General features: G+C 71.1%; 53 protein-coding genes and 2 pseudogenes (1 of these 55 running past the window's edge). 11 read left to right on the forward strand and 44 right to left on the reverse strand.

Annotated elements, in window-relative coordinates; genetic code table 11:
• Nucleotides 1-154: 154 nt before the first annotated feature.
• The 10 genes from ACXAHD_RS01795 to ACXAHD_RS01840 form a co-directional block, all read right to left on the reverse strand.
• Nucleotides 155-481: a YbaB/EbfC family nucleoid-associated protein gene (locus ACXAHD_RS01795; protein WP_281552060.1), complete on the reverse strand. Its 327-nt coding sequence runs from the start codon at nt 479-481 to the stop codon at nt 155-157.
• A 96-nt stretch (nt 482-577) separates the two neighbouring features.
• Nucleotides 578-1,798 carry a DNA polymerase III subunit delta' gene (locus tag ACXAHD_RS01800; protein WP_475048171.1) on the reverse strand — a complete coding sequence of 407 codons (1,221 nt, stop codon included), beginning with the start codon at nt 1,796-1,798 and terminating at the stop codon, nt 578-580.
• Nucleotides 1,795-3,828, reverse strand: a complete 2,034-nt coding sequence (tmk, locus tag ACXAHD_RS01805; RefSeq protein WP_348650144.1) for a dTMP kinase — start codon at nt 3,826-3,828, stop codon at nt 1,795-1,797. Before tmk ends, ACXAHD_RS01800 begins: the two co-directional genes overlap by 4 nt.
• A 202-nt stretch (nt 3,829-4,030) precedes the next feature.
• A complete protein-coding gene (locus tag ACXAHD_RS01810) occupies nt 4,031-4,624 on the reverse strand; it encodes a TetR/AcrR family transcriptional regulator (RefSeq protein ID WP_475048286.1) in 594 nt (197 codons plus the stop codon).
• A 295-nt stretch (nt 4,625-4,919) separates the two neighbouring features.
• Nucleotides 4,920-7,841 (reverse strand): type I DNA topoisomerase, encoded by a 2,922-nt coding sequence (gene topA, locus ACXAHD_RS01815; protein WP_281552063.1) that lies wholly within the window; start codon nt 7,839-7,841, stop codon nt 4,920-4,922.
• A 355-nt stretch (nt 7,842-8,196) separates the two neighbouring features.
• Entirely contained in the window at nt 8,197-8,922 is a 726-nt protein-coding gene (locus ACXAHD_RS01820; RefSeq protein WP_281552064.1) for a hypothetical protein, read from the reverse strand.
• Entirely contained in the window at nt 8,913-9,458 is a 546-nt protein-coding gene (locus ACXAHD_RS01825) for a hypothetical protein (protein WP_281552065.1), read from the reverse strand. Before ACXAHD_RS01825 ends, ACXAHD_RS01820 begins: the two co-directional genes overlap by 10 nt.
• 114 nt (nt 9,459-9,572) lie before the next feature.
• Nucleotides 9,573-11,966: a sodium-translocating pyrophosphatase gene (locus ACXAHD_RS01830; RefSeq protein ID WP_475048175.1), complete on the reverse strand. Its 2,394-nt coding sequence runs from the start codon at nt 11,964-11,966 to the stop codon at nt 9,573-9,575.
• Nucleotides 11,967-12,227: 261 nt separating this feature from the next.
• On the reverse strand, nt 12,228-12,665 hold the full coding sequence (locus tag ACXAHD_RS01835) for an ATP-binding protein (RefSeq protein WP_278173352.1): 438 nt from the start codon (nt 12,663-12,665) through the stop codon (nt 12,228-12,230).
• Nucleotides 12,662-13,033: an STAS domain-containing protein gene (locus ACXAHD_RS01840; RefSeq protein ID WP_278173350.1), complete on the reverse strand. Its 372-nt coding sequence runs from the start codon at nt 13,031-13,033 to the stop codon at nt 12,662-12,664. Before ACXAHD_RS01840 ends, ACXAHD_RS01835 begins: the two co-directional genes overlap by 4 nt.
• 234 nt (nt 13,034-13,267) lie before the next feature.
• On the opposite strand from ACXAHD_RS01840, the gene ACXAHD_RS01845 reads away from it, so the two are divergent.
• The gene (locus tag ACXAHD_RS01845; RefSeq protein ID WP_475048287.1) at nt 13,268-15,682 is read left to right on the forward strand and encodes a DEAD/DEAH box helicase; all 2,415 of its coding nucleotides are present in this window, start codon (nt 13,268-13,270) and stop codon (nt 15,680-15,682) included.
• Between the two features lie 100 nt (nt 15,683-15,782).
• Nucleotides 15,783-15,995: a hypothetical protein gene (locus ACXAHD_RS01850; RefSeq protein WP_123604334.1), complete on the forward strand. Its 213-nt coding sequence runs from the start codon at nt 15,783-15,785 to the stop codon at nt 15,993-15,995.
• A 108-nt stretch (nt 15,996-16,103) separates the two neighbouring features.
• On the opposite strand, the pseudogene ACXAHD_RS01855 reads toward ACXAHD_RS01850, so the two are convergent.
• From ACXAHD_RS01855 to ACXAHD_RS01895, 9 genes and pseudogenes are all read right to left on the reverse strand, one after another.
• Nucleotides 16,104-16,328 (reverse strand): annotated as a pseudogene (locus tag ACXAHD_RS01855) (Rv3654c family TadE-like protein); the annotation flags it as partial.
• A 92-nt stretch (nt 16,329-16,420) separates the two neighbouring features.
• The gene (locus ACXAHD_RS01860; protein ID WP_289211492.1) at nt 16,421-16,876 is read right to left on the reverse strand and encodes a TadE family type IV pilus minor pilin; all 456 of its coding nucleotides are present in this window, start codon (nt 16,874-16,876) and stop codon (nt 16,421-16,423) included.
• Complete coding sequence (locus tag ACXAHD_RS01865) at nt 16,873-17,001, reverse strand: DUF4244 domain-containing protein (RefSeq protein WP_233606454.1); 129 nt, start codon at nt 16,999-17,001, stop codon at nt 16,873-16,875. Before ACXAHD_RS01865 ends, ACXAHD_RS01860 begins: the two co-directional genes overlap by 4 nt.
• A gap of 137 nt (nt 17,002-17,138) precedes the next feature.
• The gene (locus ACXAHD_RS01870) at nt 17,139-17,822 is read right to left on the reverse strand and encodes a type II secretion system F family protein (protein WP_475048291.1); all 684 of its coding nucleotides are present in this window, start codon (nt 17,820-17,822) and stop codon (nt 17,139-17,141) included.
• 17 nt (nt 17,823-17,839) lie between these two features.
• A pseudogene (locus tag ACXAHD_RS01875) lies at nt 17,840-18,160 on the reverse strand (type II secretion system F family protein); the annotation flags it as partial.
• Between the two features lie 515 nt (nt 18,161-18,675).
• Nucleotides 18,676-19,926 (reverse strand): TadA family conjugal transfer-associated ATPase, encoded by a 1,251-nt coding sequence (locus tag ACXAHD_RS01880; RefSeq protein ID WP_289211495.1) that lies wholly within the window; start codon nt 19,924-19,926, stop codon nt 18,676-18,678.
• Nucleotides 19,927-20,206: 280 nt separating this feature from the next.
• Entirely contained in the window at nt 20,207-20,389 is a 183-nt protein-coding gene (locus ACXAHD_RS01885) for a hypothetical protein (protein WP_281552073.1), read from the reverse strand.
• Nucleotides 20,389-20,607, reverse strand: coding sequence for a hypothetical protein (locus ACXAHD_RS01890; protein ID WP_281552074.1), 219 nt, complete (start codon nt 20,605-20,607; stop codon nt 20,389-20,391). The genes ACXAHD_RS01885 and ACXAHD_RS01890 overlap by 1 nt, the downstream gene beginning before the upstream one ends.
• Nucleotides 20,604-20,780, reverse strand: a complete 177-nt coding sequence (locus ACXAHD_RS01895) for a hypothetical protein (protein ID WP_475048184.1) — start codon at nt 20,778-20,780, stop codon at nt 20,604-20,606. Before ACXAHD_RS01895 ends, ACXAHD_RS01890 begins: the two co-directional genes overlap by 4 nt.
• A gap of 198 nt (nt 20,781-20,978) precedes the next feature.
• Here ACXAHD_RS01895 and ACXAHD_RS01900 point away from each other — a divergent pair, with 198 nt between their 5' ends.
• Nucleotides 20,979-21,869: a helix-turn-helix domain-containing protein gene (locus tag ACXAHD_RS01900; protein ID WP_475048187.1), complete on the forward strand. Its 891-nt coding sequence runs from the start codon at nt 20,979-20,981 to the stop codon at nt 21,867-21,869.
• A gap of 24 nt (nt 21,870-21,893) precedes the next feature.
• Nucleotides 21,894-22,073 carry a DUF397 domain-containing protein gene (locus ACXAHD_RS01905; RefSeq protein WP_475048294.1) on the forward strand — a complete coding sequence of 60 codons (180 nt, stop codon included), beginning with the start codon at nt 21,894-21,896 and terminating at the stop codon, nt 22,071-22,073.
• Nucleotides 22,074-22,140: 67 nt separating this feature from the next.
• On the opposite strand, the gene ACXAHD_RS01910 is transcribed toward ACXAHD_RS01905, so the two are convergent.
• Together ACXAHD_RS01910 and ssd are read right to left on the reverse strand one after the other, a co-directional pair.
• Entirely contained in the window at nt 22,141-22,455 is a 315-nt protein-coding gene (locus ACXAHD_RS01910) for a helix-turn-helix domain-containing protein (protein WP_281552076.1), read from the reverse strand.
• Nucleotides 22,456-22,877: 422 nt separating this feature from the next.
• Nucleotides 22,878-23,930: a septum site-determining protein Ssd gene (gene ssd / locus ACXAHD_RS01915; RefSeq protein WP_475048192.1), complete on the reverse strand. Its 1,053-nt coding sequence runs from the start codon at nt 23,928-23,930 to the stop codon at nt 22,878-22,880.
• 529 nt (nt 23,931-24,459) lie between these two features.
• Here ssd and ACXAHD_RS01920 point away from each other — a divergent pair.
• Entirely contained in the window at nt 24,460-25,260 is an 801-nt protein-coding gene (locus ACXAHD_RS01920) for an HAD family hydrolase (protein ID WP_123604345.1), read from the forward strand.
• A gap of 140 nt (nt 25,261-25,400) precedes the next feature.
• Here the strand turns inward: ACXAHD_RS01920 and ACXAHD_RS01925 are convergent, their stop codons facing one another.
• Nucleotides 25,401-26,204, reverse strand: coding sequence for a Fic family protein (locus tag ACXAHD_RS01925; RefSeq protein WP_281552078.1), 804 nt, complete (start codon nt 26,202-26,204; stop codon nt 25,401-25,403).
• A 157-nt stretch (nt 26,205-26,361) separates the two neighbouring features.
• Here ACXAHD_RS01925 and acs point away from each other — a divergent pair, with 157 nt between their 5' ends.
• The 3 genes from acs to ACXAHD_RS01940 all read left to right on the forward strand — a co-directional run bounded on the left by acs (nt 26,362) and on the right by ACXAHD_RS01940 (nt 31,635).
• A complete protein-coding gene (acs, locus tag ACXAHD_RS01930; protein WP_281552079.1) occupies nt 26,362-28,326 on the forward strand; it encodes an acetate--CoA ligase in 1,965 nt (654 codons plus the stop codon).
• 336 nt (nt 28,327-28,662) lie between these two features.
• On the forward strand, nt 28,663-31,041 hold the full coding sequence (locus ACXAHD_RS01935; RefSeq protein WP_281555746.1) for an immune inhibitor A domain-containing protein: 2,379 nt from the start codon (nt 28,663-28,665) through the stop codon (nt 31,039-31,041).
• 84 nt (nt 31,042-31,125) lie between these two features.
• The gene (locus tag ACXAHD_RS01940; RefSeq protein WP_281552080.1) at nt 31,126-31,635 is read left to right on the forward strand and encodes a hypothetical protein; all 510 of its coding nucleotides are present in this window, start codon (nt 31,126-31,128) and stop codon (nt 31,633-31,635) included.
• Here the strand turns inward: ACXAHD_RS01940 and ACXAHD_RS01945 are convergent.
• On the reverse strand, nt 31,625-32,875 hold the full coding sequence (locus ACXAHD_RS01945) for a C45 family autoproteolytic acyltransferase/hydolase (RefSeq protein ID WP_281552081.1): 1,251 nt from the start codon (nt 32,873-32,875) through the stop codon (nt 31,625-31,627). The two genes, ACXAHD_RS01940 and ACXAHD_RS01945, sit on opposite strands and share 11 nt — an antisense overlap.
• A gap of 160 nt (nt 32,876-33,035) precedes the next feature.
• Between ACXAHD_RS01945 and ACXAHD_RS01950 the strand changes: the two genes are divergently transcribed.
• Entirely contained in the window at nt 33,036-33,974 is a 939-nt protein-coding gene (locus ACXAHD_RS01950; protein WP_281552082.1) for an alpha/beta fold hydrolase, read from the forward strand.
• 16 nt (nt 33,975-33,990) lie between these two features.
• On the opposite strand, the gene ACXAHD_RS01955 is transcribed toward ACXAHD_RS01950, so the two are convergent.
• The 5 genes from ACXAHD_RS01955 to eccB all read right to left on the reverse strand — a co-directional run bounded on the left by ACXAHD_RS01955 (nt 33,991) and on the right by eccB (nt 38,641).
• Nucleotides 33,991-34,356 carry a hypothetical protein gene (locus tag ACXAHD_RS01955; RefSeq protein ID WP_281552083.1) on the reverse strand — a complete coding sequence of 122 codons (366 nt, stop codon included), beginning with the start codon at nt 34,354-34,356 and terminating at the stop codon, nt 33,991-33,993.
• Nucleotides 34,353-36,281: an SseB family protein gene (locus ACXAHD_RS01960; protein ID WP_475048200.1), complete on the reverse strand. Its 1,929-nt coding sequence runs from the start codon at nt 36,279-36,281 to the stop codon at nt 34,353-34,355. The genes ACXAHD_RS01955 and ACXAHD_RS01960 overlap by 4 nt, the downstream gene beginning before the upstream one ends.
• A gap of 144 nt (nt 36,282-36,425) precedes the next feature.
• Nucleotides 36,426-36,719 carry a WXG100 family type VII secretion target gene (locus ACXAHD_RS01965; protein ID WP_281552085.1) on the reverse strand — a complete coding sequence of 98 codons (294 nt, stop codon included), beginning with the start codon at nt 36,717-36,719 and terminating at the stop codon, nt 36,426-36,428.
• Nucleotides 36,720-36,805: 86 nt separating this feature from the next.
• Complete coding sequence (locus ACXAHD_RS01970) at nt 36,806-37,123, reverse strand: WXG100 family type VII secretion target (RefSeq protein WP_123605183.1); 318 nt, start codon at nt 37,121-37,123, stop codon at nt 36,806-36,808.
• Between the two features lie 168 nt (nt 37,124-37,291).
• The gene (gene eccB / locus ACXAHD_RS01975) at nt 37,292-38,641 is read right to left on the reverse strand and encodes a type VII secretion protein EccB (RefSeq protein WP_348651183.1); all 1,350 of its coding nucleotides are present in this window, start codon (nt 38,639-38,641) and stop codon (nt 37,292-37,294) included.
• A 117-nt stretch (nt 38,642-38,758) separates the two neighbouring features.
• Between eccB and ACXAHD_RS01980 the strand changes: the two genes are divergently transcribed.
• Both ACXAHD_RS01980 and ACXAHD_RS01985 read left to right on the forward strand, forming a co-directional pair.
• Nucleotides 38,759-39,145, forward strand: a complete 387-nt coding sequence (locus tag ACXAHD_RS01980; protein ID WP_281552087.1) for a phage holin family protein — start codon at nt 38,759-38,761, stop codon at nt 39,143-39,145.
• Nucleotides 39,146-39,252: 107 nt separating this feature from the next.
• Nucleotides 39,253-39,726 (forward strand): GNAT family N-acetyltransferase, encoded by a 474-nt coding sequence (locus tag ACXAHD_RS01985; RefSeq protein ID WP_281567198.1) that lies wholly within the window; start codon nt 39,253-39,255, stop codon nt 39,724-39,726.
• 27 nt (nt 39,727-39,753) lie between these two features.
• On the opposite strand, the gene ACXAHD_RS01990 is transcribed toward ACXAHD_RS01985, so the two are convergent.
• The 16 genes from ACXAHD_RS01990 to ACXAHD_RS02065 form a co-directional block, all read right to left on the reverse strand.
• Nucleotides 39,754-40,443, reverse strand: coding sequence for an anti-sigma factor family protein (locus ACXAHD_RS01990; protein WP_281552089.1), 690 nt, complete (start codon nt 40,441-40,443; stop codon nt 39,754-39,756).
• Nucleotides 40,440-40,934 (reverse strand): sigma-70 family RNA polymerase sigma factor, encoded by a 495-nt coding sequence (locus tag ACXAHD_RS01995; RefSeq protein ID WP_281555747.1) that lies wholly within the window; start codon nt 40,932-40,934, stop codon nt 40,440-40,442. Before ACXAHD_RS01995 ends, ACXAHD_RS01990 begins: the two co-directional genes overlap by 4 nt.
• A 94-nt stretch (nt 40,935-41,028) precedes the next feature.
• Entirely contained in the window at nt 41,029-41,823 is a 795-nt protein-coding gene (locus ACXAHD_RS02000) for an IclR family transcriptional regulator (RefSeq protein ID WP_281552090.1), read from the reverse strand.
• A gap of 266 nt (nt 41,824-42,089) precedes the next feature.
• Nucleotides 42,090-43,148 (reverse strand): polyprenyl synthetase family protein, encoded by a 1,059-nt coding sequence (locus tag ACXAHD_RS02005; protein WP_281552091.1) that lies wholly within the window; start codon nt 43,146-43,148, stop codon nt 42,090-42,092.
• Nucleotides 43,149-43,193: 45 nt separating this feature from the next.
• The gene (gene nuoN / locus ACXAHD_RS02010; protein ID WP_281552092.1) at nt 43,194-44,750 is read right to left on the reverse strand and encodes an NADH-quinone oxidoreductase subunit NuoN; all 1,557 of its coding nucleotides are present in this window, start codon (nt 44,748-44,750) and stop codon (nt 43,194-43,196) included.
• A complete protein-coding gene (locus tag ACXAHD_RS02015; RefSeq protein ID WP_281552093.1) occupies nt 44,747-46,282 on the reverse strand; it encodes an NADH-quinone oxidoreductase subunit M in 1,536 nt (511 codons plus the stop codon). The genes nuoN and ACXAHD_RS02015 overlap by 4 nt, the downstream gene beginning before the upstream one ends.
• Complete coding sequence (gene nuoL / locus ACXAHD_RS02020) at nt 46,279-48,198, reverse strand: NADH-quinone oxidoreductase subunit L (protein ID WP_281552094.1); 1,920 nt, start codon at nt 48,196-48,198, stop codon at nt 46,279-46,281. Before nuoL ends, ACXAHD_RS02015 begins: the two co-directional genes overlap by 4 nt.
• A 12-nt stretch (nt 48,199-48,210) precedes the next feature.
• Nucleotides 48,211-48,510 (reverse strand): NADH-quinone oxidoreductase subunit NuoK, encoded by a 300-nt coding sequence (nuoK, locus tag ACXAHD_RS02025; protein WP_123607128.1) that lies wholly within the window; start codon nt 48,508-48,510, stop codon nt 48,211-48,213.
• On the reverse strand, nt 48,507-49,262 hold the full coding sequence (locus ACXAHD_RS02030; RefSeq protein ID WP_278173315.1) for an NADH-quinone oxidoreductase subunit J: 756 nt from the start codon (nt 49,260-49,262) through the stop codon (nt 48,507-48,509). Before ACXAHD_RS02030 ends, nuoK begins: the two co-directional genes overlap by 4 nt.
• Complete coding sequence (gene nuoI, locus ACXAHD_RS02035; protein ID WP_348650034.1) at nt 49,259-49,852, reverse strand: NADH-quinone oxidoreductase subunit NuoI; 594 nt, start codon at nt 49,850-49,852, stop codon at nt 49,259-49,261. The genes ACXAHD_RS02030 and nuoI overlap by 4 nt, the downstream gene beginning before the upstream one ends.
• A gap of 1 nt (nt 49,853) precedes the next feature.
• Entirely contained in the window at nt 49,854-51,203 is a 1,350-nt protein-coding gene (gene nuoH / locus ACXAHD_RS02040; RefSeq protein WP_123607125.1) for an NADH-quinone oxidoreductase subunit NuoH, read from the reverse strand.
• The gene (locus ACXAHD_RS02045; protein WP_475048212.1) at nt 51,200-53,686 is read right to left on the reverse strand and encodes an NADH-quinone oxidoreductase subunit G; all 2,487 of its coding nucleotides are present in this window, start codon (nt 53,684-53,686) and stop codon (nt 51,200-51,202) included. The genes nuoH and ACXAHD_RS02045 overlap by 4 nt, the downstream gene beginning before the upstream one ends.
• Nucleotides 53,686-55,038 carry an NADH-quinone oxidoreductase subunit NuoF gene (nuoF, locus tag ACXAHD_RS02050; protein WP_281552098.1) on the reverse strand — a complete coding sequence of 451 codons (1,353 nt, stop codon included), beginning with the start codon at nt 55,036-55,038 and terminating at the stop codon, nt 53,686-53,688. The genes ACXAHD_RS02045 and nuoF overlap by 1 nt, the downstream gene beginning before the upstream one ends.
• Nucleotides 55,035-56,033: an NADH-quinone oxidoreductase subunit NuoE gene (gene nuoE / locus ACXAHD_RS02055; RefSeq protein WP_281555748.1), complete on the reverse strand. Its 999-nt coding sequence runs from the start codon at nt 56,031-56,033 to the stop codon at nt 55,035-55,037. The genes nuoF and nuoE overlap by 4 nt, the downstream gene beginning before the upstream one ends.
• Nucleotides 56,030-57,352, reverse strand: coding sequence for an NADH-quinone oxidoreductase subunit D (locus tag ACXAHD_RS02060; protein ID WP_281552099.1), 1,323 nt, complete (start codon nt 57,350-57,352; stop codon nt 56,030-56,032). The genes nuoE and ACXAHD_RS02060 overlap by 4 nt, the downstream gene beginning before the upstream one ends.
• Nucleotides 57,349-57,671, reverse strand: the end of a protein-coding gene (locus tag ACXAHD_RS02065) for an NADH-quinone oxidoreductase subunit C (RefSeq protein ID WP_281552100.1). Its footprint extends 424 nt past the window's final position; only the last 323 of its 747 coding nucleotides appear in the window; its start codon lies beyond the right edge, outside the window — the gene reads right to left on this strand; the stop codon is at nt 57,349-57,351. The genes ACXAHD_RS02060 and ACXAHD_RS02065 overlap by 4 nt, the downstream gene beginning before the upstream one ends.

The following is a 57,671-nucleotide window of genomic DNA, read 5'->3' on the forward strand; positions in this document are numbered from 1 at the left end:
CGGGGAGAGGCTTTTGGGAGGCTTAGGGTGTAGAGAAGAGAAAGCCCGGTGGTTGGGGGGTCGGCACCCCCGGGTAAATTGGCGTCTGACACCGGCCGGTGGGTCGGCGCACCGCTTCACCTCGGCGGCGATCAGCTGCACGGTGGTGTCCATGTCAGACCTCCCGCAGCGACGGGTGGGCGCCGAACGTCTCGGCCCACAGTTTCTCGCGCGCCCAGCGGGCGGCGTCGGCGGCCGCCGCCACCGTGGACCGCACCGCGCCGGCCAGTTCGGTGTTGCTCCGGGTGTGCAGTGGACCGAGAATCCGCACGTCGGTCACGGTGCCGGCGGCGTTGACCACGATCTCGACGGACCCGTCCGGCGAGCGCACCGTCACCTCGACGGTGTGCACCGCCTTGTCGAACTCGACCTGCCGGGCCTCGATCTGGCGGTACCGCTCGACCGCGTTCTCGATCCACGCCTCGTCGATCTGCCGTACCACGGGGTCCTCACCATCGTCGGCAAGCGGGCACAAACCGGTCTGCACCCTACGTACGGATTGGGCTGCGCTACGGCACCGAACCGTACCGGCAGTGACCTAGCCGCGCCAGAGGCTGAGCATCATCGCTTCGACGGCGATCCGTGGCTTGACGTTGCCGGTGATCGCTTCTCGGCAGCTCAGCACTGCTTCCAGCCGGCGCAGCGCCGACTCCGCTGTCCACTTTTCGGCAGCTGCGCCGGTGAGCCCGGCGATGTCGGTGTGCACCGGGGCCACCGGGGCCCGCAGCGCGGAAACCAGGACGTCCCGGTAGAAGCCGGCCAGATCGACCAGCGCCCGGTCCAACGCGTCCCGCTGCGCCCGGGTGGCCCGGGACTTCTGCCGCCGTTCCAGCTCCTTGATCTGCCCGGCGGTCCCCCGGGCCGCGCCGGCGGCGCCGCGTCCGGTGCCGCCGGCACCCAGCGCGGTCTGCAGCGCCGTACGCTCCGCCGCGTCGATCTCGGCGACCGCCGCCTCGGCCTCTGCCTCGGCGGCGGCGATCAACGCCGACGCGGCGTCGAAGCAGGCTCCGACCGTGGTGAGCCGGCGCGGCACCGCCAGAACGGCGTCCCGGCGCTCCCGCGCCTGCGGGTCCTGGGCCAGCCGCCGGGCCCGGCCGACGTGCCCCTGCGCGGCCGCCGCCGCCCAGACGGCGGTCTCGGCCGGTACGCCGTCCCGCTCGGCCAGCACCTGGGCGACCGCCTCGGCCGGCGGCTGCCGCAGGCTGACCACCCGGCAGCGGGACCGGATGGTGACCGAGATGTCGTCCGGGTGGGTGGACGGCGTGCAGAGCAGGAACACCGTCCTGGGCGGCGGTTCCTCGATCGCCTTGAGCAGCGCGTTGCCGGCTGCCTCGGTGAGCCGGTCGGCGTCCTCGATCACCAGTACCTGCCAGCGTCCGCCCGACGGGGTGCTGGCCGCCCGCAGCACCAGCGCGCGCATCTCGCCGACGCTGATCGACAGGCCGTCCGGCACGACGAACCGGACGTCGGCGTGCGTACCGGCCCGGGTGGTGTGGCAGCCGGCGCACCGGCCGCAGCCCTGTCCGTACACACACTGCAGCGCGGCGGCCAGCGCGCGGGCGGCCACCGACCGCCCGGAGCCGGGCGGCCCGGTGAAGATCCAGGCGTGGGTCATCGCTCCGGCCGACAGCGGCGGGTCACCGTCACCGGCGGCGAGCAGTTCGCCGGCTGCCGCTGCGGCCCGGCGCAGGGTCTGCACCGCCTCGTCCTGGCCGACCAGGTCGGCGAAAACGTCGGTGGGCACGGTCGCGGTCGTCATGTCCGCCGCCCCGCTTCGGTGGCGGCCTTCGGCTCGGCGTCGGCTGTCGGCTCGGCGGGCGCCGCTGGGTCGGCCCGGCCGGTCAGCACCTCGACCCGGTCGAGCACCGCGCCGCGTACCTCGTCGACGCCCCGGGTGGCGTCCAGCACCAGGTAGCGTTTCGGGTCGGCGGCGGCCAGGTCGAGGAACGCGTACCGGACCCGTTCGTGGAACGCCAGCGACTCGCTCTCCAACCGGTCGGCGCCGGTCCCGCGCCGCTGCACCCGGTCCAGGCCGGCCAGCGGCTCGATGTCCAGCAGCACGACCAGGTCGGGTTTGAGGCCGCCAGTGGCCCAGGAGGAGAGCCAGGAGACCTCGTCGACCGGCAAGGTCCGTCCGGCACCCTGGTACGCCAGCGACGAGTCGACGTAGCGGTCGCTGACCACCACCGCGCCCCGGGCCAGCGCCGGCCGGACCACGGTCGCCACGTGGTGGGCCCGGTCGGCGGCGTACAGCAGTGCCTCCGCGCGGGGCGACGGCGCGTCCGGTCCGCCGTCGAGCACCAGCCGGCGGATCTTCTCGCCGAGGCCGCTGGCCCCCGGTTCGCGGGTCACCACCACCTCCCGGCCGCGCTCGCGCAGCGCCTGTGCCAACGCCGTCACCTGTGTCGACTTGCCGGCGCCCTCGCCGCCTTCGAAGACGACGAAGACCCCGTTCGCGGTGAACGGCTCCGCCGACGTCAACGGCCGCCCCCGGATCGACCCCCACAGGTCGGCCAGGACCGGAACGCCCGGTTTATCGTCCATCTGGCGGAAGGCGCTGAGCCCGGCGAAGATGCCGAACACCCCGGCGAGCAGCAGCAGCAACCGGGTCGAGGAGAACGAGACGCCCAGGTTGGCGATCTGCAGCTGGCGGGAGCCGCCCACGCCGACCAGCACGCTGCTGACCGAGATGGCCAGCATCAGCACCACCCGGGTGCCGGTCTGCACCACGGCGAAGACCCGGCCCCGGACGTCGTCGGCGATCTCCCCGCCAAGCAGGGTGATCCCGGCCAGGAAGGCCATCCCGGCCGCCGCTCCGACCAGCACCGCGCCGAGGATGGCCATGGACAGATGGATGGACAGAGCGAGGATCAGCACCGAGCCGCTGGCCAGCACGATGCTGAGCCCGAACCAGCGCCGCCGGGACAGGTCGCGCACCACCGTCGGGCCCAGCCCGATCCCGGCGCCCAGACCGACGAAGATCGCCGCGAAGAGCAGGTAGAACGCGGCGTCACCGGCGCTCAGCGAGGCGGTGAAGAATTTCGCGGTGCCGATCACGATGCCGCCACCGGCGAACGCGCCGAAGATGCCCAGCACCAGGCCGCGGACCAGCGGGGTCTGGCCGATGAACCGCCATCCCTCGACGAACTGCCGGATAAGGCTCTGATCGGCGTGCCCGGCGGCGCCGGCCCGCCCGCTGATCTCCTTGATGCCGTAGAAGACCACGATCGCGGTGGCCAGTCGGGAGGCGGCGTTGAAGAACAGCGCCAGCTGCGCCGGCTCCGCCCAGGATGGCAGATCGGTCACCGTCGCCGCTCGGACGGCGGCGTCGAGGACGGCCAGGCTGATCGCGGCGAGCACCGGGGTGAGCCCGTACGTGGCGATCAGGGTGAGCTGGTTGGCGATCTCCAGCCGGGCCTTCGGGATCAGGTTGGGGACCGCCGCTTCCTTCGCCGGGATCCAGATCAACGTGATCGTCTCGATCAGGAAGATCGCGATCGCAGCCCAGGCCACCGTGAGGGCGCCGCTGGCGCCGAACATCGGCAGCAGCGGGATGGAGGCGAACAGCACGAACCGGAGCAGGTCGCAGATGACCATCGTGTAGCGCCGGTCGAACCGGTCGGCGAGCACCCCGGCGACCGGGCCGAGGACCAACGCCGGCAGCAGCCGTACGGCGATGACACCGCCGAACGCCGCGCCCTGGGCCGCGCCGCCGGAAACCTGCCCGGCCGCGAAGATCGAGGTGGCGAGCAGGCCCAGCCAGTCGCTGAACGAGGCGACCCCGAGCACGATCCACAGCCGCCGGAACGGACGGATGCGCAACACCGAACGCAGCGCTGGCAGGCCGGACAAATCGACCGAAGCGGCAGTCTGGTCGGCCGGTGGCGTGTCGGACGTACCACCGCGCTGCTGACTGCTGGCGTTGTCGTCGATGACCGTTCCTCCCCGTCGGCCCGGCGGCGGGGCCCCGGTGACACTCTAATCCCGGCGCTCACCCGGGTCGGTCACGGTCGCGGGCACCGTCGCCGGTTGCGGCGGGGTCGACGTGGCGGTGCAGGTACTCGCGGATCAGTGCCTTCGCTTCGCGCAGTACGCTGTCGTCGCCCTCGGCGGTGCGCCGGAACGCCAGTTTGATCAGCGCGTCGGCGGCCTCCACCGCGATCTGCAGCGCGAACCGCAGCCGGGGTTCGTCCGGGATGCCGAAGCGACCCACCAGGACCTTGGACAGCTCACTGGCGATCACCGCGTTGTTGTCCCGGCTCTCGTCCAGCAGCCGCACGTCGACCACGTCGCCGAAGTGCAGGGTGCGGAATCCGGGCACCGTACGGTGCATGCAGATGTACTCGTCGATGCCGGCGGCGACGCCGTCCCACCAGTGGTCGAACTCGCCGCCGGTGACCCGTTCGTTGAGCCGCTGCACGTACGCGTCGATGTTGCGCAGCGTCAGCGCCTGCACGATCGCCCGCTTGTCCGGGAAGAACTGATAGACGGAACCGATGGCCACCTCGGCTCGTTCGGCGAGCAGGGTCGTCGTCAGACCCTCGTAGCCAACCTCGTCCACGATCTCGGCGCACGCGTCGAGCATGCGCTGGACCCGGGCGAGACTGCGCCCCTGGACCGGCACCCGCCGCAGCGGGCCACTGGTGACGGCTGGTGGTGTCGACACTCGTCCCACTCCTTCCGAGAAAGATCCCCCGCGCGTCGGAACCACCGTCGGCAGCAGTGAGATCAAAAACGTTACTCGGATTAACGAGCGAAACGGATATCGGTATTCACCTGTCCCACATCATCCTGACCATGAAGATCATTTACGAAGATCATTCATAGCGATCCCGGCCGGCGGCAGGCCACCGCCGGCCGGAAGTGCGGTCAGGAGAGCGTCAAGAGTCGTCGGACTGGTCGGCGGCCCGGCTGGCAGTCGCCTTCTTCGGCGCTGCCTTCTTGACCGCGGTCTTCTTCGCGCTGGTCGCCTTGGTACCGGTCGCCTTGGTACCGGTCTTCTTCGCGCCGGCGGTCTTGGCGGTGGTCTTCTTCGCCGGCGCCTTCTTCGCCGCCTTCTTACGCGGCGCTGGGCCCTTCGCCCGCTTTTCGGCCAACATCTCCGACGCCTGCTCGATCGTCAACGACTCGGGCGTCTGACCACGCCGCAGCGAAGCGTTGCTCTCGCCGTCGGTCACGTACGGTCCGAACCGGCCATCCTTGATCACCAGTGGGCGCTCGGTGAGCGGATCCGCGCCCATCTCCCGCAACGGTGGCGCGGCGGCCCGCCGCTGCCGGGTCTTCGGCGCGGCGAGCAACGCCAGCGCCTCGTCCAGCGAGACGGTGAACAACTGTTCCTCGGACTCCAGGGACCGGAACTCGTCGCCCTTCTTGACGTACGGGCCGTACCGGCCGGCGGCGGCGAGCACCTCGGCGCCGTCCGGTGCCACCCCGACCACCCGGGGCAGCGACAGCAGCCGCAGCGCCTCGGCGATGCTCAGCGTCTCCGGCGACTGGGACCGCAGCAACGAGGAGCGGCGCTCGCCACTGGCGACGTACGGGCCGAACCGGCCGGACTTGAGCACGATCGGCTCGCCGGTCTCCGGATGTTCGCCGAGCTTGCGCTCGCCGCCACCGCCGAGGAACAGTTCGTTGATCTTCTCTGGGGTCAGCTCGTCCGGCGCGATCCCCTCCGGCAGCGAGACGCGGTCCCCGCCGGCTCCGGCTGCCGCGCCCTCCGCCTCGTCACCGCCGCCGGCCACCGGCTCGGCACCGCCGGCATCGCCCGCCGCGCCGGCACCGTTCGACCCGGCCGCCGCGTGGTCGACACCCTCCGCGCCCGGCAGGAACCGCTGCAGGTACGGACCGTAGCGGCCGACCCGCACGACGACCTGACGACCCTCGTCGTCGGCACCGAGCGGGATCGAGTTGACGCTGCGGGCGTCGATCTCGGCGAGCTTCTCGGTGACCAGCCGTTTCAAACCACCGGAGCGGGCGACCGACTCGTCTCCGGCGGTGTCGCTGCCGAAGTAGAACGAGGTGAGGAAGTCCACCGCCTGGTGGTCGCCGGACGCGATCTCGTCCAACTCGTTCTCCATGCTGGCGGTGAAGTTGTAGTCGACCAGCCGCGGATAGTGCCGCTCCAGCAACCCGATCACCGCGAAGGCCAGGAACGACGGGATCAGCGCCTGGCCGCGTTTGGCCACGTACCCCCGGTCCTGGATCGTCTGCATGATCGACGCGTAGGTGGACGGCCGCCCGATGCCCAACTCCTCCAACGCCTTGACCAGGGAGGCCTCGGTGTAGCGGGCCGGCGGCTGAGTGCTGTGCCCGACCGCCGCCAGCTCCCGCGCGGTGAGTGGCTGATCCTTGACCAGGTTCGGCAGGCGGCGCTCGGCGTCCTCCGCCTCGGCCGACTCGTCGTCAGAGGACTCGACGTAGGCGCGCAGAAAGCCCGGGTCGGTGATCGTCTTGCCGGTCGCACCGAAGTCGCATTCCTCGCCGGCGGTCGAAACGGCCCGGATCCGCACCGACACGCTGGAACCCACCGCGTCGGTCATCTGGGACGCGATGGTCCGCCGCCAGATCAGCTCGTAGAGCTTGAACTCCTCGGCGGACAGTTCGTTGGCCAGCTCCCCGGGGGTGCGGAAGTGGTCACCGGCGGGGCGGATGGCCTCGTGCGCCTCCTGGGCGTTCTTGACCTTGCCGGTGTACCGGCGCGGCTCCGGCGGGACGAAACGGTCGCCGTACAGCTCGGCGACCTGGCTGCGGGCGGCGGCGATCGCCGTTTCCGACAGGTTGACCGAGTCGGTCCGCATGTAGGTGATGTAGCCGTTCTCGTACAGCCGCTGCGCGGTGCGCATCGTCTGCTGCGACGAGAACCGCATCTTACGGGCCGCCTCCTGCTGCAGCGTGGAGGTGATGAACGGGGCGTACGGCCGGCGGCGGTACGGCTTCTCCTCGACCCGGGTGACGGTGAACGGCCGACCGTCGAGCCGGGCTGCCAGGCCCCGCGCCCCGTCGCCGTCGAGGTGCACCACCGACGCCTCCGGCCGGACCCGTCCGGTGGTCGGCTCGAAGTCCTTGCCGGTCGCGATCCGGTCGCCGCCGAGCGCGATCAGGGTGGCGGTGAACGAGCGGGGCCCGTCGGCTGCGGCCGCCGGCTGGCCGGTCACCGCCAGGGTGGCCTGGATGTCCCAGTAGTCGGCGGTACGGAACGCCATCCGCTGCCGCTCGCGCTCCACCACGATCCGGGTGGCCACCGACTGCACCCGGCCGGCGGACAGCCGGGGCATCACCTTCTTCCACAGCACCGGCGAGACCTCGTAGCCGTACAGCCGGTCCAGGATCCGCCGCGCCTCCTGGGCGTCGACCAGGTTGCGGTCGATCTCCCGCGGGTTGGCCACCGCGGCCTGGATGGCGGCCCGGGTGATCTCGTGGAAGACCATCCGACGCACCGGCACCTTGGGCTTGAGGGTCTCCACCAGATGCCAGGCGATCGCTTCGCCCTCACGGTCCTCGTCCGTGGCGAGCAGGACCTCGTCGACCTCCTTGGCCAGCTTGGTCAGTTTGGCGATCTGCTGCTTACGGTCGGCCGAGACGACGTACAGCGCGGAGAAGCCGTTGTCGACGTCGACGCCGAGCCGGGCCCACGGCTCCTTCTTGTAGCGGGCCGGCACGTCGGCGGCGTTGCGGGGCAGGTCCCGGACATGCCCGAGGCTCGCCTCGACGACGTACCCCGGGCCCAGGTAGCCCGAGATCGTCTTGGCCTTCGCCGGCGATTCGACGATGACCAGACGACTGGTTGAGGTGTTGCTCGGCACGTCTCTCCTGACCTCGACCCCACTCGGACCGCCCGGCGACAGGCGGCGGCCCGGATCGACCGGCGCCCGCCACGACGAGCGGGCGGGCGACGGTCACGATGTCCAACGTAACGCGAACCCGGGGCCGGTGGAGCACACGCACCCAAGCCTTCGGCCCGATTTGCGTTGGTCGTCCGGTTGGTTCACCACAGCCGGCCGGCAGCCCACCCGATGCCGACCCAGCTCGTTCCTACCGCACCAACGGCGACACGGTACACCCACCAACCGGCGTGACGTGGCGCACCGCACCGCAGCCGCCGGTGGCGTCGGTCGATGTCCCGGCTGTTCTGTCAGCGATCAGACAGCGATCGTGTCATCACGCCCAGCCGTCCTCGGGGGCGGCGGGGGGCCGGTCGCCGAGCAGCTCGGCCAGTCTCGTCAGCCGGCGTCGGCCCACGATCCGGTACGCCGGACCACCGGACCGGGCATCGAGCAGCACCGCCGGCAGCCCGATCGCGGCGAGCGCGGCACCCACCTGGGGCCAGTTGTCTGAATCCGATTCGGCCAGCCGCAACCGGTAGCCGAGCGGGTCCCTGGCACCGGCCGCCGCCGCCCACAGCCGCAGCCGCTGACCGGCCAGGTGGAAACCGGTCGGCGGCCGCTTGACCAGGCGGTCGTCCTCGCCACGCACCGGCCCCGCCTCCGGTTGGTCGGCGTCCGGTTGGTCGGCCTCCAGTTGGTTGGTGTCCAACTGGTCGGCGTCCGGTCCGTCTGGCATCGGCGGATGCAGCCAGGCCGCGCCGAGCCGGGCCAGCACCGCCGTATACGCCGTCCGCACCGTCAGCCGGCCGTCCGGCAGCTGACGCCAACTCGGCGCCAGCCCGCGCCGACGGAACTCGGCAACCAGCACGTGCACCCGCCAGGCCGGCTCGACGTCCACCGACACCCGTACGGTGCCGCCCATCCGGGTGATCCGCCCCGGACCGGCGAGCAGACCCGCCAGGTCGCCCGGCGTCGGATCCGCCGCCGCCACGCCGAACAGCGACAACTGCCGGGGCGTCAGGGCACCGGCGGAGGAGTCGGTCGGCGGCGTCAGCGACACTCCGGGACCTCGTCGAAGGCCCGGTTGAGCTCCGCGGAATCCAGTGAGCTGGTGTCCAGCGCGCTGCGCTGGTAGTCGTCGGTGAGGGTGGCGAGCACCGCCTCGACCTCGTCGTAGAAGCTGTCCGCCGGTCCGGTTGCGTCCAGCCCGGCGATGCCCTCCTCGGCCTTGCCGTACGCGTCGCGCACCGCGCCGAGCGAGCCTGCGAACCCGCTGGCCACCTGCTCACCCTGGTCCGCGTCGGGCACCCCGGCCTCCACCACCCGGACCCGGGCGGTCTCGGTCGCGGCGGCCGCGCCGGACAGCAGCCGGACCAAATTCTCCTGCGCCTGCGCCGGGGTCGTCTGCGCGGTCATCTGCTGCTGGGTGCTGCTGGTCAGATTGCTGATCTCGGCCCGCCACGGGCGCAGCGCGGTGCACACCTCGGCCGCCCAGACGACCGGGCTGGGTCCTCCACCGCAGCCCGACAGCGTCAACGCCACGGCAGTGAGCAGCACTGCGATCCGGGCAGTGGACACCACGCGGCGCGCTCCCATGCTGTGCAGCGTACGCACCGGTGACGACAGCCGTACGGCCCGCCACCGGTCGGCGGTACGTCGAAGCCGGTGGCTCCACCCGGTCCACAGGGATCGGGCGGAGCCACCGGTCGGTCAGACGCTCACCCGCTCCGATTCGGACCCGGCGCTGCCGCCACCGGCCGGACCACCGTCGACGTCCTCCCCCATCGCCATCGGCTTGCGCTTGGTGAACACCACGGCGGCCACCACGACCAGGGTCGCCAGCACCGCGATGGCGATGCGCAGCGGGTCGTTCTGGTCGGTGCCCACGCCCCACATGATCACCGCGGGGGCGATCAGCAGGGCCACCAGGTTCATCACCTTGAGCAGCGGGTTGATCGCCGGGCCGGCGGTGTCCTTGAACGGGTCGCCGACGGTGTCGCCGATGACCGTGGCGGCGTGCGCCTCGGAACCCTTGCCGCCGTGTGCGCCGTCCTCCACCAGCTTCTTGGCGTTGTCCCAGGCGCCGCCGGAGTTGGCCAGGAAGACCGCCATCAGCACACCGGTGCCGATCGCGCCGGCCAGGTACGCGGCGAGCGCACCGGCGCCGAGGCCGAAGCCGACCGCGATCGGCGCCAGCACCGCCAGCAGACCCGGGGTGAGCAGTTCCCGCTGGGCGTCGCGGGTGCAGATGTCGACCACCTTGCCGTACTCCGGCCGTTGGGTCCGTTCCATGATGCCGGGGTTGTCGCGGAACTGGCGGCGGACCTCCAGCACGACGGCGCCGGCCGAGCGGGACACCGCGTTGATGGCCAGCCCGGAGAAGAGGAAGACCACCGCGGCACCGATGATCAGACCGACCAGGTTGCCCGGGTTCGCGACGTTGAGCGAGTCGGCCAGGTAGCCGGGCACGTCGTCGATCCCGGCGTCGTTCAGCGCGATACTGACCGTGTCGGTGTAGGAGCCGAACAGCGCCGTCGCGGCGAGCACGGCGGTGGCGATCGCGATGCCCTTGGTGATCGCCTTCGTGGTGTTGCCGACCGCGTCCAGCTCGGTGAGGGTACGGGCACCGGCCTCGTCGATGTCACCGGACATCTCGGCGATGCCCTGCGCGTTGTCGGAGATCGGGCCGAAGGTGTCCATCGCCACGATCACGCCGACCGTGGTGAGCAGGCCGGTGCCGGCCAGCGCCACGGCGAACAGCGACAGGGTGATGGAGCCGCCACCAAGCAGGTACGCCCCGAACACTCCCGCGCCGACCAGCAGCGCCGAGTAGACCGCCGACTCCAGGCCGACGCTGATGCCAGCCAGGATGACAGTCGCCGCGCCGGTCTGCGAGCTCTTGCCGATGTCCTGCACCGGGCGGCGGTGCACCTCGGTGAAGTAGCCGGTGAGCAGCTGGATCGCGGCGGCCAGCACGATGCCGATGAACACCGCGCCGATGGCCAGACCGGCCGGGGACAGCGGCAGGTCGGCGCCCTCGTCGACGCCGAGCTGCGTACGCCAGTCGTCGCCGAGCAGCTCCGTCCAGCTGCTCGGCAGGTAGAAGAAGGCGGCGACGGCGACCAGCACAGCGGCCAGCACAGCCGAGGTGAAGAACGCCCGGTTGATCGCCACCATGCCGTTACGGTCCGACGGACGCAGTCGGGTGATCAGTACGCCGAACAGCGCGATCACCGCACCGATGGTGGAGACGATCAGCGGGAAGACCAGGCCTTCCTCGCCGAACGCGGCCCGGCCCAGAATCAGCGCGGCGACCAGGGTCACCGCGTACGACTCGAACAGGTCGGCGGCCATGCCGGCGCAGTCACCGACGTTGTCGCCCACGTTGTCGGCGATGGTCGCCGGGTTACGGGCGTCGTCCTCCGGGATGCCCTGCTCGACCTTGCCGACCAGGTCGGCACCGACGTCGGCGGCCTTGGTGAAGATGCCGCCGCCGACCCGCATGAACATGGCCAGCAGGGCCGCGCCGAAGCCGAAGCCCTCCAGCACGGTCGGTGCGTCGACCCGGTAGAGGACGACCACCAGGGCCGCGCCGAACAGGCCGAGGCCCACCGTGAGGAAGCCGACCACGCCGCCGGTCCGGAAGGCGATCTTCATCGCGTTCTCCCGGCCACCGGCGCCGGTGCCGGCCGCCGCGGCGACCCGCAGGTTCGCCCGGGTGGCCAGCGCCATCCCGGCGCCGCCGATGAACGCGCTGAACACCGCGCCCACCACGAAGAAGACGGATCGACCGACCTTCACCATCGTCTCGCTGCCCTGTGTCTCGTGCACAGGGAGCAGGAAGAGCAGTATGACGGCGAGTACGACGAACACGCCGAGGGTTTTGAACTGGCGGAACAGGTACGCCGACGCGCCTTCCTGCACGGCGCCGGCGATCTCCTGCATGTTCGTGGTGCCCTTACCGGTCGCCAGTACCGCCCGTACCAGGGCGGCGGCGAAACCCAGCGCCACCAGCGCGATGACCGCGGCGATGACGACGTACGTCAGGTGTGTGCCGGTAAGGGACAGCCCGCCGCCTTCGGCGGCCAAGGTGGTCCCGGACATCAGTGTCCTCCTGTACCGAACGCTCGCCCCGGTCGGTGGACGAACCGGCGGGGCGACTCCACGCGGGGAGCAACGAGGTCTGCTGGCACCCACAGGTTTGTGGGGCCAGGACAGTTGGTGATAACCCGCGTACTCTAGCCGGACCGGGTAAGGCAGGTCACACCGTCCACCCACCGAGTTGTGGATCATTCCTGCAGGCGGAACGGACAGTTGTGACGACGGAGGTTGATCTTCAGCTGGTAGGCCGGGCCGACGGGGGTCTCACCGGCCGACCGGCCAGACCATCCGCACCTCGGTTCCGACGCCCTCGTCGACCGGCCGCACCTGGAGGTCCTCGACGAAACCGGCCAGCAGGGCGAAACCGACACCGACCGTCAGGGCCTCGTCGGTCAACGACTCGTCGGCCAACTCGTCGGGCGGCAGGGCGCTCAGGCCGAGCCCGGCTTCGATCGGGGCACGGTCGATCACCCGTACGGTGTAGGTCTCCTCATCGGACATCTCCACCTGAACCAGGTCGGCCAGCCCGTACTGGCGGTGCAGGGCGACGGCCCGGGTGCAGGCCTCACCGATCGCCAGCCGGACCTCGTCGAGCAGTTCCTCGGCCACTCCGGCCCGGCGGGCGACAGCGACGCCGACCAGGCGGGCGGTGCGCACGTGCACCGGCGCCGGGGAGAACGAGAGGCGAACGGTGGCCATCACGCCGTCGGCGCTGCGCCAGCTGAGCCATCCGGTTCTCCACCGGTGGCGGCCTGTACGGTCGGGAAGATCGGGAAGACCTGGTCCAGCGCGGTGATCCGGAAGATCTTCAACAGGGACTCCTTGTCGCAGACCAGCCCGAAGGTGCCGCCGGCCGGGCGGAGTCGCTTCAGCGCGCCGACCAGCACGCCGAGCCCGGTGGAGTCGAGAAAGTCGACCCGGTGCAGATCAACGACGATCTTGTGGTTGCCGGCGTCGATCAGCTCGAGCAACCGCTCCCGCAGTCGGGGAGCGGTATAGACGTCCACTTCGCCGCCGACCTCCAGCACCGTGTACTCGCCAACGGTGCGAGTCGACAGCGACAGCTCCATCGGTCCCCTCCTTGGCTGCGATGCACGCCTATGGCATCTAACCACCGCACGGCGCGGTTGCGCCGCGCGACTCCGCACGGTCGATGATCTCCCTGCATCCCACAGACCTACCCCGGGATGCCGACGTCGGCACCCCGGTGCGAGAGTGCAGACGTGACCTCACCCGCCACCGTAACGCCCGGACCGGGTCCGGACCCGGCGGGGTTGCTGCGTCGGTGGGGCGCCGCCGGCGAACTGCCGCGTCAGACCGGCGCCGCGCCGAAGCAGCCGACTGCGGCGGCTCCGTACCCGGTCGCAGGGGCGGACCCGGCTCCGTACCCGGCTGCGGTCACCCACGTCGAGCGGTTGCCGGTGCGGCCCGGTGCCACCGCGCCGTGGCCCGACTGGGTGCCCGCCGAACTGCGGGACGTGTTGACCGCGCGCGGGGTTCGGCAGCCCTGGCGGCACCAGGCGTACGCGGCCGAACTGGCCCATTCCGGCCGGCACGTCATCGTCGCCACCGGCACCGGCTCGGGCAAGTCGCTGGCGTATCTGCTGCCGGCGTTGGCGAGTCTGCTGGCCGATCCTCGGGCCACTGTGCTGTACCTGGCCCCGACGAAGGCTCTCGCCGCCGACCAGTTGCGCGCCGTCGCCGATCTGGGACTCGACGGGGTACGGCCAGCCTGCTACGACGGCGACACCCCGCAGCCGGAGCGGGCCTGGATCCGACAGCATGCCCGCTTTGTGCTGACAAATCCAGACATGCTGCATCGAGGCATCTTGCCCCGGCACGGAGCCTGGCCGAACTTCCTCCGCCGGCTGACCTACGTCATCGTCGACGAGTGCCACAGCTACCGGGGCGTGTTCGGCTCGCACGTGGCCCACGTACTGCGTCGACTGCGTCGCCAGACCGAGCGGTACCAGCGGGTCCGGCCCGGCGCCGGGTCCGGCGGCCGGCCCACCCTCGGGCCCGGAGCCCGACCCGGCACCGGGTCCGGCACGCCGGTGTTCATCCTGGCCTCGGCGACCTCGGGAGAGCCGGCGCGGGCGGGCAGCCAGCTGACCGGGCTGCCGGTGGAGCCGGTCACCGAGGACAGCGCGCCGCGCGGAGCGGTGACCTTCGCGTTGTGGGAGCCGCCACTGCTGCCCGGTGCCCGCGCCGACACCGACGACCTCACCCCGGTACGGCGGTCGGCGCTGCGCGAAAGCGCCGACCTGCTCGCCGACGCGGTCGCCGCCGGGGTACGCACGCTCGCGTTCGTCCGGTCCCGGCGCGGGGCGGAGGTGGTGGCCAGCAGCGCGCGCCGGGCGCTGGACGAGGTAGCACCCGGGCTCGGCAACCGGGTGGCGGCGTACCGGGCCGGTTTCCTGGCCGAGGAGCGACGGGCGTTGGAGCGCGCGCTCACCGCCGGTGAACTGCTCGGGCTGGCCTCGACGAACGCACTCGAGCTCGGGGTGGACCTGGTCGGTCTGGACGCGGTGCTGATCTGCGGATATCCCGGCACCCGGGCGTCGCTGTGGCAGCAGGCGGGGCGGGCCGGACGCGCCGGACGCGAGGCGCTGGCGGTGCTGATCGCCCGGGACGACCCGCTCGACACCTACCTGGTGCACCACCCGGAGGCGGTCTTCGGCCGGCCGGTGGAGGCGACGGTGCTCGACCCGACCAATCCGTACGTGCTCGGGCCGCAGCTGTGCTGCGCTGCCGCAGAGGGTGCGCTGACCTCGGCCGACGTCGAACTGTTCGGTGGCGTGTCGGTCAAGCAGACGCTGGACGACCTGGTCGCCGCCGGGCTGCTGCGGCGACGCCCCACCGGCTGGTACTGGACCGCTGCCGGCCGGCCCGAGGTCGACCTGCGTGGCGAGGGCGGCACCCCGGTCGACGTCGTGGAGACGTCGACCGGTCGACTGCTCGGCACAGTCGATCCCGGCTCGTCGCACTTCCTCATCCATCCGGGCGCGGTCTACCTGCACCAGGGCGTGTCGTACGTGGTCGACGACCTCGATCTGGACGGGGCGTGCGCGCTGGTGCACGCCGAGGAGCCGGACTGGTCCACCCACGCCCGGGAGGTCACCTCGCTGTCGGTGGCGGCGGTACGCGAGTACCGCGACGCCGGCCCGGTCGGACTGTTCGTCGGCGACGTCGACGTGACCAGCCAGGTCGTCTCCTACCAGCGGCGCCGGATCGGGTCGGGTGAGGTGCTGGACACCCGGCCACTGGACCTGCCGGCCCGACAGTTGCGCACCGTCGCCGTGTGGTTCACCGTTTCGCCGGCCGCGCTCGCCGCCGCCGGGGTCGAGCCGGCGGACGTGTCCGGCGCGCTGCACGCCGCCGAGCACGCGGCGATCGGCCTGCTGCCGTTGATCGCGACCTGCGACCGGTGGGACATCGGCGGACTCTCCACCGCCGCGCACGCCGACACCGAGGCGCCGACCGTGTTCGTCTACGACGGCCACCCCGGGGGAGCCGGGTTCGCCGAACGTGCCTACCAGGCGGCCCGGACCTGGCTGGGAGCCACCCGCGACCTGATCGCCGCGTGTGGCTGCGAGACCGGCTGCCCGTCCTGCGTGCAGTCGCCGAAGTGCGGCAACGGCAACAACCCGCTGGGCAAGGCCGACGCGGTCCGGGTGCTCGACGTGGTGCTGGCCAGCCTGCCGGAAAGTGCTGACTGATCCGGCACCGGACCATGTGCGATCTACTGGCATAAATTTCTCCTGATCTGGATAGATTAGACGTGGGAGCGCTTCCAGAACGCCACCGGAGGAGAACGCCGTGGCCGACACCGTGGCCGACACCGTCGAACTGCTCTACTCGATCGACCCGCAGAACCTCACCGTCGACCAGCAGATCGCCCTGGCCCAGGCGTACGCGGCCCTGGCCCAGGCGGAACGCCTCGAACTGATTCAGCAGCGGCTCTACAACATCCACCAGGTGATATCCCGCTGGGCCATGCACGCCACCACCGCCGACGGCCCGACCCGCTGACCAGGGGTCGGCCCGCGCGTCGGCGCCCTCCCACGGGTCGGCCCGCAGCGGACCGGCCCGGGCGGTCGCACTCACCGGCCGACCGACGCCGGTGGCCGGAAGTGGCATCACCTCGACGGTGACCACGACCTCCATCCCGTGGACCGTGCACGCACGCAACCGCCCGCCGTTGCGTTCGGCCACATCGGCCGCCCGCTCGCAGACCACGCCCTGGCCGGCGAACACCCGGGCGACACCGGCGAGGGCGGCCAGGTCGGCGGCCACCGAGGCCTGCTGCCGGGCGAGCCGGACCGCACCGATCAGCGCACCGGCCATCCCGGCGGCGACCAGCATCAGCCCGACAGCGAGCAGCCACAGGCTGGCGCTGCCGCGCTGCCCGGCGTCGGCCCCGGGCCCGCGCAACCGGCGGCGGCATCGTCGGCCGGTCACCGGTGACGCTCCGGCGGCGATCCCGCGCCGTCACCGCCATCGACGGCACCGCCGGTAACGGAACCGCTGCTGCCGGCGTTTCCAGTCGCGCCGGCAGCGGTCCCGGTGACGCCGGGCTCGACCGCGGCGGTCACGGACGCGGTGACCGACGCCGGCCCGAGCCGGGCGCCCAACGCCCGCAGCGGTGCCCGGACCGTGACGGTGGCCAGGTCACCGTCGACGACCACGGAGACCTCCGCTCCCGGCGGCCCGGCCAGGGCAGCCGCGTCACGGTCGCCCCGGGCGGTGGCCAGCGCGACCGACCGTGCCATGTCGAGACACTCGGACTTGGTGACCACGGCGCTGACGGCGGACAGCCCGACCGCCAGCAGCAGGACCAGCGCCGGCAGACCGGCGGCCAACTCGGCGGTGAACGAGCCCCGGTCACCGCCGGCCTGCCGGCGCGGCCTCACCCGAGCGCCCGATCGATGACCGAGGCGAGGGCGGCCTGCACACCCTCGCTGGTCAACACCTTGAGCAGGATCCCGGCGAAGGCGACGGCTGCCAGCGTGCCGACGGCGTACTCGGCGGTGTTCATCCCCGCGTCGTCGCGCAACCGGCCGACCAGGTGGCCGCGCCACCGGCCGACCGCCCGCCGTCCGGACACCGTCGTCGCTGTCGTCGGCACCGCCGCGTCGGGCGGAACCTTCGTCGACCGCATGATGACTCCTTTCCTCAGAGGACGTCGCCGAGGACGGCGACGATCACCGGCACCAGACCGGCGAGAATGAAGGCGGGCAGGAAACACAGCCCGAGGGGAAGCACGATCAGCACCCCGGCGCGCCGGGCCGCCGCCTCGGCCGCTGCCGAACGACCGGCCCGCAGATCGTCGGCGAGCCTGGTCGCGGCACCGGCGAGGGCTGCGCCGCTGGCCGCAGAGCGGATCGCGGCGGCGGCCAGGCGCTCGCCGCCCGGCACCGCGTCGAGATGCCGCCACGCCTCGGCCGGCTCGGCACCGAGCCGCAGCGCCCGAGCCACCCGGCTCAGCCGGGAACCGAGCGGCCCGGCCAGCGCGTCGGCCACCGCGACCATCGCCTGATCCACCGGCGCTCCGGCGCGCAGCGCCGCCGCCAGCAGATCGGCGGCCAGCGGCAGGTCGGCTGCCGCGCGCAGCCGTCGACGGCGTACCGACGGTGGCTCGATCCGGCGCAGTGACCGGTCGACACCGACAGCAGTCGCGACGGCCAGCGGCACGGAGAGCCAGCTGCCGCCGATCACCAGCACCGCCACACCGGAAAGCGCCGCGACCGGCCGGACGAGCCGCGACAGGTCGGACTCCGCTGGCGGATCGCCGCCGAGCCGGGCGAGCCGGCGGCGGGCGGCGAGTGCCGTGACCGGGCGGACCGCCGGCGGCAGCATCACGCGGGTGCCGGCCATCAGCTGGTCGCCTCCGGTGCCCGGTTCAGCCGCTCGGTCCAGACCAGCCCGGCGACCTGCAGGGCCACGGCGGCGAGCGCGCAGGCCGCGCCGATCGGAGTCCGCAACAGCACCGCCACCGGGTCCACCCCGATGCTGTAGCCGAGAGCCAGACCGCCGGCGGGCAGCCCGGCCAGCAGCCAGGCCGTCATCTGCGCACCGGCGGCCTGCGCGGCGGCCGCCTCCCGCGACCGGTCGAACGCTCGGGCGTCGGCTTCGATGCGTTCGATCAGGTCGGCCAACGGCGCACCGGTGCGCTCCGCAAGCCGTACGGCGGCGGTCGACAAGCCGGCGAGCCGGGTGGCGGCGGTGCCCGCCGTCGGGCCCGGCAACGTCGTCGGCTGCGGCAGCGTCATCGGCCCTGCCGGCAGACCGGCCCGCAGGTCGGCGGCGTGCGCGGCCAGCGCGTCCAACTGCCGTACCCGCCGGTCCCGCCGAGCCTGCGCGGCGGCCCGGTTCGCCGCCGTACGCAGGCCGAGCCCCAGGTACGCGGCGTTGATCGCCGCCGCCACCGGCCCGCCCAGCCAACCGGCGGCGAGCCCGCCGGTGCCGGCGACGGCCACCAGCGCACGGCGCGGATGCCGGCGCGCGGCGTTGCCGAGCCACCGTGCCCGGGACCACAGCGCCCGGGACGACAGCCGGACGCTGAACGGAACGGTGGCTGGTGGTGGCGAGTCCGGATCGCCATACACGCGCACCGGGGTCGGTCCGGTCACCGCCAGCAGCCGACGGCGGCGACCCCACGGGCGGCGCAGCCGACGCGGCCAACGCCGGTGCGACGTACCGGGTCGCCGGCTCACCGTCGCCCCCGGCTGTCGAGCACCGCCGGCACCGGTACGCCGCGTTCGATGAGCAACCTGGCCAGGGCCGGGCCGGCCGGCTGCGGGCCGGCCCCGCGCCGCCAAGCGGGGGTGACCGTGATCAGCCGCTCCGGCCCGTGCGGGGTGAGCAGACAGATCGCGTCGACGAATCGCCGCCCGGCGAACCGGCGCAGCTGGACGACCACCTGGATGGCGGCGGCGATCTGCGCGTGCAACGCGGCGCGGGGCAGCCCACCGAGCAGCCCCAACGCCTCCAGCCGGGCCGGCACGTCGCTGGCCGCGTTCGCGTGCAGGGTGCCCGCGCCGCCGTCGTGGCCGGTGTTGAGCGCGGCCAGCAGGTCGACGACCTCAGCGCCCCGGCATTCGCCGACGACCAGCCGGTCCGGCCGCATCCGCAACGCCTGCCGGACCAACGCACCGAGCCCGACCGACCCGACCCCCTCGACGTTGGCTGTCCGTGCCTGCAACGTCACCACATGCGGATGCTCCGGCCGCAACTCGGCCGCGTCCTCCACCATCACGATCCGCTCGTCGGCCGGCACCAGCCCGAGCAACGTGTTCAACAAGGTCGTCTTGCCCGACCCCGTGCCGCCCGTGATCAGGTACGCCAGCCGCCCCGCCACCACCGCCCGCAGCAGCTCCGCCACTGGGCCGTCGACCATGCCGTTGCCCACCAGCTCGGCCAACTGGAACGGACGCTGCCGGAACGTCCGCAACGACAGGTACGGCCCCGTCGCCGCCACCGGCGGCAACACCGCGTGCAACCGGGTACCGTCCGGCAACCGGGCATCGACGTACGGGCATCCGTCATCGAGCCGACGCCCGCAGGCCGCCGCCAGCCGCTGCGCCAACCGACGCACCTCGTCCACGGAACCGACGCCCACGGCCGCCCGCTCCAACCCGGCACCCCGGTCCACCCACACCTGGGTGCCGTTCACCAAAACGTCGGTCACCCGAGCGTCGGCCAGCAACGGCGACAGCGGCCCCGCCCCGGCCAACTCACCGTGTACCCGGTCGGCCAGCCGCAACAACCCGGCGTCACCTCGCAACGCCGCCCCCGGCTCGGCCCGCACCGCACCGACCACCGAGGCCGGCGTCACCGACGTGCCGTCCGCGATGAACCGCTCCCGCACCCGGGCCGCCACCACCGCCTCGTCGACACCCGCACCACCGGGCCACCCGGCCGGCGCGACGGAACCGCCCGTACGGGCCGACCCGGCCGTCATGACGCCACCACCGCACGATCGACCAGGCCCGCGACGTCACGCCGAGGTCTTGCCTCGGCGGTGACGAGCGGCGGGCAGGTGCGGGGAATCGCGACGGGGTACAGCGGCGGCATCTGAGCCCTCCTACGGCTCGGGGAGCGATGCCGAAACTGTGGACGCTGACGCGGCGTTCGCGCCTGGACGATCAGGCAGGCTGTGGACAACCGACCTGCCTGTGGATAACTTCTCCCGGCCGGAGGTGATCTGCTACGGCGGCCGCGTAGGCAATGAACCGGCAGGGTCAGATCGAGCGGCGTGGCCAGCGCTTGCGGGGGCGCGGCTCCTCCTCACGGTGCTGGCGCTTGTGCTCGTGCACCCGGTCCTCCCACGCCTGCTGGTCGTCGTCGGCGGGATCAAACGGGTACCAGCGGTGCGAACCGTCCTCGAAGTGCATGTCCTCGTCACCGGGCCGGATGACCGACATCAGCGCCACCACCCCATGAATCGCCAGTACAGGTAGCCGCTGCGGTTGTCGGCCAGGTCGATCATCGCGTCGAGCAGGCACGTCGCCATGTAGACCGACAGCGACACCGTCGCCCCTGCGTACTCCGCGAGCAGTTCCTGACGGCGGGTGTGACAGGGCCACGGATCCGCGCATCCCGCGCAGGTCCACGCCGGCTGGATCGGGGTGTGGAAGCTCACGCGCCCTCCTCTGGCCAGTGACCCCGGTTGATCGGTATCCGGTGCCGAGCCCGGCAGGGCAGCGCCGCCCCGCACCGGCAGACCTGCTGCCACTTGCGCCAGGACCACACCGGCCGGTGTCGCCTGGCCAGCGTCCTTGCGACTGCGACGACGTACGCCTCGTAGCTGACCACAGGCTGCCTCCTCGCTACAGAACGAGAGCATCGGTGCCGCGTCGAGCGCACCGCGTTGTTCGCCGTACCGGTGATGCGGTCGGCGTCCACATGTGCCCTATCACCATGGCAGGGGTCAGTGAAATCCGCAGTATGCGGATCGCATCAGAGAGTTGATCAATCTGTGCTGGGCATGGGCTTGATCGGCAATCGGGTGGAGTGCAGGATGCGTCTGTGGCATCACGACAAAGCCCGACAGTCAAACGACGACGGCTGGCTATGACGCTCCGACGTCTGCGGGAGCAGGCAGGTCTCTCGTCGACCGAGGCTGCCCGGCAGGTCGATCATGACGGGAGTTGGCTGTCCCGCATCGAAACCGCCGAGGTCCGGCCGCATCCGAACGACGTGCGGGCGCTTCTTGGGCTCTACGGCGTCGCCGGTGAGCAGGCTGAGGCTGTTATCGCTGTCGCCCGACAAGCCCGGCAGCGCGGCTGGTGGCAGCGCTACAGCGAGGTGCTACCTGAGTGGTTCGTGACCTACGTCGGCATGGAGTCCGAAGCGTCGGTCATCCGGTCCTACCAGTGCCAGATGGTTCCAGGCATTCTGCAGACCGAGGAGTACGCACGGGCGGCGTTCCGGGGCGCGCCGATCCCGATGCGCGACAGTGAGCTCGAACAACAGGTCGCGCTGCGGATGGACCGGCAGTCCATCCTGGGCACAGACGACCAGCCGATTCTGCGGATGATCCTCGACGAGGCAGCGGTACGGCGGATGGTCGGCGGGCCGCGTGTGCTTCGGGCGCAGCTCGACCGCTTGATCACGGAGTGTGACCGGACCCGAGTGCAGATTCAGATCCTGCCGTTCGGGGCCGGCGCTGGTTTCGACGGCAGCTTCGTCATCCTTGACTTCCCGCCGATACCCGAGCCCTTTCCTGAATCGGCCGAGGATCGGCTGGTCTACGTCGGCACCCTCACCGGCGCGCTCTACCTGGAGCAACCGGCCGAGGTTGCCGCTTACTTGGCCGCGTTTGAGCAGCTCGCCGCCGAGGCTCTGCCGCCAACGGCCTCCCGCGATACCTTGGTTAGGATCGCCAGCGATCTGGCGACCTAGCAGAAGGAGCATGACGTGGACTCGGTGTGGCGCAAGAGCACCCGGTCTGGTTCCTCCGGTGACTGTGTAGAAGCTCGGCGCAGCGACCATGCCGCCCAGGTCCGCGACAGCAAGGACCAGGCCGGACCGGTGCTGTCGTTCACCGCCGATACCTGGACCGGCTTCGTCCAGGGGATCAAGCTCGGCCAGTTCGACCACCGCTGACCCCGATTGGCGTCTGCCCTGATCCCACAACCAGGACCAGGGCAGACGCTGGCGTCAGGACGGCTGTTTAGGCTGCGATGAACTCGACAGCACCGCCGCTGACCTTGATATTGAAATCCATGCCTGTGCCCTTCGACAGCTTGACCAGGGTCGCGATCGACGGAGGCTGATCGCCCGACTCAAGGCGCGCGATCACCGACTGAGTCATCCCGACCTCGCGGGCAAGACCCGCCTGGGTGAGGCCATGTTCCTGGCGGTAGCGCAAGATTCGCAGCGCGACGTCGTTGGCGAACGCGGTGCGGTCCCACTCCGAGCAAAACTCTGGGTCGTGGCGCTGCTCGTCGTGGACTTGGGCCGAGGTCTTCAGATCGGACAGGTTCATCACTCGTCGCCCTTCACTTCGTCGATGCGCTTCTCTGCTGTGGCGATTGCCTTCCGGAAGGCTCGTGGGTTGACGCTGGCCTCGGGGGCGATGGCTCCGAGGACGTAGGCGTTGCCGACCTGGCGATAAAGGGCTCGCCAGCGACTACGGCCGGCTCGTGGGCGTAGCTCCCGGAGGCTGGTAGCTGTCTTGATGTCGCTCGAGTGCGGGTACCCCAGGTTTGGCCCGGATTGCTACCAATTTGTCTACTGCATGGCCGATCGCTACCCGCTCGACAGCGGGCAACTCGCGCAACTCAGCTTCCGCCCCGGGGTGGTAGTAGACCGGCCACGATACTTGAGAAGTATAGCAGAATTGCGATAATGACGGGTGCCTGGAGGCCGAACGTCGGTCACCCGCGCCCGAACCAACCAAACCCGCCGTCACGACGCTGCCGCCGCGCGATCGACCAGGCCGGCGACGACCCGCTGACACAACTCGGCCAACGGACCCCGGCCCGAGGAACCCGGAGCGTCACCGCGCTCCAGCCCTCGGCTGACTCGTGGCTCAGGTTGCAGCACCCCGGTCACCGGCAGCCCCAGGGTCCGCCCGATCTCCCGGGCCCGCAGCCGGCCCGGGGCCGGCCCGCGCACGACCAGCGACAGGTCGGTGCAGTGCGGTTGGATGTCGGTGATCACCCGGGCGGTCGCCGCCGTGGCCCGCAACTCGGCCGGGACCAGCACCAGCACCCGGTCGGTGGCGTGCATCGCGGCGATCGCTGCTTCGTCGGGCCGGCGGGGCAGGTCGACGACGACCACGTCCCGCTCCCGCCGGGCCGCGTCGAGGGCGGCGGTCATCGTGGCGGCGGGCAGCGGTAGCGGTTCGCCCCGGTCCCAGGAGAGCAGCCCGAGGTCGCCCCGGCAGGGCAGCGCGCCGGCCAGCGCCGACGGGTCGATCCGGCCGTCGCTGTCGGCGAGCGCCGGCCAGCGTAGGCCGTCGATCTGCTCCCAGCCGAGGACCAGATCGAGGCCGCCGCCGAGCGGGTCGGCGTCGACCAGCAGGCTGCGCAGCCCGAGCCGGGCGGCGGTGACCGACAGGGCACCGGCCAGCACGCTGGCGCCGGCCCCGCCCCGGCCGCCGATCACCCCGATGACAGCTGCGGCCGGCTTGTCGGTGCCGCCGTTGTCGGTGAGGCGGTCGACCAGCCACGGCTCCGCCGCCGGCAGGATCGCGACATGCTCGGCACCGAGCAGCTCGGCGACCAGCCGGGGTCGGCGGGGCATCCTGGCCCGCAGGTAGGCGTCCGCCTGGTCGGCACCGACCAGGACGAACGGGGCGGCGGCCTGCCGGGACCGGGCGGCGACCGGGTCGGCAGCCAGATCGACGTCGGTGCCGGCGAGCGCCGCGAGGCGCAGCAGGTCGTCGAGCAGTCGTTCGTCGGCGGTGACGACCAGTGGCAGCCGGCGGGGTGCGGCGATACTGGTGCGCGGCGGCATCCGGACCTCCTGCGGTCGGTGAGGGGATGCCGCAACTGTGGGTGCCGCCCCGGTGCCCGCGCTCCCTCGACGGGGCTGCCTGTGGACAACGGGACCGCCTGTGGACAACGTCAGCGCCGGTCAACTGATCTGGTAAGTGAGGAGGACCGGGTGGCGGGACAGCGCTGGAAGCTGGAACGCGCCCTGGAATAGCGACGACCCCCGCCGGGGGGAGACGGGGGTCGCCTGGGGTTCGGCTCCGGGGGGGTCGAGCCGAACCCGCTCAGCGGTCACGGGGGGTGCAACCGCCGAGTGTCTTCCGGATGAAGCCTGGGACGGAAAGATAACTGTGTCATGACAAGCATGCCTGAGCAGACCGCCACCCGTCGAGTGGCGTTTTCACCGGGAGTCGCACCGCTGCCGGCACGGGACGCAGGTTGGGCCACTCAGCTTCCTGATCGTCGGATCAGATCCCGGGGGATCCCCGTCGCCGACCGGCGACAACGCACCGGCCGTCGCCGACGTCCCGCTCCGGCTAGACTGCACCGTCGTGGGCCGCAGCGCCGCTTTTTTTGATCTCGACAAGACTGTCATCGCCAAGTCCAGCGCCTTGGCGTTCGGCCGGCCGTTCTACCGCGACGGGCTGATCACCAGGCGAGACGTGGTCAAGTCGGCGTACGCCCAGCTGATGTTCCGGCTCGGCGGCTCCGACGAGCAGACCATGGCCCGCACCCGCGACTACCTGGCCGCGCTGTGCAAGGGCTGGCAGGTGGAGCAGGTCCGCCAGATCGTCGCGGAGACGTTGCACGAGCTGATCAACCCGTACGTCTACGCAGAGGCGGCGGCGCTGATCGAGGAGCACCAGAACGCCGGTCGGGACGTGGTGCTGGTCTCCGCGTCGGGCGAGGAGATGGTACGCCCGATCGGCGAACTACTCGGCGTCACCGACGTGATCGCCACCCGGATGGCCGTGGAGAACGGCCGGTACAGCGGAGAAATCGAGTTCTACGCGGCTGGGGCTGCCAAGGTTACCGGCGTCACCGAGCTCGCTGAGCAGCGCGGGTACGACCTTGCCGAGTGCTACGCCTACTCCGACTCGGTCACCGACGTACCCATGCTCGAATGCGTCGGGCACCCGACGGTGGTCAACCCGGACCGCCAGCTCCGCAAGCTCGCCACCGAGCAGGGCTGGCCGGTCCTCGCCTTCCGCCACCCGATCCCGCTCGGCCGCAGGTTGCGGGAGCGGCCGGCGGTCCCGGTGGCGGCCGCCGCGTTGAGCGTCGGGGTCGGGGTCGCGATCGGCATCGCCTGGTACGGCCGGCACCGCCGGACAAAGACAGCCTCGGCCTGACCCCGCAGCTGCCAAGCAAGATCAGGTGAGCGTGATGGACCTCTCAAGCGACCGGTGAGGTCCATGACGCTCACCTGATCTTGGTCTAGGATGCACGACCGACCCGACAGGCTCGCACCAGCGCCCCGGCCAGTAGCGGCTCAGGCGTTGGCGAGCACCTCGTCGGCGACCCGGGTCAGCTCCTGGGCACCCAGCTCGACCGCGGTCAGATAGTGCCGCAGCCAGGAGCGGACGCCGTCTGGCGTACCAGTCGCGAAGGCGCCGGCTGAACCCACGTACTCGGGTTGCCGCTCGTGGTGGCCGACCTCGACGGCGAGCAGGCCACGCGGGTCCGTGCCGGCCGCGACCAGGGTGAGCCGCGCGGCGGCCCGGGCCACCACCCCGCCCGGCCCGGCGAACGGCCGCAACGCGAGCAGCTCGGCGTGCACCACGGCGGCCAGCAGTAGCGCCGGCACCGAGGTGCCGCCGCCGACCAGCGCGCAAACCCCGTCCAGCCGTAGCGCCACGTCCGGCCCCTGCACCACATCCGGCCCCGGCGCCACGCCTGACTGCGGCGTCACGTCAGGCCGGGCGACCGGACGACCCAGCTGGTCGGCCGGCACCAGCCCGCGCGCGGCGAGCACGTGCAACCGGGCCAGCACCTGACGGGGGGTACGGGGCCAGCGGTCGGCCAGCGTGGGAACCGCCTCGGCCACCCGCAGCGCCCCCTGCACCACCGGATCGGTCACCGTCCCGGCGCGTACATCGGCGACCGGATGGTCGTACCCGTCCAACGCGGCACTGGCGACTGCCGAGCGGAGGCTGATCTCTGCCGCCACCGCCCCGCCGTGCCGGCGCAGCGCCCGGTGCCGCAACGCGGCGTCGACCTGCTCGCGGGCGCGGTCCAGCGCGGGTGCCACGTCGGCGAGGTCGAGCAGCGGGGCCAGGGGGTCGGTCTCGGTCATCAGCGACACGGTACAAGCTTGGCCAGCTGAACCGCCCGCCGCGCCGGTGTGGCCGCTCGGCGCGCGATGGGCACCCAGGTATCCGCCAAGTCTCGTGCCGGCGGGACGGCGACACTAACCTCGGAGCAAGTCAAGCGACGTGTGAGGAGCCCCACGCATGAGCGAAACGCTGGAGAATCTACTTCAGGAGAATCGCCGGTTCGAGCCGCCCGCCGAGCTGGCCGGGGCGGCCAACGTCACTGCGGCCGCGTACGACGAGGCAGCCGCCGACCGGCTCGGCTTCTGGGCGGACCAGGCCCGCCGGCTGCACTGGGCCAAGGAGTGGGACCAGGTGTTGGACTGGTCGAACCCGCCGTTCGCCAAGTGGTTCGTCGGCGGTCAGCTCAACGTCGCGTACAACTGTCTGGACCGGCACGTCGCCGCCGGGGCCGGCGACCGGGTCGCCATCCACTGGGAGGGTGAGCCGGGCGACACCCGCACCATCACCTACGCCGACCTGCACCGGATGACCTGCCAGGCGGCGAACGCGCTGACCGACCTCGGTGTGACGGCGGGTGACCGGGTGGCGATCTACCTGCCGATGATCCCGGAGGCCGCGGTCGCGATGCTGGCCTGCGCCCGGATCGGCGCGACGCACAACGTCGTGTTCGGCGGCTTCTCGGTCGACGCGCTCTCCGGCCGGGTACAGGACGCCAGCGCCAAGGTGATCATCACCGCCGACGGCGGCTACCGGCGCGGCAAGCCCTCGGCCCTGAAGCCGACCGTCGACGAGGCGGTGGCCCAGTGCCCGTCGGTGGAGCGTGTCCTGGTGGTCCGGCGGACCGGCGAGGAGGTCACCTGGACCGACAAGGATCACTGGTGGCATGAGACGGTGGAGAAAGCGAGCACCGAACACGAGGCGCAGCCGTTCGACGCCGAGCAGCCGCTGTTCATCCTCTACACCAGCGGCACCACGGCCAAGCCCAAGGGCATCCTGCACACCACCGGCGGCTACCTCACCCAGGCGTCGTACACCCATCACGCGGTCTTCGACCTCAAGCCGGAGGCCGACGTCTACTGGTGCACCGCCGACATCGGCTGGGTCACCGGGCACTCGTACATCGTGTACGGTCCGCTGTCCAACGGCGCAACCCAGCTGATGTACGAGGGCACCCCGGACACCCCGAACAAGGGCCGGTTCTGGGAGCTCGTACAGAAGTACAAGGTGAGCATCCTCTACACCGCGCCGACGCTGATCCGCACCATGATGAAGTGGGGTGAGGACATCCCGGCCGGGTACGACCTCAGTTCGCTGCGGCTGCTCGGCAGCGTCGGTGAGCCGATCAACCCGGAGGCCTGGATGTGGTACCGGGAACACATCGGCGGGGGCCGGTGTCCGATCGTGGACACCTGGTGGCAGACCGAGACGGGCTCGATCATGATCTCGCCGTTGCCCGGGGTGACCGCCACCAAGCCGGGCAGCGCGATGACCCCGCTGCCCGGGATCAGCGCCGACGTGGTCGACGACCAGGCCGAGTCGGTGCCCGACGGCGGCGGCGGTTACCTGGTGCTACGCGAGCCGTGGCCGTCGATGCTGCGCACCATCTGGGGCGACGACCAGCGGTTCATCGACACCTACTGGTCCCGGTTCGACAAGATGTACTTCGCCGGTGACGGGGCCAAGAAGGACGCCGACGGGCACGTCTGGCTGCTCGGTCGGGTGGACGACGTGATGCTGGTTTCCGGGCACAACATCTCCACCACCGAGGTGGAGTCGGCGCTGGTGTCGCACCCGTCGGTGGCGGAGGCCGCCGTGGTCGGCGCCACCGACCCGACCACCGGTCAGGCCATCGTCGCGTTCACCATCCCGCGCGGCAGCGCGGACATCGCGGGCGAGGCCGGCGAGGCGCTGATCCAGGAGCTGCGCAACCATGTGGCGCGTACGCTCGGGCCGATCGCCAAGCCCCGCCAGATCATGCTGGTGCCGGAGCTGCCGAAGACCCGCTCCGGCAAGATCATGCGCCGGTTGCTGCGGGACGTGGCCGAGAACCGGTCGCTCGGCGACGTGACCACGCTGCAGGACTCCACCGTGATGGAGCTGATCTCCTCCGGCATGCAGGGTGGCAAGTCCGACGACGGCTGACGTCCGCCGCCAATGGTGGTGGTGGTGCGGCCCGGCGGACCACCGGTGGTGGTGCGGCCCGGCGTACCGCCGACGTGAACAGCTCGTGGCCGGTCCGGTCGCTTCGGCGGCCGGGCCGGCCACTTTTCACGGCGTGATCGTTGTGACATATCAGGGCGATCCAGCCGGGAGCGTGAAACAAATCGACGCATTGACCTTCACAGAGGTTCCCTCGGGTGACTAGGTTCACGGTGGCCCCAACGACGGGGGCCACATCGTCCGGAGATCGTGCCGCCCTCACCCAAGTGGCGGCGTCGATTCCCCCGAACCGGAGGTAACCAGGTGCGCAAAGTCATGGTGGGGATGCTCACCGTGTCGCTCGCCTCGGGCATGGGCTTTGCTCTACCCGCGACGGCGATGGCCGCACCATCGGTGGACACACCGGTGGCGGCTCCTTCCCGGGCCGAAACCCCGAGCCTCGACGACCTACCCAACCCGCTCGGCGAGAAGCGTCGTGAGCTGCGCGAACGAGCAGTGAGCGAAGTGGTCAGTGGCCGGCTCACCCCGGAACGGCGCGGTGCGAGCACCGTCGCGAAGGTCGGTGAGACGTCGGGCACCGGCGTCGCCGGCCGGGCCGCCCGTGGCGGCGCCGGGTCCGGCAAGGACCAGTACGTCGAGTTGGAGCGGGAGACCACCGACCGGATCTTCGTGATCCTGGCGGAGTTCGGCAACGAACGGCACCCGGCCTACCCCGACGTGGACAGCAACCCGGACTGGGACGGCCCGGCCCGGTTCGACGGACCGCTGCACAACGAAATCCCCGAGCCGGACCGGACGGTCGACAACACCACCATCTGGCAGGCCGACTACTCCCCCGAGCACTACCGGGACCTCTACTTCGGCGCCGGTGAAGGCGTCGAGTCGGTCAGGACCTACTACGAGACCCAGTCCTCCGGGCGGTACAGCGTCGAGGGCACCGTCACCGACTGGGTCAAGGTCCGCTACAACGAGGCCCGGTACGGCCGGGACCTCTGCGGTGGCAACGTCTGCAGCAACGTCTGGCAGCTGCTGCGCGATGCCGCCAACCAGTGGGTTGCCGACCAGCAGGCGCTCGGCCGCACCGACGAGGAGATCGCCGCCGAGCTGCGTGAGTTCGACAAGTGGGACCGGTACGACTTCGACGGTGACGGCGACTTCAACGAGGCCGACGGCTACATCGACCACTTCCAGATCGTGCACGCCGGTGGCGACCAGGCCGACCGTGACCCGTGGCAGGGTGAGGACGCGATCTGGAGCCACCGCTGGTACGCCTTCGCCACCGACATCGGGCTGACCGGCCCGGCGCAGAACCCCGCCGGTGGCACCCAGATCGGCGACAGCGGGCTGTGGATCGGCGACTACACCATCCAGCCGGAGAACGGCGGACTGAGCGTCTTCGTCCACGAGTACGGCCACGATCTGGGCCTGCCGGACGATTACGACACCTCCGGCGGCGGTGACAACAACAACGAGCACTGGACGCTGATGGCGCAGAGCCGCCTCGGTGCCGCCACTGACGGCGGGATCGGTGAGCGCCCCGGTGACCTCGGTGCCTGGAACAAGCTGCAGCTCGGCTGGTTGGACTACGAGGTGGTGGTGGCCGGGCAGAAACGCACCCTGCACCTGGGTCCACAGGAGTACAACACCAAGCGGGCCCAGGCGGTCATCGTCGTGCTGCCGAAGAAGGAGGTCACCACCGAGCTCGGCGAGCCGTACGCCGGTGAGATGCAGTACTTCTCCGGCAACGAGGACGACATGAGCAACACGATGACCCGTGAGTTCGACCTCGCCGGTGCCTCGACCGCCGCACTGTCGATGAAGGCGCGTTACGACATCGAGGACGACTACGACTACCTGTACTTCCAGGCGTCGGCCGACGGTGGGGCGAGCTGGACCTCCCTCGAAGGCACCGTCAACGGTGTCCCGTACGGCACCGACGGCAGCGGCACCCCGGCGATCGACAGCTCGACCGGTGGCCAGTGGGTCGACATCAACGTGCCGCTGGACGCGTACGCCGGGGACGCCGTACTGGTCCGGCTGCTCTACCGCACCGACGGCGCGGTGGCGTACGGCGGCTTCTTCGGCGACGAGATGACCGTGACCGCCGACGGCGCACCGATCTTCACCGACGGTGCCGAGGGTGCCGGTGGCTGGGACCTCGACGGTTGGACCACCGTCGGGGCCAGCGTGACCGCCGACTACGACAACTACTACATCGCCGGGCACCGCTCGTACGTCTCGTACGACCGCTACCTGGAGACCGGCCCGTACTACTTCGGGTACGCCGACACCAAGCCCGACATGGTGGACCACTACCCGTACCAGGAGGGTCTGCTCATCTCCTACTGGGACACCTCCCAGGTCGACAACAACACCAACGTGCACCCGGGTGAGGGGCGCAACCTGTACATTGACTCGCGGCCGCGGCCGATGTACAACCTGACCGGCGCGCCGTGGCGGGCCCGGGTCCAGGTGTACGACGCGCCGTTCAGCCTCGAGAAGGCCGACGGGTTCACCCTGCACATCAACGGCGAACCGCACTGGGTACGCGGCCAGGCGGCGCAGCCGCTGTTCAACGACACCCGGAAGTACTTCTACGAGGAACTGCCCAACCACGGGGTGAAGCTGCCCGCGGTCGGCGTGAAGATCCGGGTGGTGTCGGTGGACGGCACCACGATGAAGATCCGGGTCTCCTGACCCGGCGGTGACGCGGTCCCGGCCGGCCGGTGGAACTCCGGCCGGCCGGTGGAACTCCGGCCGGCCGGGCAGCGTCCAACCGGCATGGCAGTACCGAAGCTGATCCGACAGTCAGCCCTCCGGGCCGTCGCCGCCATGCTGACCGGCGTGGCGCTGATCGCCGTCGCCGGTTGCGGTGGCGATCCCACGTCAGGAGCACCGATGCCGGCGACCCCGGACGCCTCGCAGAGCGGAACCGACGGGCCGGATGCCCCGCAGACCGGATCCAACGAACCGGCGACACCGATCCCGTCCGAGACTCCGGGCCTGTCCCGGACCGAACCGCCGACACTGCCCCGACCCGGGACACCCCCGAAAACCCCGTCCGACCTGATCACCGGCGACTGGCTGGTCGGCACGGTGACCCGGGGTGGCACCGGACCCTGCTACGGGCTGGTCACCGACGACGGGACCGAACACGCGCTGTACGGCGACGACGGCACCACACTCACCCAGCACACCCGGATCCGGGTGAAGATGGCTCCGCTGCGGATCCGGATCTACTGCGGGCCGGGCCAGCACTGGCAGCTGATCCGGGCGGAGGTCATCCGGTGACGCCGTCGGCCAGCTCCAGCCAGTGGTAGTCGTGCTGGCACGGCGGGCCGGCGGCCAGCCCCAGCCGGCGGGCGTCCAGATCGATCAGCACCGAGTAGACCGTCTCCGCCTGGTCCGCCGGTGCGTCCCGCTCGTCGAGATGCCGACAGATCGCCAGCGGCAAGCCCAGATGATCATGGAACACGTCGGCCAGGTCGGCGAGGGTCAACGGCGCACCGGCCGCCCGTTCGGCCAGTAGCCGGCGGGCCCGCGCCGCCCGGAACATCGACGAGCCGCCGAGGTTCTTCGCCGTGTCCCGCACCGGCAGGGCCGTCTCCAGGTGGTTCGCGTGGGTGAGCACCCCGTCCACCGGGTGGGTCCACCCGACGTCGCCGGGGACCACCTCCAAGTCGAGCAGTTCCCCACCGGCCGGGCCGGCCTGGCCGAGCAGCAGGTTGATCGACGCGTTTCGGGGGGTACGGAAGGCCACCCGGGTCGCCTGGCCGAGGCTGCCGGCTTCCAGCACCGCGCGCAGCAGCACGTGGTACGGCACCCCGGGCGATCGGCCCGGCGCCAGCCCGTCCCGGTCGCTGCCGAGCATGTTGATGCAGACTCCCAGCCCTGCCGAGTTCAGCCCGGCCTTGGCGAGCATGCCCGCCTCGGTGAGGGTGAGCACGGTCAGCCCTCGCTCGTCCGTGGTCCGCAGCAGCACCATCGTGTCCCGCTGGTCGGGATGCCAGTCCCAGTTCTGCCCGAGCAGCAGATGGCCGTCGGCGGTCCGCGAGCCGAGTACCCCGGCTGCCGTACAGCCGCCGGCCGAACCGTCCGGACCGACGTCACGGCCGGAGCCGGAGCCCAGGTCGGGATCGGTGGGTTCGGTATCGGTGGGGTCGCTTGGCGGCGGGTCGGCCGCCGTCCGCCCGGTGCCGTACAGCAGTTCGGTACGGGCGTTCAGCGCGTAGACCTCGTCGACGTGCACCCCTGCTCCGCCGGCCACCGCGTCGAGCGCCTCGACGATCCTCGGGTGGGCCGCCCGGCTCGCGTTGCGGAAGGTGCCGCCGGCGATCCGTACCGCCGACCTGCTCAACCCGGCCTCGTCGCGGAACCGCCGCAGGTAGTGCTCGATGTTGCGGGCGATCACCGACGCCGCCGCCGCACCGTAGCCGGCGCCGTACTCGGCCGGCGGCCCGGCGACGTTGATCAACGGGACGGGTGGCGGTGGGGCGTTGCCCGGATCGGGTCCGGCAGCATCGTCGGCCATCCGGCAACGGTATCGCCGCCCGGTCGGGTCCCGCCGCCAGCAGCGGAAGTCAGCCACCCCCGGTGGACACCCGGAGCCGACGCCGGTGATCACCCTGAATCAACCTCTATTGTTTGCCCAGGCCGGATACGGTGGTGCGGGGCCGGCCTACGCTGTCGCCATGGGAGAACGTGGCAGGACAGCGGGCCCGGTCGACGAGTCCTGTGTGCTCATCAAGGGCCCCTGGGAGCACCGGTACGTCGGCGCCAACGGCAGCCGGTTCCACGTGGTCGAGGCCGGCACCGGCCCGCTGGTCCTGTTCCTGCACGGCTTTCCCGAGTTCTGGTGGGCCTGGCACGAGATGCTGCCGGCGGTGGCCGACGCCGGTTACCGTGCCGTGGCGGTCGACATGCGGGGATTCGGGGCGAGTGACAAGCCGCCGCGCGGGTATGACGGATACACCCTGGCCGCCGACGTCACCGGCATGATCAGGGCGCTCGGTGAGCGCTCGGCGGTCATCGTCGGCGCCGGCTTCGGCGGCATGATCGGGTGGACCGCCGCCGCGTTCCACCCGAGGATGGTGCGCCGGCTGGTCGTGATCGGGGCCGCTCACCCGCTGCGGCTCCGCTCGGCGATCTTCACCGACCCGCGTGGGCAGGCCGCCGCCTCCACCCCGTCGCTACGCTTCCAGCTGCCCCGCTACGAGCACGTGCTGACCCGCGACGACGCGGCGATGGTCGGAGGGTTCCTCCGCCAGTGGGGTGGGCCGGTGTGGACCGGAGGAGCCCGGTTCGCCGAGTACGAACAGCTGTGCCGGACCGCGATGCGGATCCCGCAGGCGTCGTTCTGCGCGTTGGAGGGGTACCGCTGGGCGTTCCGGTCGCTGCTGCGGCTGCACGGCTACCGCTTCGTCAAGCTGTTGCAGGAGCCGCTGGTGACACCGACGTTGCAACTGCACGGGGCGTTGGACCCGGCGGTGCTGCCCCGGACGGCGCAGGGCTCCGGGCGGTACGTGATCGCCCCGTACGAGTGGCGGCTGCTGGACGAGGTTGGGCACTTTCCGCACGTCGAGTCGCCGGAGGTGGTGCTCGGCGAGGTGCTGCGCTGGGCCAAGAGCTGACCCGCGACCCGGCCGGTCAGACCCGGTGCTCGCGCAGCTCGGTCACCTCGTTGGCTGCCGCCCAGCCCTGGTAGACACCGAAGTCGAACTCCTCCAGCCCGAGCGACTGGGCGACCGGGGCGCGACCGCCGGTGTACTCGACCCGCAGCCAGCCGTCGTGCTTGGCGAGCACGACGAACGGCTGGCCGTGCCAGGTGCAGGTGGTACGCACGTACGCCAAGTCGTCGACCTCGGACATCGGCACCACCCGGACGTATCGGCCGGAGCGGATCGCGGTGAAGCCGTCGCCCTCGGTCGGCTGGTAGATCCGCACCTCGTCGCCGGCCGGGCTGGCGTCGTACTCCTGCCCCTGCCAGCGGGCGACGTAGCCGTCGCGCATCATTCCTCCTTGACCCGCTGCCAGGCGGTCTCGTCGGCGTCCAGCAGGGCGACGAGCGTCCCGGTGCCGTCCGCGCCGAGCCGCCACAGCTGCGAACCGTGCGGCAGCCGGATCCCGTCGACCTTGAACTCGGCCACGACGTCGCTGCTCTCCCCGGGGGCGAAGCCGTTGCCGCGGAAGGGCGGACGCTCGATCACCCAGCCTTCCATCGCCCGCATGGCGTTCTCGTTCTGCCCGCCGTAGGGAATCCGGTAGAGGCTCGGCCGGTAGGCCGGCCACCGCAACACGAAGATCTCGTCAGCGTCCGGAGCGAAGGGTGACCCGGCGTAGCCGAGCCCGAGTGCCGCGTACAGCTTGGCTGGGGTGTCCAGGTGGGCGACCTCGGCGGCGCGGTGCACGAACCCCGACACCCGGTCGTAGCCACGGTCCAGGTAGTAGCCGACCTGGCTGGCGGCGACGGTCTTCTGCATCGTCGTCGGCTGCCCCGGGACGTCCGGCCCGCTGGACACGGCCGGCTTCGGCGCGGCCGACGCGCCGGGTTGGGGTTCGGCCGGCTGTTCGACGTCGGCTTCCTCGTCTCCCAGCCCGACCTCAGCCGCCCAGCTGGCCAGGCCGACGATCTCGGTGCCGGGCAGCTTCGCGCCGACCGGGGTGCCGGGGTTGATGACGAACGACCACTGCGGGTCCGGCCAGCGGCGGATCAGCTGGACGAACTTCACTTCGACGGTATCGACCGGGGTGTCGAAGTGATCGGCGATCCGCTCCGGCGAGGTGAACACCACGACGAACGTGTCGTCGGTGGCGGTCTCGGTCCGCCAGGTGAAGCCCTCGTCGCCGGGTCTGGACCCGGCCGCGGCCGATTCGGAGACGGGCAGCAGCACCTTGGCGAGCAGCAGGGTGGACAGGAACGAGTTGCTGCCGCCGCCGCCCGCCGCCGCGACCAGGTCCCGCTCCACGTCGTTGGCCGGCTCGAAGGCCGGACCGGACGGTGGCTCGACCGCCGGACCGGACGGTGGCTCGACCGCCGGACCGGACGGTGGCTCGACCGCCGGCTCGACCGCCGGACCGGGCGCCGGCTCGCCCGCCGTGCCGCCGGCCGCACCGGGCTGTTCCACCGCTGGTGGCGGGTCTTCGGTGGGCGGCGTGGGAGTCGGCACCCGGCGAGGCAGACCGCCGGCCGACAGCCCGGCGGTCGCGCCGGCCGGGGATCGGGTCGAACCGTACGGTGGCGGCGAGCTGGGCGACACCGGACGGGCGGTCGGCGGCGCCGGGTCGGCGGCCGCGTTGTCCGGGTGCGGCCACTGACCTTCCGGCGCCGGAGCGGTCGGCGCCGGAGCGGTCGGTACCGGCGGTGGGCTGGCAGCGGCGGTAGCTTCGGCGGCGTACTGGGTGGGATGCCGGCCGTGGTCCGGCAGTAGAGCGGGCCCGCCGTCGACCGGCCCGGCACCGCCGGGGTAGCCGGCCAGTCCGGGGACGGTGGCGGTCGCACGGGCCCGGGCGGCGGCATTGGCGCGGCCCTCGGACTGGCCGCCGCGGTTTGGCAGTCGCGCGTCTCCGCGGGCCAGCTGGGCGACGAACCAGGCCGGCAGCCAGCCTTCGATCGGCAGACCCGGGTTGACCGCCAGCCACCACTCCAGGTTGGGCCAGGTGGCGGCCAGCTCGGCGAACGTCACCCGACGGGCGGAACTGCCGTTGTCACCAAGGCATGCGTGCAGGGTGACCGGAGAGGTGAACGCGAGAACGTGGGTCCGCCCGTTCGTCGTCCAGGTGCCCCAGCCCATCGGGGCCTGACCGGCCAGGGCCTGCGCTGAAACAGGGAGCAGCAACTCGGTGCCGGCCAGCAGCTGGAAGTAGAGCTCCTGGTCCTGACAGAGCAGGGCGTCGCGCATCGCGGCCTCGATCTCGGTGGCCGGTTGCCAATCGGTCACGGCCGACCCCCCTTTCCACCGGACAGGCCACACGCGTCCGGTACAACCTACAAGGTGGTGCCACGATCACAACGGCCGGCGGACGCCTTGCAGTTCAACTAACGTGAGAAAACACTTCGCGTAGTCGAGAGGACACGCTTCGGCTCATCGGAACAGGTCCGCGTTGCGCCGCTCGGTGCTCAGATAGTCGGCGGCCGACTCGTCGACCGCAACCTTGATCTCCCGCAGCAGGGCCTGAAGATTCTGTGCCGCGCCGCGCCACCGGGCCTGCCGTTGCTCGTACGCTTGACGAGCCACACCGTCCCAGGTTGCTACAAGTGGCGCAGCCTCCCGCTCCACCTGGTGCAACTGCGACCCGAGAGTACGCAACGCCTGCCCGATGTCGGCGCTGGCCTGTTGCAGCGCCCGGAAATCCACCACCAGCTCGCCGTCGGCCAACTGGTCACCTCCTCCGTGTCATGCTCCGTGTCATGCCGCTGCGCCGCCCGCCCGGTCGCCCCCGAGCAGCAGGCCGCCGGGTCGTCTCAGAGCGGCAGCTCGATCCGTCGCCCTGCCCTGGTCACCCGGTCCGCCGCCGCGACGTCTGTCGCCTGGTACTGCGTCCCGGCGGTACGGATCGCTCCGGCCGTCTCACGCAACGCCCGGTGCAACGCCGCCTGCTCTCTGGCCCACCCGGCAGTGACCTGCTCGAAGGACCGGCCACCGGCACCACGCCAGGCGTGCTGAAGCACCTCCAAACGCTGCAGCAGACCGCGCAGCATCGCATCGAGCTCCTCGTCGACCTGGTCGAAACGGCTGGCTGCCCGCTGCATGACCGCCAACTCGGCTTGCGTCTGCGACACGCTGTGGCCCCTCTCGGTCCCGGTCCGCTGACAGCGGTGAACGTCACCTCGCCGACCGTAGCCGGGTCGACCCACCGGCGCAGCCCCACCTCGTCCGCTGTGGATAACGGCTCGATTGCGGTGGCATCGGCGACGAACCAGCCAGAGCGCAGCTGAGCCGGGACACGGTCAGCCGAGGGCGATCCGCCGGTCCAGGTCCGGACCGGCCGGCACAAGCTCGACCACGTTGGCCGGCAGCCGCGACCGCGCGGCGTCCGGGTAGCCGAGCGTCGGCAGCACCGCCGGGTCGGGAACCGGGTGGCGTAGTCCAGCGTCGGTGATCAGGCTGACCTGCGGGGTGTTCCCGCCCGGCCGTACCGCCTCGACCAGAGCGCCGCGACCGGGCGGCAACCGGACGCCGGTGGCCGGGGTGTCCGGATCCACCGCCACCCGTACTTGGGACCGGATCCCGGCGCCACCGACGCAGACGGTGCCGGTCGCCGCCGATCGTAGCGCCGGTGTCTCGGCCGGTGGTGCCTGCGGACCTTCCGGGACCAGCTCGTCGACCCGGGGCAGGCCACGGAACCGACCCTGGGTCAACCGGGTCGGGCCGGCCTGGTCGTGTGCGGTCAGCAGCAGATCGGCCTGTACCTGGGTGATCTCAGCGAGCCCGTCGCGGTACGCCACCGCGTACTGTCGCGAGCCGCTCTGGGTGATCATCACGAAGACCTCGCCGACCGTGGTGTCCGGAATCGTCCCGGACGGCTGCCCCGCACCAGGGACCGTCGGGCGGGCCAGGTCAGCCCCGACCGGCAGGGCCCGGAGCACCGCCGGCGCGACCGGCAGCGGGCGGTGCCGGGTCCAGCCGAGCGCGGCGAGCACCAGCTCCGGTTCGGCCACGGCGTGCCGGCGGCCCCGCCAGATCAGCTGTACCGCACCGTCCGGTAGCCGGGTGAGCAGCGCGTCATCGCCGAGCGGCCGACCGCCGGAGCTACCCACGCCGAGCAGCACCGACGTCCCGGGCGCAGCCGACTCACCCTGGTCGGCGACGCTGGAGCAAACCGTCCAGTCCGGACCAACCAGGTCCTCGGGGCGGGGCAGCGAGTCCGGCGCGTCGGGGATACCCAGCGGAGATCCCCGGTTGACGTCGCGTAGTGCGGCCTGCCGCACCAGCACGGTACGCGGTGGAGCCGCACCCGCGATCAGCAACGCCGAACTGTAGTTCCGCACCGGGTGCAGCCGGCCGGCGCGGTAGACGTACCGGGCCCCGGACTCCCGTTCGACAATCACCACCCGGCTGTCCCGCCAGTCAGTGGCTGCGGATCCGGTCGCTGCTCCGTACCCTGCGGCACCGCCGAGCCCGAGCACGGCGACCAGCACGCCGGCCAGCGTCGCAGGGGCTGACCGACGGGATGGTCGTACCGGATCGGCCTCCCCCGACACCAACGCGTCGACCAGCCGTCGTGCCGCATACCGGTGGGACTGCAAGTGGTGCTGCCGGGACGTCAACCACGCACCTCCGGGACCGACGGGCCGCAACCGGCGGACGACATGGCGTCACGGGCGGTTCGACCGTGAGAGAGGGTGAGGCACGATGGTATCGCCGGACGGCGATGCCGGAGCCAGCGGCGACGGCCGGCATGGCAGGATTCCCGGATGGGTTTCCTGAAAAGCCTCCTCATCCGCCTGGGTAGTACGGCGTTGGCGTTCTGGCTGGCCACCCTGATCATTCCGGGCATCACGTTACAGACCGACGCAATCGGCGAGGCCATCGTCGCGCTGCTGCTCGTGTCGGTCATCTTCGGCGTGGTGAACGCGGTGCTGCAGCCGATCATCAAAACCGTCGGGTGTGCCCTGTACCTGCTGACCCTCGGGTTGATCGCGGTGGTCGTCAACGGGCTGTTGTTCCTGTTGACCGGGTTCATCGCCGAGCAGCTCGACCTACCGTTCCAGGTCGACGGTTTCTGGCCGGCCGCCGTGCTCGGGGCGCTGCTGGTCGGAGTGGTCACCTGGCTGCTGGGTCTGGTTCTGGACCGGGACTGACCGGCCGTCCCGGCCTCGGGCAGCAACCCTGCCGTACCGGGTGGTGCGTTCGGCGACGTCCCGGAAATTCGTACGACAGCCGGTCGACCGACACCTACGGTCGGCGCATGGTGTCGATCATGCTTGCGGACGGACATGAGATCTGCGACGACCCGACCCGCGTCGACGTCGACCGGGTCCACGGCTGGCTCTCCACCGACGCGTACTGGGCGCTGGGCCGCTCCCGCGAGGTGGTCGTCCGGTCGATCGCCAACTCGCTCGTGTTCGGGGTCTACCGGGGCGACGCCGACGGGCAGGTCGGCTTCGCCCGGGTTGTCACCGACCAGGCGACCTTCGGATGGCTGTGTGACGTCTACATCGACCGCTCGGTGCGTGGCCGTGGACTCGGCCGCCAGTTGGTGGCGACGGCCCGCGACGAGCTTGCCCGGCGGGGGGTACGCCGGCTGGTGCTGGGCACGCTGGACGCGCACGGCGTCTACGCGGCGTTGGGTTTCACTCCGCTGGCCGAGCCTGACCGCTGGATGGAGCTGACGGCGGCACAGCCGCTGACCGCTGAGCCTGCCGGGCCGGCTGACCGCTGAGCCTGCCCCGGCCGGCTGACCGACGACTCAGCCGACCTGGTATGCCAGGATCGCCGCGCCGTCGGCACGGACCAGTTCGAGCCGTTCCAACTGGTCGTGGTCGAACCGGGTAGCGCCGGTGAAGACGATCTCGGCCCCGGGACTGACCGCCCACGAGCCGACCTGCTGCTTGGCCCCGTCCCGGTCGTAGGCGACCAGCTCGAAATCCATCGGTCGGCCGTCCGGGTTGGTCGGCTCCCACCAGCAGCGCATGGTGACCTCGGTGCCGTTGGTCGCCGCCTGCAGACCCACCTCGGCGTGGATCGGCACCTGCGAGGCCACCGGCTGCATCGCGAGGAGTTGGGAGCCGGGCGTGGTCTCCGGCGTACCGCCGGCCCCCACCCAGCCCACCCCGAAGCCGACCACGATCGCGAGACCGGCGGCGGCCAGCGCCGCCCCGGCGGTCTGCCAGCGGCGCATCCGCCGGCCCCGGCGGCGGGCCCGGCCCGCCGCGTCGACCAGGGTGGCCAACCGGGGCTCGGTCGACGGCGGGTCGCTGATCTGCTCGAAGCCGGCCGGATCCAGCCGGCCGAGCAGACCGGGCAGCACCGCGATGTCGGCGACGGCCTGCCGGCAGCTCGGGCAGCCGGCGAGGTGGTGCTCGTACGCCGCTCGTTCGGCGGGTGACAGGGCACCCAGGACGTACGCGCCGTCGTCGTGCGCGTAGTCACACCTCACTGGGTCACCCCCATCTCCTCCAGCACCAGCCGCAGCGAGCGCAGTGCGTAATGCGTCCGTGACTTGACGGTACCTGGCGGGACGCCGAGCCTGGCCGCCGCCTCGGAGACCGAACGCCCCCGATAGAAGCACTCGATCAACACTTCCCGGTGTGGTTGGGAGAGCCGGCCGAGGGCTTCGGCAACGGTCCACGCCTCCACGGCACGGTCCGCCTCGTCCACCGCCGGTGGTGGTTCCGGCAGTACGTCGGTGACCACCTCGCCGACCCGGACACTGCGTCGACGCCAGGCGTCGATCGCGAGGTTCCGGGCCGTGGTGAACAGCCAGGCTCGTACGGATCCCCGCTCCGGGTCCAGCGACTCGGGATGTCGCCAGGCCCGCAGCAGCGTCTCCTGGACCAGGTCCTCGGCCCGCTGCCGGTCGCCACCGGCCAGCCGCAGCGCATGGGCGAAGAGCGCGTCACCATGCTCTTCGTGCAACGCGCGCATCAGTTGTGAATCCTGGTCGGTCAAGAGGCGCCCTTCCCTTCCGCCTCATGACACGTAGCCGCTGGCCGGGCGGTTCAAGGTCCTGGAGAAACTGTTTTCAGCTGCCCGGATGCTCCGGGCCGGTCATCGCCTCGGCGACCGCCCTGGCGGCGGTGAGCAGCTTCGCGCGGACCACCCGGGCCGAGGTCATCATCTCGGCCGCCGGCAACGCGCAGGCGATCGCCACCCGCCGCTCGACGTCCTTGTCCGCGTTGACCATCACCGCGGCGCAGGCCAGGCCCTGCCGGTACTGCCCGATCTCCAGGTGCATGCCACGCCGGTCGCCGACCGCGAGATCGGCTTCGAAGCCCTCGATGGAGGTGATCGTGGCCGAGGTGAACGGCCGCATGCCGAACTCTTTGAGGTAACGGAACCGCTGTTCGGGGGTGAGGGTCGCGAGCAGCGCCTTGCCCAGCGCGGTGGCGTGCGCCCCCTCGTCGAACCCGGGCACCATGTCCTCCAGGTACGGCGAGCGCAGCCCTTCGGCCGACGCGGTCACCGCCACCTGGGCGCCGACGAAGCGGCCGAGGTAGTGGCTGTAGCCGGTCTCCGCCGCTGCGCGGCGCAGCGCCTCGCCGACCGCTGGCGGGCCGCGGAATGCGGCGACCAGTTCGCGGTAGCGGTCCGCGACCTCGAGGCCGACGATGTAGGTACCGTCCTCGCGACGGATCACGTAGCCCTCGTACGCCAGGGTGCGCACCAGGTGGTACGTGGTCGCCACGGTCAGCTCGCAGCGCCGGGCAATCTGTTTGACGGTCAGTCCGCGCGGGGCACGTCCGACCGCTTCGAGCACACGCAGTGCCCGTGAAACGCTCCGGATGAGGTCCGAAGGTTCCGCCAAGGGGTCGCGCACAACCACCTCCGCCGCCGGGGACTTACACCATATGAAAAGACAGCCGCCTGTGGAATGCCCTTTCGAATCGGGGGCACCAGGTGGCGACTATCGGTGTGGCGCCCGACACGTACGGTTCATGCTATTGGCTAGCGCAACATCATCGCAAATGGCGGTGCCGGTCGTCGCCCGTACCGCCGCCGACCGGCAGAGGTCCGCCCGTGCCGACCGGGCCGGACCAGTACCGGATCCCAGACCAGGATCACGACCGGACCCCGGCTACCCGGTTAGTTCGTCCGGTCGGCGATGAAGTCGCACAGCGACTGCATCGCCTGCCGGGCCGGGCCGGGCGGCAGCGGCGCGAGCCGGGACCGGGCGTCCTCGGCGTAGCCGCGCACCGTCTCCCGGGCCCGTTTCAGCGCCGGCGACTCACGCAGCAGAGCGAGCGCCTCGGCGTGCAGATCGTCGTCGGTGACCGGGCCGGCGGCCAGGATCTCCCGCAGTCGCCGGGAGGCGGCGTCGCCGTCGTCCGAGCCGAGCGCGTAGAGCACCGGGAGCGTGTGCACCCCCTCCCGCAGATCGGTACCGGGTGTCTTGCCCGACTGGGCGGAGTCCGAGGCGATGTCGAGCAGGTCGTCGGAGAGCTGGAACGCCACCCCGATGATCTCGCCGTACCCGGCCAGGGCCTCGACATGCTCTGGGGTCGCGCCGCCGAACATCCCGCCGAACCGTGCGGACGTCGCGATCAACGACCCGGTTTTGTCCCCGATTACCTGCAGATAGTGGTTGACCGGCTGCTCCTCGTCACGCGGGCCGACCGTCTCTGCGATCTGGCCGTGCACCAACCGGGCGAACGTGCGGGCCTGCAGCCGTACCGCCTCGATACCGAGGTCTGCGGCGAGGTCGGCGGCCCGGGCGAACAGGTAGTCCCCGACCAGGATCGCCACCGAGTTGGTCCACCGCGAGTTGGCGCTCGGTGCACCGCGACGCACCGGCGCCTCATCCATCACGTCATCGTGGTAGAGCGTCGCCAGATGGGTCAGCTCCATCACCACGGCCGCCGGCACCACCAGCCGCGCCGCCGGGTCGCCGAAGTGCGCACCGAGCGCCACCAGCAGCGGGCGGAACCGTTTGCCGCCGGCCTCGACCAGGTGGCGGGCCGCCTCGGTGACGAACGGGTCGGCGCTGAACACGCTGCCCCGCAGCTCGGCCTCGACGTCGGCCAGGATCCCGGCGATGGACGCCTGCAGCTGCGGGTCGACGATGTCGATCCCGATCGAGGTCACCGCTCCCGCGCCAGGCGCGAAGGAGCTGCCGTCAGCCGTCCTCACCACACCCCCAACCATGCCACAGCGGCGGTGGCTGCCCAGGTTGGGGGCGGGTGAGGTGGTTCATCGGACAAACTCGGCGGCGTTGCTGGTCAGGTCGAGCAGCGCGCCCGGCGCGACCCCGAGCAGCAGGGTGGCCAGTACGCCGATCATCAGTGCCGCCGAGGTCAGCGCGCCGGGGATGACCACCGTCGGGGTGGCGTCGCTCGGCTCGCTCAGCCACATCATCACCACCACCCGCAGGTACGGGAAGGCGAGGATCATGCTGGTCACCACACCGGCGATCACCAGCCAGATCTGACCGTCCCCGACCGCCGCCCCGAAGATGGCGAACTTGCTGGTGAAGCCGCTGGTCAACGGGATGCCGGCGAACGCCAGGAGGATGAAGGTGAAGATGCCGGCGAACATCGGCGAGCGCCGGCCCAGCCCCGCCCAGCGGGACAGGTGGGTGGCCTCGCCGTCGGCGTCGCGGACCAGGGTGACCACCGCGAACGCGGCGAGCACGATGAAGCCGTACGCCACCAGGTAGAACATCGTGCTGGCCAGGCCCTCGGCGGACAGCGACAGCACGCCGACCAGCAGGTAACCGGCGTTGGCCACCGACGAGTACGCCAGCAGCCGCTTGATGTCGGTCTGGGTGACCGCCAGGATCGCCCCGACCAGCATGGTCAGGATGGCGATCGTGCCGAGCACCGGGGTGAAGTCCCATGCCGCGCCGTAGAACGCCACGTGCAGCACCCGTAGCAGCGCGCCGAACGCGGCGACCTTGGTGCAGGCGGCCATGAAGCCGGTCACCGGCGTCGGTGCCCCCTGGTAGACGTCCGGGGCCCAGACGTGGAACGGGGCAGCGGTCGCCTTGAACAGCAGGCCGACCGAGATCAGCGCGATGCCGGCGAACAACAGCACCGGGCTGGACTCCGAGGTCTCCACCGCCGCCCGGATGGTGGCGAAGTCCACCCCGGGCCCGGTCGGGCTGTCCACCCCAGAGGTGAAGCCGTAGGTCAGCGCCAGCCCGAACAGGAAGAACGCCGACGAGTAGGCGCCCAGCATGAAGTACTTGAGGGCCGCCTCCTGGCTGAGCAGCCGCCGCCGGCGGGCCAGCGCGCAGAGCAGGTACAGCGGAAGCGAGAACGCCTCCAGGGCGATGAACATGGTCAGCAGGTCGTTGGCCGCGACGAACAGCAGCATGCCGGCGAGGGCGAACAACGCCAACGGGTAGACCTCGGTGGCGCCGGACCGGCCGGCCGCCTGTTTGCGGTCTTCGGCTGAGTTGACCACGATCGCCGCCTGGGCGACGAAGGCGCCGCCGGTCTCCAACGACCGCTCACCGATCAGCAGCATCGCCATCACGCCGAGCACCAGGATCGCGCCCTGCAGGAACAGCGTCGGGCCGTCGACGGCGATCGCCTCGCCGGCGGTCACCGTCCGGGTGCTGCCCTGCAGGACCACCGCGACCAGCGCGCCGACCATGCTGGCCAGGGCCAGCACCAGCTGCACCGGGTTGCGCAGTGAGCGGGGCACGAACGCCTCGACGAGTACGCCGATCATCGCCGCGCCGAACAGGATCAGCATCGGCGAGATCGCCGCGTAGTCGATCGCGGGGGATGAGAACTCGCTCACCGGGCCGCCTCCTGGATTACGCCCTCGGTCGGGGCGGGGTCGGACGTGCCGACGTCATCGAACAACGTCGCCTCGATGGCCGGGTTGATGACGTCGGTCAACGGCTTCGGGTAGAAGCCGAACAGCAGGATCAGGGCGATCAGCGGGGCCACCACGACCTTCTCCCGCAGGGTGATGTCGCGCTTCATGCCGTCGACCGTGGTCAGCGCCGGGTTCAACGTGCCCTGGGTGGTGCGCTGCACCATCCACAGCACGTACGCCGCCGCCAGAATGATGCCGAGGGTGGCGATCACCGCGACCGGCTTGTTCACCGAGAAGGTGCCGATCAGCACCAGGAACTCGGAGATGAACGGGGCGGTCCCGGGCAGCGCCAGCGACGTCAGCCCGGCGAAGAAGAACACCCCGGCGAGCACCGGGACCATCTTGCCTGCTCCGCCGAAGTCGCTGATCAGCGCGGAGCCGCGCCGGGCCACGAACATCCCGACGACCAGGAAGAGCAGGCCGGTGGCGAGCCCGTGGTTGACCATGTACAGCACCGCGCCGGTGCCGGCCTGGGTGGTGAACGCGAAAATGCCGACCCCGATGAAACCGAAGTGCGAGATCGAGGTGTACGACACCAGCCGCTTCAGGTCGTTCTGGCCGACGGCCAGCAGGGCCGCGTAGATGATGCCGATCACGGCCAGGGTCAGCGCCCACGGCGCGAACCACTGCGACGCCTCCGGGAACAGCCCCAGACAGTAACGCAGGATGCCGAACGTACCGACCTTGTCCATCACGCCGACCAGCAGCGCGGCCGAGCCGGCCGGTGCCGCACCACCGGCGTCCGGCAGCCAGGTGTGGAACGGGAAGAACGGCGCCTTGATCGCGAACGCCACGAAGAAGCCGAGGAACAGCCAGCGTTCCACGCCGGTGGACATGTCGATCTCGCTGAGCGCCTGCCAGTCGAAGGTCTGCCCGCCGACCACCCACAGCCCGATCACCGCGGCCAGCATGAACAGGCCGCCGACCAGCGAGTAGAGGAAAAACTTCACCGCCGCGTACTGCCGCTGGTGGCCGCCGTAGCTGCCGATCAGGAAGTACATCGGCACCAGCATGACCTCGAAGAACACGTAGAACAGGAAGATGTCAGCGGCGGCGAAGACGCCGATCATCGTGCCTTCGAGCAGCAGCAACAGGCCGAAGTAGACCGGCACCGACCGCTTCGACGCCTCCGCGTCGTGCCAGGAGGCGAGGATCACCAGCGGCACCAGCACGGCGATCAGCATCAGCATGACCAACGCGATGCCGTCGGCCGCGAAGGTGAAGTTGACCCCCCAGTTGGGGATCCACGGGTACGACTCACGGAACTGGAACCGGTCGCCGCCGACGGTGAAGGCGAACCACATCACCAGTGACAGCACCAGCACCGCCACCGACCAGCCGAGCGCCAGCCACTTGGCCAGCTCCCCCTGGCGGCGCGGGACGAGCGCCACCACGAGCGCGCCGGCCAGCGGCGCCACGGTCAGCACCGAGAGGAACGGAAAGTCGTTCACGCCAGCCATCCCATCTGCAGGGCGAGGAACGCCGCGACCACCACGAAGGCACCGGCGAGCACGGACATCGCGTACGAACGCACGAAGCCGGTCTGCAGCCGCCGAAGCCGCCCGGAGCTGCCACCGATCGCGGCAGCCAGCCCGTTGACCAGGCCGTCGACTCCCCGGTTGTCGAGGAAGACCAGCGCCCGGGTGAGGAAGACGCCCGGCTTTTCGAAGACCGCCCGGTTGACCGCGTCGGTGTAGAGGTTGTGCCGGGCCGCGGTGACCAGCACCCCGGCCGGCTGCTCCTGTTCGGCGGTGCCGTTGCGGAACAGCAGCCAGCCGAGCAGCGCACCGAGCACGGTGATCACCAGCGCCAGGATGGTGACCGTGCCGTGTGACAGCACCGCTTCGTGGTGGCCCTCCTCGGTGCCCAGCACCGGGGTCAGCCACTCGGGCACCGAGGTGGACATCAGCCAGCCGGCGGCGACCGAGCCGACCGCCAGCAGGACCAGCGGCACCCACATCAGCGCCGGCGACTCGTGCGGGTGGTCGATGTCGTCGGTCCACCGCTTCGGGCCATGGAAGGTGAGAATGAACAGCCGCGTCATGTAGAAGGCGGTCAGCCCGGCACCGAGCAGGGCGGCGCCGCCGAACAGCCAGGCGGTCCAGTCCTCCCGCTCGAAGGCGGCCGCGATGATCGGCTCCTTGGAGAAGTAGCCGGACAGCGGCCAGATGCCGATGATCGCCAGCCAGGCCAGCCCGAAGGTCGCCCAGGTGATCTTCATGTGCCGCCACAGGCCGCCGAACCGCCGGATGTCGGTCTGGTCCTTCATCCCGTGCATCACCGAGCCGGCGCCGAGGAACAGCCCGGCCTTGAAGAATCCGTGCGCCAGCAGGTGCACGATCGCCAGCGCGTACGCGCCGCCGCCGAGCCCGACGCCGAGGAACATGTAGCCGATCTGGGAGACCGTCGACCAGGCCAGCACCCGTTTGATGTCGTCCTTGGCACAGCCGATGACCGCGCCGATCAGCAGGGTGAGCGCGCCGACGCTGACCACCACGGTCTGCAGCGTCGGGTTGGCCGAGAAGATCGGGTTGGACCGGGCGATCAGGTAGACGCCGGCGGTGACCATCGTGGCGGCGTGGATCAGCGCCGACACCGGGGTCGGGCCCTCCATCGCGTCCGGCAACCACGCCTGCAGCGGGAACTGGCCGGACTTGCCGGTGGCGCCGAGCAGCAGCAACAGGCCCATCGCCAGGATGGTGCCGGACGCCAACGCGCCGGCACCGGTGAACACCGCCTCGAACTGGGTGGTCCCGAGCGTGGCGAACATCAGGAAGATCGCCAGCACCAGGCCGGCGTCGCCGACCCGGTTCATCAGGAACGCCTTCTTACCGGCGGTCGCCGCGGCCGGCAGGTGGTACCAGAACGAGATCAGCAGGTACGACGCCAGACCGACGCCCTCCCAGCCGAGGAAGAGCATCACGTAGTTGTTGCCCAGTACCAGCACCAGCATCGCGGCGACGAACAGGTTGAAGTACGCGAAGAAGCGCCGTCGTCCGGCGTCGTGCGACATGTACTCGACCGCGTACACGTGGATCAGGAAACCCACGCCGGTGATCAGCAGCACGAAGACCGCCGACAGCGGGTCGAACAGCAGCCCGAAGTCCACCGACAGGCCACCGACCTCGATGAACTCCCACAGGCTCAGCTCGACCGCCCGGTTGTCCAGGCCGCGTAGCTGGAAGAAGTAGGTCAGGCCGAGGACGAAGGCCGCTCCGACGGCGACCACCCCGAGCCAGTGTCCCCACTTGTCGGCGCGCTTGCCGAGCAGCAGCAGGATCGCCGCACTGGCCAGCGGGATGGCCACCAGCAGCCACACGCTACTCAGCAGCCCCGTGGCCTGGGCGTACTCCACAGTCGATTCCACGCGTGGGCCCCTTTAGTACTTCAGCAGGTTGGCGTCGTCGACGCTCGCCGAGCGTCGAGTCCGGAAGATGGTCATGATGATGGCGAGCCCCACGACCACCTCGGCTGCCGCCACGACCATCACGAAGAAGGCGATGATCTGGCCGTTGAGGTCACCGTTGATCCGGCTGAACGTGACCAGCGCCAGGTTCGCGGAGTTGAGCATCAGCTCGATGCACATGAACAGCACGATCGCGTTACGGCGGACCAGCACGCCGACCGCGCCGATGGTGAACAGCACCGCCGACAGGATCAGGTAGTTGTCCGGAGTCATTTGTCAGTCCCCTTCGGGGCGGCCTCGCTGGGCGAGAGTTCGCGCGTCGGCAGGATCGCCGGGATGCTCCGGTCGGTGAGCGTGCCGTCCGGCAGCCGGCCGGGGGTGGCCACCGAGGTGGAGGTGGCGTAGACACCCGGACCCGGCTTCGGGCCGGGGTAGTTGCCGGGGGCGAACCGGGCCCGCATCATTTCCGGCTGGCCGCGCCGCTGCTCCTTGCGCTTCTCGATGTGCGCCAGGATCAACGCGCCGATCGCAGCGGTGGTCAGCAGGGCGGCGGTCACCTCGAACGCGACCAGGTAGCGGCCGAACAGCAGGGCGGCGATGCCCTGCACGTTGCCGTCCGCGTTGGCCTGCTCCAGGCCGACCGCCTGCACCCCGCCGAGGCCCCGGTACAGCCCGGTGCCGACCAGCGCGGCGAAGCCGACGCCGAGGGCGACCGCGGCGATCCGCTGTCCGCGCAGCGTCTCGATCAACGAGTCGGAGGCGTCCCGGCCGACCAGCATCAGCACGAACAGGAAGAGCATCATGATCGCGCCGGTGTAGACGATGATCTGCACCAGGCCGATGAACGGCCCGCCCTGCACGACGTAGAACACGCCGAGGCAGAGCATGGTCAGCACCAGCCAGAGCGCGGAGTGCACCGCGTTGCGGGCCCACACCATGCCGATCGCGCCGAGCAGCGCGAGCGGAGCCAGGATCCAGAAGGTCACCGCCTCCCCGGTGGAGACCTCCGCTGCGAGCTCGGTCATGACTTGCCCTCTCCCGTCGTCCCCGAGCCGTCCTGGGTGCCCTGCTCCGACCAGGGCGCCCGTTCGGCACCCGCCGAGGTGCCCGGGTTGGTCAGCGCGCCGACGTAGTAGTCCTTCTCGCTGTCGCCCAACCTCATCGGGTGCGGCGGCTGCTCCATCCCCGGCAGCAGCGGCGCCAGCAGCTGCTCCTTGGTGAAGATCAGGTCCTGCCGGGAGTCGCGGGCCAACTCGTACTCGTTACTCATGGTCAACGACCGGGTCGGGCAGGCCTCGATGCACAGCCCGCAGAAGATGCACCGCGCGTAGTTGATCTGGTACGTGCTGGCGTACCGCTCACCCGGGGAGAACCGCTGCTCCTCGGTGTTGTCGCCGCCCTCGACGTAGATCGCGTCGGCCGGGCAGGCCCAGGCGCACAGCTCACAGCCGATGCATTTTTCCAGCCCGTCCGGGTGCCGGTTGAGGATGTGCCGGCCGTGGTAGCGCGGCGCGGACACCGGCGGCTTGAACGGGTAGTCGGTGGTGACCACCTTGCGGAACATGTGGGAGAAGGTGACCCCGAAGCCCTTGAACGTTCCCGTGATCGCGCCCACGTCACACCTCCTTGTCGTCGGTGGCGGGACCGACCTGGGCCGGTTCCCGTTCGGCTACCGCCCGCTTGGCCCGCGGGCTGGGCGGGACCTGCAGGTCCATCGGGGGCAGCGGGAAGCTGCCCGGTGGCCGGGAGTCGACCTGCTCCTGCAGGGTCGGCGCCGGCCGCTCCTTGCGCGTCGGCCAGAAGATCACCACGGCGAGCAGGATGGCGACCGGGATACCGATCGCGATCAGCCGGTCGTTGCGCTCCCAGCCGCTGGTCACCCGGATTCCGCCGAGGGCCAGAATCCAGGCCAGGTTGATCGGCAGCAGCACCTTCCAGCCGAACCGCATGAACTGGTCGTAGCGCAGCCGGGGCAGGGTGCCGCGGAGCCAGACGAAAACGAAGATCAGCGCGATGACCTTGCCCATGAACCAGAGCATCGGCCACCAGCCGCTGTTCGCCCCGTCCCAGATGCTGATCGGCCAGGGGGCCCGCCAGCCGCCGAGGAACAGTGTCACCGTCACCGCCGACATGGTCACCATGGCGACGTACTCGGAGAGCATGAACAGCGCGAACTTCAGCGAGCTGTACTCGGTCATGTACCCGGCGACCAGCTCGGACTCCGCCTCGGGCAGATCGAACGGCGCCCGGTTGGTCTCCGCCACCGCAGCGATGAAGAAGATGATGAAGCTGGGCAGCAGCAGGATCGCGTACCAGCCCGGGGCGTACAGGTCGAACCCGCCGATCGAGGTGAACAGGTCACCGCCGGACTGGGCGGCGACGATCCCGCTGGTCGACATGGTGCCGGCGGTCATGAAGACGCCGACCACCGACAACCCGAGCGCGATCTCGTACGAGATCACCTGCGCCGTCGAGCGCAGACCACCGAGCAGCGGGTACGTCGACCCGGACGCCCAGCCGCCGAGCACCAGCCCGTACACGCCCATCGACGAGCAGGCCAGCAGCACCAGCACCGCCACCGGCACGTCGGTGACCTGCAGCGGGGTCCGGGTGCCGAAGATGCTCACCATCGGGCCGAACGGGATCACCGACAGCGCGGTGACCGCGCAGATCACCGAGATGGTCGGGGCGAAGAAGTAGACCACCTTGTCCGACGCCTTGGGGAGGATGTCCTCCTTGAAGGCCATCTTCAGCCCGTCGGCCAGGGTCTGCAGCAGGCCGAACGGGCCGGCCTGGTTGGGGCCGGGACGGACCTGCATCCGGCCGACCACCCGCCGCTCGAACCAGACCCCGAGCAGGGTGCCCAGCAGCCCGAACACGAAGGCGAAGACCACCTTGATCAGGATCAGCCACCAGGGGTCCAGCCCGAAGTCGGACAGCGTCGGTTCCTGTGCCAGTGGGTTCACCGCAGACCCCCTAGGTTCGGGTTCGTCGCGCCGTTGTGGCTGACCCGGACCACTGATCCGGAGACCGCGCCGAGGCTGCGGCGCACCGTCGAGCCGGGCGAGTTCGTAGGTAGCCAGACCACCCCGTCGGGCAGCAGGTCGGTGACCGACGCCGGCAGGGTGACCGCGCCCCGGTCGGTGCCGACGGTGACCGGATCCCCGTCGGCCACCCCGAGCGCCCCGGCCAGCGACTTGGCCAGCCGGACCACCGGCGGCCGCGCGGTGCCGCCCAGGTAGGGGTCGCCGTCGGTGAGGCTGCCGAGGTCGATCAGGTGGTGCCAGGTGGCCAGCACCGCCTCGCCGGCACCCGGGCTGGCCGGTGCCGTCGGGTCAACCAGCGGGAGCCCGGGACGCTGCGCCTTGGTGGCCGGCAGCGCGCCCAGCTCCCGGCGGATCAGGTTGACCTCGCCGGTGCCGAGTGCCACACCGAGCTGAGCGGCGAGCGCATCGAGCACCCGGGAGTCGGCCATGGCGGTGGTGGTCAGCACCGCTTCGAAGGTGCGCAGCCGGCCCTCCCAGTCGAGGTAGCTGCCGGCCTTCTCCACCGCCGGTGCCACCGGCAGGACCACGTCCGCGCGGCGGGTCACCGCGCTGTGCCGGATCTCCAGGCTGACCAGGAACGGCACCGCGTCGAGGGCCTGCTCGGCGAGCCGCGGGTCGGCCAGGTCGGCCGGGTCGACCCCGGCGACGACCAGCGCGCCGATCTTGCCGGCGGCGGTCGCCGCGACGATCGCGTCGACGTCGCGGCCCGGCTCGGACGGGATGGTCCCGGCACCGATGTCCCAGGCCCCGGTCAGCTCCGCCCGGGCCGCCGCGTCGGCGACCGGACGACCGCCGGGCAGCAGGTTCGGCAGGCAGCCGGCGTCGACCGCGCCCCGGTCACCGGCCCGACGCGGCACCCAGGCCAGCTTCGCGCCGGCCCGCTCGGCGACCGCGCCGGCGGCCGACAACCCACCGGGTACGGTGGCCAGCCGCTCGCCGACGAACAGGATCGCGCCGGACCGACCGAGCGCCTCGGTGACCGCGCGGTCCTCGGTGAGCAGCCGCGCCTCGTCGCCGGGCACGGTCGGCACCAACGTGGCGCCCAGCTTCTCCAGGCCGCGGCTCAGATACGGGGCCAGGGCGATCACCCGCAGCCCTTTCTTGCTGTACGCCTTGCGCAGCCGCAGGAAGAGGATCGGGCACTCCTCCTCCGGCTCCAGCCCGGCGACCACCACCACCGGGGCCCGCTCGACGTCGGCGTAGGTGACGTCGGAGGCGCCGGCCACCCGGGCGGCCAGGAAGTCGGCCTCCTCGGTGGAGCCGGCGGCACCGGTGACCGGCCGGGCCCGGAAGTCGATGTCGTTGGTGCGCAGCGCCACCCGGGCGAACTTGGCGTACGCGTACGCGTCCTCGACGGTGAGCCGACCGCCGGTGAGCACCCCGACGCCGTACGCCCCGTCGCGGGCGTTGCGCAGCCCGTCGGCGGCGACCGCCAGGGCCTCGCTCCAGGACGCCTCCCGCAGCTCACCGGTGTCGGCGTCGCGGACCAGCGGGGTGGTGAGCCGGTCAGTGGCGGTGGCGTAGCGGAACCCCCACCGGCCCTTGTCGCAGTTCCACTCCTCGTTGACCGCCGGGTCGTCGCCGGCCAGCCGACGCATCACCTTGCCGCGCCGGTGGTCGGTCCGCTGTGCGCAGCCGGCCGAGCAGTGCTCACAGACGCTCGGCGAGGAGACCAGGTCGAACGGGCGGGCCCGGAACCGGTACTGGGCACCGGTGAGCGCGCCGACCGGGCAGATCTGCACCGTGTTGCCGGAAAAGTAGGAGTTGAACGGCACATCACCGTCGCCCTCACCGTCCGGCGTCGGCTCGGCGCCGAACGCCTCGTCCCGGTAGACGTTGATCTGCTCGCCGGAGGAGCGGTCCATCAGGTCGATGAAGGCGTCGCCGGCAATCTCCTCGGAGAACCGGGTGCAGCGCTGGCAGAGCACGCAGCGCTCCCGGTCCAGCAGCACCTGGGTGGAGATCTCGACGGGCTTCGGGTACTCCCGCTTGTGCTCGTGGAACCGGGAGTCCGGCCGGCCGGTGGACATCGCCTGGTTCTGCAGCGGACACTCGCCGCCCTTGTCGCACATCGGGCAGTCGAGCGGGTGGTTGACCAGCAGCAGCTCCATGATCCCCTGCTGGGCCTTCTTGGCCACCTCGGAGGTGAGCTGGGTGCGGACCACCATGCCGTCGGCGACCGTCTGGGTGCAGGAGGCGACGGGTTTGCGCTGCCCCTCCACGTCGACCAGACACTGCCGGCAGGCGCCGGCCGGGGCGAGTAGCGGGTGGTCGCAGAACCGGGGGATCTCGATGCCCAGCTTCTCGGCGACCCGGATCAGCAGGGCGCCCTTGGGCGCGGTGACCTCGACGCCGTCGATGGTCAACGTCACCGTCTCGGTGGCTTTCGCTACGTCACTCATCAGTGGGCCCCCACCAGAGTCTTCTCCGACAGCTTCGGTGCCGTGCGGCCCTCGATGTAGTCGAGGTAGTCCTGCTTGAAGTACTTCAGCGAGGAGGTCACCGAGCTGGTCGCGCCGTCGCCGAGGCCACAGAACGAGCGGCCGAGGATGTTGTCGCAGGTGTCGAGCAGGGTGTCCAGGTCCTCGTGGGTGCCCTGGCCGGCCAGGATCCGCCGGAAGACCCGCACCATCCAGTAGTTGCCCTCCCGGCACGGGGTGCACTTGCCGCACGACTCGTGGTGGTAGAACTCCAGCCACCGGTAGGTGGCGTACACCGGGCAGTCCTGGTCGGAGAAGATCTGGGTGGCGGTGGTGCCGAGGATCGAGCCGGCGCCGGCCACCCCTTCGAAGTCCAGTGGTACGTCCAGGTGCTCGGCGGTGAGCAGCGGGGTCGACGAACCGCCCGGCGTCCAGAACCGCAGCTCGTGACCGGGCTGCATGCCGCCGGCCAGCTCGATCAGCTCGCGCAGGGTGATGCCCATCGAGCACTCGTACTGCCCCGGGTTGGCGATCCGGCCGGAGAGCGAGTAGATCATCGGGCCGGACGACTTCTCCGTACCCATGCTCTTCCACCAGGCGGCGCCGCCGAGCACGATGTACGGCACGCTGGAGATGGTGCCGACGTTGTTGACCACGGTCGGGCAGGCGTACAGGCCGTGGGTGGCCGGGAACGGCGGACGCAGCCGGGGCTGGCCACGGAACCCTTCGAGGGAGTCCAGCAGCGCCGTCTCCTCGCCGCAGATGTAGGCACCCGCGCCGCTGTGCACCACCAGGTCCAGATCGAACCCGGAGCCGAGGATGTCCGTGCCGAGGTAGCCGGCCCGGTACGCCTCGTCGACCGCGTTGCGCAGCCGCCGGGCGGCGTGCACCGCCTCACCGCGGATGTAGATGTAGGCGCGGCTGGCCCGGATCGCGTACGAGGCGATGATGACGCCTTCGACCAGCGAGTGCGGGTCGTACATCATCAGCGGCAGGTCCTTGCAGGTGCCCGGCTCGCCCTCGTCGGCGTTGACCACCAGGTAGTGCGGCTTGCCGTCGCCCTGCGGAATGAACCCCCACTTGAGGCCGGTGGGGAAGCCGGCACCGCCCCGACCACGCAGCCCGGAGTCCTTGATCAGCTTGATCAGGTCGTCCGGGTGCACCGGGTCGGCGCCGCGACCCCGGCCGTCCGGCGTACCGGTCAGCACCTTGCGCAGCGCGGCGTAGCCGTCGAGCTGCTGGTAGACGTCGATCTTCCAGGCGTCCGGTGACAGCCAACGCTTGGTCAGCACCGGGGTCAGCTTCTGCAGAGTTTCCTGTCGCGGCTGGGTCATCGGGTGCCCTCCTCGCTGCGCGCGTCCCGCAGCGACCCGCGCTGTGGCTGCGAGTTGTCGCCGGCCGGTTTGGCGTCACCGGCGGGCGGGTTGGCGGCGGCGCCGGCCGACTCGGCGGCCTCGGCGTCGCTGTCCGGCTCGGCCCGGTCGGTCGGCACGGTGGTGCCGGGGGCGTCCGGGGCCGGGGTCTTCGCGTCCGGGGCGCGGGTCTCGGCGGCCCGGATCTCCGGCGACTTGGCCTGCGGTGCCTTGACGTCCGGCGCGGTGCTGCCGGTCGCCGCCGGCGCCGGCCGGCTGGGTGCCGGGGCGGGGGTGTCGCCGCTGATCGGCGTGTTCGGGTCGAAGCCGGCGACCGAGACGCCGTGCTGCTGGGCCAGCCGCAGGCCGCGCAGCGTGGCATCGCCGGCCGGACCGTCGGCGACCGCGCCCTCGCGGGTGTCGGAGAAGCCGGCCAGCTGCAGCGACATCTCCTTCAGCGTGCACAGCCGGGCACCCCGGGTGGGTGCCGGGCGGCCGCCGGACTGCAGCTCGGCGACCACGCCGAGCGCGATGTCCGGGTCGACCTTGTCGAAGAAGTCGTAGTTGACGGTCATCACCGGGCCGTAGTCGCAGGCGGCCAGGCACTCGGCGTGCTCCAGGGTGATGGTGCCGTCGGCGGTGGTCTCCTCGTGGCCGACGCCGAGGTGCTCGCTGAGCGCGTCGTAGACCCGCTGGCCGCCGAGTACGTCGCACATGGTGTTGGTGCAGACGCTGACCAGCCAGTCGCCGGTGGGCCGGCGCTTGTACATGGTGTAGAAGGTGGCGACCGCGCTGACCTGGGCCTTGTTGATGCCCAGCTGTTCGGCGCAGAACTCGACGCCGGCCGGCGAGACGTAGCCCTCCTCGGACTGCACCAGGTGCAGCAGCGGCAGCAGTGCCGACCGGGAGCGGTCCGCCGGGTAGCGGGCGATGATTTCCCGGGCCCGGTCGTGCGTTTCCTGACTGAAGCCCATCAGCGGTCACACCCACCCATCACGGGGTCCAACGAGGCGCCCCCGGCGATCACGTCGGCGAGCAGCCCGCCCTCGGCCATGGCCGGGATCGCCTGGAGGTTCACGAAGCTCGGTTCGCGGTAGTGCACCCGGTACGGTCTGGTCCCGCCGTCGGAGACGGCGTGCACGCCCAACTCGCCGCGGGGGGACTCGATGCCGACGTACACCTGGCCGGGCGGCACCCGGAAGCCCTCGGTCACCAGCTTGAAGTGGTGGATCAGCGACTCCATCGACTGACCCATGATCTTGGCGACGTGCTCCAGCGAGTTGCCCATGCCGTCCACGCCGATGGCCAGCTGCGCCGGCCAGGCGATCTTCTTGTCGGCGACCATGATCGGACCGGGCTTCAACCGGTCCAACGCCTGCTCGATAATCTTGAGCGACTCGCGCATCTCGGCCATCCGGACCAGGTAGCGGCCCCAGACGTCGGCGGTCGGCGTGGTCGGCACGTCGAACTCGTAGTCCTCGTAACCGCAGTACGGCATGGTCTTGCGCAGGTCCCAGGCCAGGCCGGCGGAGCGCAGCACCGGGCCGGTGACGCCCAGCGAGAGGCAACCGGTGACGTCGAGCACCCCGACGTTCTGCGTCCGCTCCAGCCAGATCGGCTGCCCGGAGAGCAGGTCCTCGTACTCCTTGAGCCGCTTCGGCATCACCTTGAGGAACTCACGGATCTTGGTGATCGCCTCGTCCGGCACGTCCTGGGCGACCCCGCCGGGCCGCACGTAGGCCATGTTCATCCGCAGCCCGGAGACCAGTTCGAAGATCTCCAGGATGTACTCGCGCTCCCGGAAGCAGTACAGCATGATCGAGATCGCGCCGAGCTCCAGGCCGGTGGTGCCCAGCCAGATCAGGTGCGAGGAGATCCGGTTGAGCTCCATCATCAGCACCCGGATGGTGTTCGCCCGCTCGGTGATGTCGTCGGTGATCCCGAGCAGCTTCTCCACCGCCAGGCTGTACGCCGTCTCGTTGAAGATCGGCGCCAGGTAGTCCATCCGGGTGACGAACGTGGTGCCCTGCACCCAGTTGCGGTACTCGAGGTTCTTCTCGATCCCGGTGTGCAGGTAGCCGACGACCGTCCGGGCCTCCCGGACGGTCTCCCCCTCCAGCTCCAGCACCAGCCGCAGCACCCCGTGGGTGGACGGGTGCTGCGGGCCCATGTTGACGATGATCCGCTCGTCGGTGAGCGGGTCCGTACCGCCGACCACGGTGTCCCAGTCGCCACCGGTGACGGTGAAGACCTTGCCCTCGTCGGTCTCGCGTTCGGTTGCGTATCCGGCCGTCATTGGTAGCTCCTCCGCTTGTCCGGCGGTGGGATCTCGGCGCCCTTGTACTCCACCGGGACGCCGCCCAGCGGGTAGTCCTTGCGCTGTGGGTGGCCCTCCCAGTCGTCCGGCATCAGGATCCGGGTCAGCGCCGGGTGGCCGTCGAAGACGACGCCGAACATGTCGTACGTCTCCCGTTCCTGCCAGTCGGCGGTCGGGTAGACGGCGGTGACGCTCGGCAGGTGCGGATCCTCGGCGGTGACCGCCGCCTCCAGCCGGACCCGACGCCGGTAGGTCATCGAGGTCAGCTGGTAGACGACGTGCAGCCGACGCTCGTCGG

Source organism: Micromonospora sp. ABR4_055 (assembly GCF_056160425.1).

What these genes read in the sequence shown, in the direction of transcription:
- ACXAHD_RS01800 (WP_475048171.1), bottom strand. Translation starts at nt 1,798, where the DNA reads ATGACGACCGCGACCGTGCCCACCGACGTTTTCGCCGACCTGGTCGGC.
- ACXAHD_RS01810 (WP_475048286.1), bottom strand. Translation starts at nt 4,624, where the DNA reads ATGCTCGACGCGTGCGCCGAGATCGTGGACGAGGTTGGCTACGAGGGT.
- ACXAHD_RS01825 (WP_281552065.1), bottom strand. Translation starts at nt 9,458, where the DNA reads ATGGGAGCGCGCCGCGTGGTGTCCACTGCCCGGATCGCAGTGCTGCTC.
- ACXAHD_RS01830 (WP_475048175.1), bottom strand. Translation starts at nt 11,966, where the DNA reads ATGTCCGGGACCACCTTGGCCGCCGAAGGCGGCGGGCTGTCCCTTACC.
- ACXAHD_RS01840 (WP_278173350.1), bottom strand. Translation starts at nt 13,033, where the DNA reads ATGGAGCTGTCGCTGTCGACTCGCACCGTTGGCGAGTACACGGTGCTG.
- ACXAHD_RS01865 (WP_233606454.1), bottom strand. Translation starts at nt 17,001, where the DNA reads ATGAACACCGCCGAGTACGCCGTCGGCACGCTGGCAGCCGTCGCCTTC.
- ACXAHD_RS01870 (WP_475048291.1), bottom strand. Translation starts at nt 17,822, where the DNA reads ATGCTGCCGCCGGCGGTCCGCCCGGTCACGGCACTCGCCGCCCGCCGC.
- ACXAHD_RS01880 (WP_289211495.1), bottom strand. Translation starts at nt 19,926, where the DNA reads ATGACGGCCGGGTCGGCCCGTACGGGCGGTTCCGTCGCGCCGGCCGGG.
- ACXAHD_RS01885 (WP_281552073.1), bottom strand. Translation starts at nt 20,389, where the DNA reads ATGTCGGTCATCCGGCCCGGTGACGAGGACATGCACTTCGAGGACGGT.
- ACXAHD_RS01910 (WP_281552076.1), bottom strand. Translation starts at nt 22,455, where the DNA reads ATGAACCTGTCCGATCTGAAGACCTCGGCCCAAGTCCACGACGAGCAG.
- ssd (WP_475048192.1), bottom strand. Translation starts at nt 23,930, where the DNA reads ATGCCGCCGCGCACCAGTATCGCCGCACCCCGCCGGCTGCCACTGGTC.
- ACXAHD_RS01925 (WP_281552078.1), bottom strand. Translation starts at nt 26,204, where the DNA reads ATGACCGAGACCGACCCCCTGGCCCCGCTGCTCGACCTCGCCGACGTG.
- acs (WP_281552079.1), top strand. Translation starts at nt 26,362, where the DNA reads ATGAGCGAAACGCTGGAGAATCTACTTCAGGAGAATCGCCGGTTCGAG.
- ACXAHD_RS01940 (WP_281552080.1), top strand. Translation starts at nt 31,126, where the DNA reads ATGGCAGTACCGAAGCTGATCCGACAGTCAGCCCTCCGGGCCGTCGCC.
- ACXAHD_RS01945 (WP_281552081.1), bottom strand. Translation starts at nt 32,875, where the DNA reads ATGGCCGACGATGCTGCCGGACCCGATCCGGGCAACGCCCCACCGCCA.
- ACXAHD_RS01950 (WP_281552082.1), top strand. Translation starts at nt 33,036, where the DNA reads ATGGGAGAACGTGGCAGGACAGCGGGCCCGGTCGACGAGTCCTGTGTG.
- ACXAHD_RS01955 (WP_281552083.1), bottom strand. Translation starts at nt 34,356, where the DNA reads ATGATGCGCGACGGCTACGTCGCCCGCTGGCAGGGGCAGGAGTACGAC.
- ACXAHD_RS01980 (WP_281552087.1), top strand. Translation starts at nt 38,759, where the DNA reads ATGGGTTTCCTGAAAAGCCTCCTCATCCGCCTGGGTAGTACGGCGTTG.
- ACXAHD_RS01985 (WP_281567198.1), top strand. Translation starts at nt 39,253, where the DNA reads ATGGTGTCGATCATGCTTGCGGACGGACATGAGATCTGCGACGACCCG.
- ACXAHD_RS02005 (WP_281552091.1), bottom strand. Translation starts at nt 43,148, where the DNA reads ATGGTTGGGGGTGTGGTGAGGACGGCTGACGGCAGCTCCTTCGCGCCT.
- nuoK (WP_123607128.1), bottom strand. Translation starts at nt 48,510, where the DNA reads ATGACTCCGGACAACTACCTGATCCTGTCGGCGGTGCTGTTCACCATC.
- ACXAHD_RS02030 (WP_278173315.1), bottom strand. Translation starts at nt 49,262, where the DNA reads ATGACCGAGCTCGCAGCGGAGGTCTCCACCGGGGAGGCGGTGACCTTC.
- ACXAHD_RS02045 (WP_475048212.1), bottom strand. Translation starts at nt 53,686, where the DNA reads ATGAGTGACGTAGCGAAAGCCACCGAGACGGTGACGTTGACCATCGAC.
- nuoF (WP_281552098.1), bottom strand. Translation starts at nt 55,038, where the DNA reads ATGACCCAGCCGCGACAGGAAACTCTGCAGAAGCTGACCCCGGTGCTG.
- ACXAHD_RS02060 (WP_281552099.1), bottom strand. Translation starts at nt 57,352, where the DNA reads ATGACGGCCGGATACGCAACCGAACGCGAGACCGACGAGGGCAAGGTC.